Source organism: Bradyrhizobium canariense (assembly GCF_900105125.1).
Classification (GTDB): Bacteria; Pseudomonadota; Alphaproteobacteria; order Rhizobiales; family Xanthobacteraceae; genus Bradyrhizobium; species Bradyrhizobium canariense_A.
The window spans coordinates 57,672-115,342 of record NZ_LT629750.1 but is presented as its reverse complement, the minus strand read 5'-3'; the positions used below and the strand labels follow the sequence as shown (position 1 = coordinate 115,342).

Here is a 57,671-nt window from a genome sequence, read left to right as displayed (position 1 = left end):
CTACATCATGGAGCAAGGCAAGGTCGTGCTCGACGGCAGCGCCGACGAATTGCGCGACAACGAGGACGTCAAGGAATTTTACCTCGGCGGCGCCGGCGACCAGCGCAAGAGTTTCAAGAACCTGAAAAGTTTCAAGCGGCGAAAACGGTGGCTCTGAGCGCGTGGTCCTGGACCAGGCAAGCCACTTTCTCGACAAAACTGCCATGGAGAAGCACGGTCCGACGAAGCGTTGAGGGATATTTCGATGCCGCTGACGCGAGGCAAAGTCCTGGGATACGACCTCGAACGCCTGGCGTTTAGATTTTCCATGCTCAACGACGAAAAAACGGTTGAATGTCAGATCAGTGACGCTGCAATGGACAAACTTGCCGGTGAACGTGGCACCCTGAGCACCGCCAGGCAAGCGCAGTTCCTGGCTCACCGGGACGCGATCGAGCAAATCGCCTCCGACCTGTTCGACGCCGCTCCCACGGTCAAAGGCGCCGTCGTCCGGATATTCACCAAGCACATTCCGAAATAAATGGAAGGTGCGGGCTCAGCCCAGCACTTGCTCTGCTTCCACGCAGGCGCAGAGCACATGATAGAACGAAGACGCTGGTATGGTCGCGGTCAGCGACCTGCCTTCGCGGTCGAACTGGTCATACCAGCCGCCCGCGACGGGATGGCTGAGATAATGTCGTGCAAGGCGCGACAATGCGGCGCGCGCTTCGTCGGCAGCTCCCGCTTCGCCCGACTCGGCCTGCGCGATCCACGCCTTGGCCATTTCAGTCTGCGGCCAGCAGCGCCGGCTGTGGCGCTTGATGTTGCCGGCGGCATCGCCCTCATCGATCAGGCAGCCTGTGGCCTCATCACGATAGCGCAACGCCGACGCCAGCAGTTCGGCGCGGTAGCGCCCCGTCGGGCAGCCGGTAATGCGCTCGAACCCCTTGAGCAGCCAGACCCATTCCGCCTGATGTCCGGGTTCCACGCTGACGGGCTCGATCTTCGACCAGTCATCTTCGAAATATTCTCCAAGCACCTGTTTCTGCTTGTCGTAGAGATTGGCGAGAAACAGCGCGAAGAACTCGCCGGCGCGATTCTGGAACGCCACATCGTGCGTCGCATCGAACGTGGCAATCATCGATTCAAACAGATGCATGTGCGGATTTTGCCGGCGCGGCATCGCCGCCGGCAATCCCTCCACAAAGCCGCCGTTCGGCGAACGCAGCTCGGTATCCAGGAACGACAATAGTGCGTCGATTTCGGCGCGGACCTGAGCGTCGCGATCGAGCGCATAAACGCTTGCCAATGCAAGCAGCACAAAAGCGTGGTCGTAGGTATCGCGCAGCGGATCCAGCACGGAACCATCATGCGCCAAGGTGTGGACAAAGCCCGGCCGGCCATCAGGACTTTTGGCCTTGGCCAACAGATGTTCCAGTCCCTTCAGCGCGATCTCGCCGCCCTCGGGGTACCAGCCGATCTGAGCCGTCTTGGCGAAGCAGTAGATCTGCCGGGCCTGGACGAACACCCGGCGCGGCGCGAGATGATCGGCGCGGCCGTCCGCGGTGAGGCGGTCGATAAAGCCACCCGTCGTGCGATCCCAGCCTTCTGTCGACCACAGCGGCAGCGAATGATCGATGATGCGGCGCTTCAGGATCCCGACGATATCGCCGGAATCGGACCGATCTGCTGCCGTGGAGGCATATGTTTCAGCCATTGCGTTCCCTAGAAGGCGTCCAGCACTGATGGAAGCGTCTGATATCATGTAAAAGGCCCGGCGCAATCGGCGCGAGCATGCAGGAAATACCCATGACCGAGTATTACGATGCCCTCGAAGTCCGCAAACCGGCCGAACGCGAGGCGGATCTGTTCTTGCGGCTGCCAAATGTGCTGCTCAAGGCAATGGCCGCACCGGCCTATGCCGGGCACTTCAGAGGCATTGACCCGGCCTCGGTCACAACCCGTGCGGCTTTGGCGCGCTTGCCGCTGCTGCGCAAATCCGATCTCCCTGCCCTTCACCGGGCAGTACTACCCTTCGGCGGTTTCGTTGCGGGGACACCCGGATCGTTCGGGCGCCTGTTCACCTCGCCCGGCCCGATCTTCGAGCCCGAGCCTGTCCATGCCGACCCCTGGCGCGGCGCGCGGGCGCTGTTCGCCGCGGGCTTCCGTCCGGGCGACGTGGTGCTGAATACCTTCAGCTATCATCTGACGCCGGGCGGCTTCATCTTCGATACCTCCGCGCGCGCGCTCGGCTGTGCGGTCATTCCGGCAGGTCCCGGCAACACCGAAGCGCAGTTCGAACTGATCGAGGCCTATCGTCCGGTCGGCTACAGCGGCACGCCCGATTTCCTCAAAATCCTGCTCGATACCGCTGACAGTGCCGGACGCGACGCCTCGTCGATCAAGCGCGCGCTGGTGTCGGGCGCGGCGTTTCCGAAGTCGCTGCAGGATGAGATCAAGTCGCGCGGTATCGATGCCTACCAGGCGTTCGGAACCGCCGATCTTGGCCTGATCGCCTTTGAGACGTCTGCCCGCGACGGCATGGTCGTCAACGAGGACCTGATCATGGAAATCGTGCGGCCGGGCACTGGCGATCCCGTTTCCGGCGGCGATGTCGGCGAGATCGTCGTCACCTCGCTTGATCCCGCTCATCCCTGGATTCGCCTCGCGCTCGGCGACCTCACGGCCGCGCTGCCGGGAACGAGTCCGTGCGGACGAAGCAACATGCGCATCAAAGGCTGGATGGGCCGCGCCGACCAGACCACCAAGGTCAAGGGCATGTTCGTCCGGCCCGAACAGATTGCCGAGATCGGAAAACGCCATCCCGAACTCGGACGGCTGCGTCTTGTTGTGACACGTGAAGGCGAAACCGACGTGATGACACTCAAGGCCGAAAGCGGCTCCCCCAGCGAAGCCCTGCGCGGTGAACTCGCCGCAACGCTGCGCACGGTGACGAAGCTTCAAGGCAATGTCGAACTCGTGGCACAGGAAAGCTTGCCGAAAGACGGCAAGGTCATCACGGATGAACGCAAACCCGCTTGATCTTCGTCATCGGTCGTTAGCACGTCCCGGCCTGGAATCCGTGCGCGGCGCCCAAAATTGATATACCCTTCGTTGTAGAGACTTCGCACGCGTGTTACGTGGCGATGAAAACGTCACCAAACTGGTGACCTCTCACTCGACCGTTGCGGGCGGCGTCACCTCGGAAGCGTTGTCTCAGATGAACGATCAAATCAGAGTGCTGGTGACGGGTTCCGACGGTTTCGTCGGGCGGCATCTTGTGCCCTATCTCATCCAGCGGGGTTACAAGGTAATCGCCGCCTCAAGAATCGCTGCCAAGTTTCAAGACGCAAACATGGTGAGTGTCAAACTGCCGGATTTATCCGCACCTTTCAATTGGCAACCATTGCTCCGGCAATGCGATGTCGTGGTTCATCTCGCCGGCATCGCCCACAAGTTTGCGGTCGATGATCTCTATGATCGCGTCAATCATCAAGCGACCGCGACGCTCGCGCGTGCGGCGTCAAGTTGCGGCACGAAACAACTGGTTTTCATTTCGTCCATCGCCGCACAGTCCGGCTCATTTTCCGACCACGAGCTGACCGAGAATGACCCTCCAAGACCGAACAACGCCTATGGCAGGTCGAAGCTCGCGGCCGAAAAGGCCATCCGCACAGCGGGGGTTCCGTTTACGATCCTGCGTCCGGTCGTGATTTATGGCGAAGGCGAAAAAGGTAATTTCGCCACCGTCCACAAGATCTCGCGGCTGCCGATTCCGTTGCCGTTCGGAGCCTTGAAGGCGCGGCGGTCCGTGCTGTCGATCCACAATTTCAATTCAGCGGTCGAAACGGCACTGACCAATCCCGGCGCACGCGGCGAAACATTCATCGTCTCGGATCCAACGCCGGTCACGGTAGCCGATCTCATTGCACGTCACCGCGTTAGCCTCGGCAGAGCATCCTGGCTGCTGCCGGTACCCGAAAAATGGCTTGAACTGTCCCTCAAGGTGGCCGGTCTGGGCTCGACATGGGAGCGGCTCGGCTGCCCGCTCGTTGCCTCCCCTAACAAATATCTCGCGATCGGCTGGAATCCGACCCAGCCATCGTCTGTCCATTCGAACCATTTATAAGCCATAGTGGCGGCCATGGACGTGCTAAACCAAGAGGGCGCGAAACGCTATTTTAGGCCCCAAAATACCGGGCAAATGAGCAACTTGCGCACCCCTGACGGCTGCCGTATCTAACGGCCGGCGACCGGCTCCATCGTTCCCGAGCGCGGCTACCTATCCCTCAATCGAGGTCGAATTGGACCTTTGGACCCGAAAATTGCAGGACCGCACACTCGTTACCATCGCTGAGACCGAAACCATCGAGGAAGCGTTTCGGCGACTCAACATCAATATGCTTGGCATCCTGTTTGCGCAGGATGCTGATGGCCGCGTGGTCGGAGCGGTCACCGATGGCGACATCAGGAGAAAGTTGCTCGACGGAACTTCGATCCGCGATCAGGTGGCGGCGTGCGTGAACCGCAACTTTGTCTCGGCGCTCGCCGGCGCACCTCGCGAACAAATCCTCAAGCTGCTTGATCAGCGCGTTCACGTCGTCCCAATTCTCGATTCGGAACGGCGCCTGGTCGACGTATTCAGCCGCGACCTGTTCAACCTCAGCGAAGAGAGCGAGGTGTTCGCGCGGGCGCGCTCCCCGGTGCGGATCAGTTTCTCCGGCGGCGGCACCGATCTCACGCACTACTTCGTCGACAATGACGGCGGCTCCGTCATCAATGCGACGATCGCCATGTACGCCCATGCGACCTTGCGGCGACGAAGCGACGGCCGCATCCGAATTTACTCGCATGACTTCCGCTGCACGGTGGAAGCCGAAAGCCTTGCGGCGCTCGGCAACGACGGCGAACTGGCTTTGATCAAATCGGTGATCCGCCTGATCAAGCCGGCTTACGGTTTTGATCTCGACGTTTCCGCCGACTTCCCGGTCGGTTCCGGTCTCGGCGGCTCGGCGGTCGTGTCATCGGCCATCATCGGCTGCTTCAACGAATTCCGGTCCGATCAGTGGGACCGCCATGAGATCGCGGAGATGGCGTTTCAGGCGGAACGTCTGATGCTGAACATTCCCGGCGGCTGGCAGGATCAATATGCGACCGTGTTCGGCGGCTTCAACCACATGGAGTTTTCGTCGGAGCACAATACGATTGTCCCGCTCCGGCTCGAGCCGAACATCATTGCCGAACTCGAGGAAAGTCTGGTTCTTTGCTACACCGGCTTCAATCACGACTCCGGCGCCGTGCACCGGGACCAGAAAGCCCAGCACCAGACCAATGACGCCGTCGCCGCAGCAGCGCGGCAAAAGGAAGTGACGCGCGAAATCCGTCACCATCTGCTGCGCGGCCAGTTGCTGGACTGTGGGCGCCTGATCGACGAGGCCTGGCACGCCAAGCGCCGCCTGAGCTCCAAGATCAGCTCGAACGAACTGGACGCGATTTACGACGTCGCGAAAGCGAGTGGCGCGGTCGGCGGTAAATTGCTGGGCGCCGGCGGCGGCGGCTATTTCATCTTCTTTGTGCGGCCGTTCGAGCGATATACCTTGATCAGGGCATTGGAAGACAAAGGCCTGCGCTGCTCTCGCATTTCGTTTGAGGAAAACGGCTTGCGAACCTGGAAGTCGCGAATTCCCGTAGCGCGTGCCAAGAATACCGCCGCGTCTCATTAATGGATCGAGAAGACGAGATGAATTTAATCCACCAGGCAGCTTCGATCCATATTGGCGACCGTCGGATCGGCGACAGCCAGCCTTGCTTTGTCATTGCCGAGGTCGGCAACAACCACAATGGCGATTACGATCGCGCGATCGCGCTGGTCGATGCCGCGGTCGCGGCCGGCGCCGATTGCGCGAAATTCCAGATGCGCAAGCTGGACGAGGTCTATCGCGCCTCCTCTCTCTCCGGAAAAGACGACGACCTCGCCGTCGAATACACCCTCGATCTGCTGCGCCGCTTCGAGCTGACCACGGAGCAGCAGCGCCGCATCGCGGCCTATTGCGCCTCAAAAGGCATTCAATATCTCTGCACGCCCTGGGACGCCTCCAGCGTCGCCACGTTGGAGACGTTCGGGGTCGGGGCTTACAAGGTCGCCTCGGCCGACCTGACAAATCTTCCACTGCTGGCAAAGCTCGCTGCGACCAAAAAGACGCTGATCGTCTCCACCGGCATGAGCACGACCGAAGAGATCCGGACGGCCGCAAAATTTCTCGACGATCGCAGTGTTTCCTATGTGCTGCTGCATTGTCAGAGCACCTATCCGGCCGCGCTCCACAATATTCACCTGCGTTTCATGGAAACGCTGAAGGGTATCCACCCTGCTGTCGGCTATTCCGGCCACGAGCGCGGTATCGCGGTGTCGATCGGCGCGGTGGCGCTGGGCGCGGTCGTGATCGAGCGCCACATCACGCTCGACCGCGAGATGGAAGGCCCCGACCACGCCGCCAGCCTCGAACCGGAAGAATTCAAGGCGCTGGTCACCGGCATCCGCGAGGTCGAAGCGGCGCGCGGCCAGCCGCTGACGGAGCGTGCACTCAGCCAGGGCGAACTGATCAATCGGGAAAACCTGGCAAAAAGCCTCGTGGCCGCGCGCGCCATTGCTGCCGGCACTGTTGTGACCGAGGACGACGTCGCGGTGAAGAGCCCGGGTCAGGGCCTTTCGCCGCTCAAAATGCCGGCCCTGATCGGCAAACGATTGGGCCGCGCGATGGCCGCGGACGATTATTTCTTTCCGAGCGATCTTGCCGAGGAAGCCACGAAGGCGCGGCGTTATCGCTTCGACCGGCCGTGGGGCGTGCCGGTGCGTTATCACGACACCGAACGATTTCTCGAAATTTGCCAGCCCGACATCATCGAATTCCATCTCAGTTATAACGATATGGAGCGCGACCCGGCGTCCTATCTGTCCGGCACCTACGATCTCGGTTTCGTGGTGCATGCGCCCGAGCTTTTCGCCGGCAGCAAGCTGATGGATCTCGCCACCTCAGACGAGAGCCTGCGCCGCTATTCGCTGGAGCAGACCCAGGCCGTGATCGACATCACGCGCGGCCTGAAGAAATTCTTCCCGAAGACGAAACGCCCGCCGATCGTCGCCAATATCGGCGGTTTCACCATGGACGAGCCGCTGGCGCCGGAGCAGAAAGCGGAATGCTACCGCATTTTCGCCGCCAGCCTTGGCGAGCTTGATCTCGATGGCGTCGAACTGATTCCGCAGACCATGGCGCCCTTCCCCTGGCATTTCGGCGGCCAGCGCCATCAGAACATCTTCATCTTTCCGGAAGAATCCGCCGCGTTCTGCGCCAAGCATGATTTGAGGATGTGCGTCGACATTTCGCACACCAAGCTGGCGGCCAATCATTTCGGCTTCGACTTCGCGCAAGGCCTGGCGCAACTCGGCCCGCATACCGCTCATTTGCATTTCGGCGACGCCAAAGGCCTCGACGGCGAAGGCTTGCAGGTCGGCGAAGGCGAGATCGACTTCAACGAGGTCGGCGCCGTGCTGCGCAAGCATGCGCCGGGCGCTTCCTTCATCCCGGAGATCTGGCAGGGCCACAAGAACATGGGTGAAGGCTTCTGGACCGCGCTGGAGCGTCTCGAGGGCCGCGTATGACCAGCGAGACGTCGGGACGAACGCTCGCCGTGATCGCGGCGCGCGGCGGTTCAAAGGGAATTCCACACAAGAACCTGATCGATCTCTGCGGCAAGCCACTGATCGCCTGGACCGTGATGCAAGCCGCCGCCGCCCGCGGCGTCGATGTTGTCGCGGTATCATCCGATAGCGACGCCATCCTGGCGGCCGCGGAAGCCGCCGGCGCGGTCGGGGTGCGCCGTCCCGACGATATCTCCGGGGATCTGGCCTCCTCGGAGGCCGCATGGCTGCACGCGCTGGATCAGATCGATGGACGGCTTGGTCCTTTCAGGCGCATTGTCGCCTTGCAGGCCACCTCGCCGATTCGCGAAGCCAGCGATATCGATAGTGCGCTGGAAGCGTTCGAGCGGGAACAGCTCGACAGCCTGCTCTCGGTCTGCGAAGTCGAGGATTATTTCAACTGGCGCGTCGGCAAGGATGGCCCGGAAGCCATCAATTACGACTACCATGACCGGCGCATGCGCCAGCAGATCGAAAAACGATACCTCGAAAACGGCTCGTTCTACGTGTTCATTCCGAGCCTTCTGCGCGAAAAGAAGAATCGGCTCGGCGGCAAGATTGGTTTTCACTTGATGGAACGCCATAAAATGTTCCAGATCGATCGTCCGGAAGACGTCAAACTGTGTGCCGCCATCATGCGCAGCTACGGCTATGCGTAGTCTCGAAAAATTTTCGCTGGAGGGGCGCCTCGCCATCGTCACCGGCGCATCGCGGGGAATTGGCGCTGCGATCGCGGCCGGCATGGCGGACGCGGGCGCCAAGGTGTTCGGCCTTAGCCGGTCGGGCACGGCGCCTGATGGCGTCGAACCGGTTTCCTGCGACCTGTCCGATGATGATGCGCTGCGCCGGGCAATGGACGCCTTCGCCAAGCACCACGACAGGCTCGACGTTCTCGTCAATGCCGCCGGCATCAGTCTGCCGGCCGCCAGCGCAGCCGATGAGCTCGATCGATTCCGGCAGACGATCGCGACCGATCTGACGGGCGTCTATGCGACCGTTCTCGCCGCCTATCCCCTGCTCAAGAAGGCGGGCAGCGGCTCGATCATCAATGTGACCAGCATCAATTCGGTGCGCGGCTTTCCCGGCAATCCCGGCTATGTCGCCGCCAAGGCGGGTCTTGCCGGGCTGACCCGCGCGCTGGCGACGGATTTCGCCGCCGACGGCATCCGGGTCAATGCATTGGCGCCCGGTTATGTCGCAACCGCAATGACGGCCGCGAGCTTCGCCGATCCCGCGATGCATGAGGATCGGCGGCGGCATACCATGCTCGGCCGCTGGGGCGACCCCCATGACATGGTCGGCGCGGCCATTTTCCTGGCATCGCCTGCTTCCGCCTACATGACCGGTCAGGAGCTGTTCGTCGACGGCGGTTGGACCACCAACGGGCTCGCCGTAAGTACAGGTGACAAGCTGTGAAAACGCCAGTTGAACGCATCGGCTTCATGCAGGGGCGGCTATCGGCCCTGGTGGATGGCAAGATCCAGGCGTTTCCCTGGAACGAATGGCGCGAGGAATTTTCACGCGCAAAGCCGCTTGGCCTGACCCGGATGGAATGGACCATCGACCAGGAGCGGCTGCGCGAAAACCCGCTCATCACCGAAGGTGGGCGCAGCGCGATCATGCGTCTGTCGCGCGGAAACGCAGTCGAAATTCCAAGCCTGACCGGCGACTGCTTCATGCAGGCGCCATTCTGGAAAGCAAATGGTCAGGCGCAGGAGACTCTTTTGGCCGACCTCGACCTGGTGCTCGCTTCATGCGCCGCGATTGGAATCGAGTTCGTCGTGATTCCGCTGGTCGACAATGGCAAGATCGAGACGTCAGAGCAGGCAGAGTCGCTGCTCAGCGCCCTGCTCGACCGGTCCGCCTCATTGATGAAGCAAGGCGTCAAGATCGTCTTTGAGTCCGATCTGCCGCCTGCGGAACTGGCCCAATTCATCGCAAAATTCCCCAGCGATGTTTTCGGCATCAATTACGATATCGGCAACAGCGCAGCCCTTGGATATGATTGCGGCGAGGAAATTGCCGCCTACGCGCCGCGCATTCGCAATGTGCATGTCAAGGATCGCGCGCGCGGGGGAACCACCGTGCCGCTGGGCACCGGCGCCGCCGAACTGGCGAAGGCGATCCGGCTGATCGAGGGAGCCGGATATTCCGGCCAGTACATCCTTCAGACCGCGCGCGCCGCAGACGGTGACCACGCGGGCGCGCTGGCGCGCTATCGCGACATGACCGTGCGGTGGATCGAGGAAGCCGGAAGATGAAGCTGGAGCTTGCGGGGCGTGTTGCTCTCGTCACCGGCGCCAGTCGGGGAATCGGGCTTGCGATCGCACGGATGCTCGCCACGGAAGGCGCGCATGTGGCGCTTGCGGCGCGCGGCCGGGATGACCTCAAGGCAGCCTGCGCCAAAATCGGCGGCAGCACCTCGTTCCACGTCGCCGACGTCACCGATCCGGCCGCGGCGCTGGCGATGGCGCGTGAGGTGGAAAAGCAGTGGGGCCGGATCGACATCCTGATCTGCAATGTCGGCAGCGGCGCGTCGGTGCCGCCCGGACAGGAGACATCAGCGGAATGGCGTCGGGTCATGGACCTCAACCTGTTTGCGACCACGAATACGATCGAGGCGGCCCGACCGATCATGCAGCGCGGCACTGGCGACCGCGCGATCGTCTGCATTTCGTCGATTTGCGGCCTGGCCGCGCTCGGCGCGCCCGTGACCTATTCGGCGGCCAAGGCGGCGCTCAATGCCACGGTGCGCGGTCTCGCCCGCCCGCTGGCGCAGGAAGGCATTCGCATCAATGCGGTGGCGCCCGGGAATATTCTGTTCGACGGCGGCACCTGGGCGCGCAAGCTCGCCGAGGACAAATCCGGCGTCGAGGACATGCTGGCGCGCGAAGTTCCGCTGCGCCGGCTGGGCACGCCGGAAGAGATCGCCGATGTCGCAGGTTTTCTTGCCTCCCCGCGCGCCGCGTTCATCACGGGCACCGTGATCGTGGCCGACGGCGGCCAATTGCGCGCTTGAACAGGAACATTCCATGACAGCCCCCTCCGCTCGTTACGATCTGTCGGGCCGCACCGCGCTGGTGACTGGCGCGGGCGGATTGCTCGGGCGCCAGCATACCGCCGCACTGGTGGACGCCGGCGCGCGCGTGGTCGTCACCGACATCGGACTGGCGCAGTGTGAGGCGGCCATCGCGGCGGTCAGGGAGATCGCGCCTGCGGCCGATCTCGTTCCCGTGGCGATCGACGTCACGTCGCAGGAGTCGGTTCAAGCGGCGGCGGCCGACCTGGCCGGCCGCGGAATTCCGGTCGATATTCTCGTCAACAACGCCGCGATCGATCCCAAGGTCACGTCAACACCGGGTGTCATGCATTCGTCACGCTTTGAAGCGTTTCCGGTTCCGCAATGGCAGATGGAGATCGCGGTCGGCCTTTCAGGGGCAATGCTGTGCTCGCAGGTATTCGGCGGCGCAATGGCGAAGCGCGGCAATGGCGTGATCCTGAACATCGCGTCCGACCTCGGTGTGATCGCCCCGGACCAGCGGCTCTACCGGCAGCCCAACATCACCAGCGATGAAGAGCAGCCGGTCAAACCCGTGACCTACTCGGTCATCAAACACGGCTTGATCGGGCTCACCAAATACCTCGCGACCTATTGGGCGGACCGCGGCGTGCGCGTCAACGCGATATCGCCCGGCGGCGTCTTCAACAACCAGGACCCCGCCTTCGTCGAAAGACTGACGCGCCTGATCCCGATGGGCCGCATGGCAAGGGTTGACGAATATTGCGCCGCGATCCAGTTCCTCTGCTCGGACGCATCGAGCTACATGACCGGGCAGAATATCGTGATCGATGGCGGGCGAAGCGTGTGGTGACTGCCGCCAGGATTTTGCCCCGCCTGTAGCAACTTTTTCGATTATCTCTCGGCTCAGGCCGCTGGATGAAGCTCTCGATCAGACTTTGTAGCACGTATCAAATGAGCTAGTTGATCGCTGCTACCCCGGGGATCAATTGAATGTGGCTCCATACAATTGTACTGACATTTTTTTTCTTTCTGATCTCCCTTGGTTTTGGATTCTTTATATTGGCACTCGCTTCGATCACCCTGATCGAAAACTCTCGCATGACCCGACTCCAGTTCGTCGCGCTTGGCTTCATCATTGGAGCCCCGGGGACAGGTACTTTTTTGCAGTTGCTTTCTCTCATCTCATCGAATCTCAAACTCGATCTCTGCGTGCTGGTATTGATTTCCCTGTTTGGCCTGCTGGCAACAAGGAACGTTTGGCGTCCGCAAAGCGCGGATAGAAACGAAATTGCGCTCTGGATCGCGCTATCGCTTCCGCTGGCACTCATGACCTGGTGGTGGTCATTTGGGGCATTTTCCCGCTTCCCGTTTGGGGACATCGGTGCAGACGTTCACTGGATGAAAATCGCTCAGGAATACGCCGATACCGGATTTATAAATCCTTACGCCAACCAGTCGTATACTGACCTTCGCTCGGCACTCGCCGGCGCTCTGTCCGGAACCCTGGGCCTGGATCTTCTTCAATTCAATTGGGTCTATCGGTACTTTTCGATTCTTTGTTTCATGATCGTTTTCTACGCGGTCGCCGATGGTATATTTCTAGACCCCTATCGAAAATGGTTTGCTTTCTTCTTCGCGGCCGCGACCAACGTGCTCGGCCTGCTGACAAACGGCAGTGCGGCGGTAGCAGGCAGCTTCGTTTTCCTGTGCGTGCTGCTAACGACCGAGGCAAAGACGACACCTCACAGAACATTTTCGGCATCGACCTTGCTGCCGGCCGGCGCAGCATTTTTCAGCATCCTGCTTGCGTTTTTTATCAACAACAACGCGCTGATGCTGGCTTCGCTACCCGCAATATCACTGCTCTTCAACGCGCTGAACCGAACAGGAGGCTTTACCGGGAACATAGCCAGAAACGCGTTCGCGAGTGTCCTCTGGTCTATGGCGCTGATTTTCATTCATCGCGGATCGTATCTGTTTGTTCCGATCGCTGTCGCCGGCTGGCTTTTCCATATCGTCGTATCGGCGATTGCCTCCAGGCCGGCACCGCGCCTGTTAAAATCCTTATGGGTTATCGCTCTTCTGCTTCCGTTTGTTTGCATTTGCATCATGATTTATGTCGTTGCAGCACGCTTCGGCTATCTGCCTTCAATAAACGTCAACCGGCTTTTCTCTCACGTGACGCTATTGCTCCTGGGCAGAGCGATCAGAAATGGAGACGAGATAACCCTCGGCGCAGGGCCTGAGATTGCCGCCATAGAAATTGGTCGCGCAATTGGGCCACTCTTTGCTGTCGGCGTCGGACTCATCTTTGTGTGGTGGTGCAACCGGACCCGTCCCGTACGTTTAATTCAATTGGCAAACACCCCGCGCCAGAGCGAAAACGCCGCACGCCTGCTTTGGTCATGGACCATGGGCTGCGGGCTTTGCTTCGCCGTGCTGTCCGGCTTTCCGTTCCTGTATCGCATCATTTTCGTGATATTGGGTTTTTTCGCGATCGCGACGACCGAGCTTTTCAATCAACTGCTGGTCGATCCCTTGCCTAATTCCCTCAGGCTGCAGCGTCTCGTCACTGGAATTGCCGTAATCGCGGTAGCAGCTCTCGTCGCCGGCCTTTACGCCTTCAGTTGGCCTTCGAACCTACCGTACAGCGGCTATCAGGCGATGATCCGACCGTCGGAGATCGCCGGCGTCGCTCTTGTCCTGCTTTTCGGCGCGCTGACATTCACCCGGTCTCGGCACATGCAAATCGTCGGCCTGGCCGCGGTGATTGGCCTTGGCGTGGCCATCGACCGCGCGGGCGTATCGACGCTTTTCAAGGTTTACAGCTACGGGCGGCTTCCGGATCAGGCGGAAGTCGTTTCTCACTACGACGCGAGTGATTTAAAGGCGGATCGATGGCTGCATGACAACATACGCCGGGCCATCGTCGTCTCCGATCCCTATACGTTGGGCATGGCTGAAGCCATTACAGGCAGCCCCGGAATCTATCTCTTCTCAAATCTGGATACGATGAACGAAGCAACTGCGAGCCAGATCAAGGCGATTATCTCGGAGATCTATGAACCTGCGGCAGATGCGGCAACTGTTGCACGGAGAACCTGCACTTCCGTCTCACCCCTGTTGGCAGGTCTGAATCAGGAAGCACTTGCACAGGTGACAGGATCAGGTCTGACGCAAGGAGTTCTCAAGCCCGTGCGACCTGAGGAACTTGGCCCGGAGCAAGCAAAAAAGGAAAACCTGCCGCCTCCATCGCTTGACGAAATCCTGCGTACAGTAGAAGTCCTGGAAACCACCCAGGGGAAATGGAGTGTCGTGGCGATCATCAACCCTCGAACGATCCAGTGGCTTCACCTGAACAAAGGCGAGCGGCTGTCTTACTTTCCGATCGACGAGCCGCTCAACCCGCAGATTCTGGAAAGCCTGAACCAAGGCCCTTTCCGCGTATTGTTCTCAGACGGCCAAAACGCGGTTATTTCGATTGATTGCAACAAGACCACGATGCATTTGAATAACGGAGCATCCTGATTGCCGCCAAAGCGTGGGTTCAACGGAAACCGACGCAACGTTGACGATCGACAAGCCCGGTAACAACCACGATTAATCCACGCGGCGATCTTGCCTAACTGCCGGGAGCATGCTGCAAGTGGCAAAAGGGCGGTGAGAAAAAAGGCAACTCTGAGCGCTCCTGAAATTTTTTGAGCAATTCGCCATATGAAAAATCTGCCCGTCGTTTCTAAACTCGCGATATTCGGCTTGCTGACAATCTGCGCCGGGGGCGCGATATGGTTCCTTTGCAGGCCCGATCCGCCGGTGTGGCGTCTAAGGACCGTCTTCCACATTGGAACGTCGGTAAATCCCTCGTCGATAATTGAAGGTTCTCCGGATCTTCAGGGCGTTGTCGAACGATATGCCATCGTCGTAGCCTTCATTTCCACTCCCATTTTTCGGGAAACCATTGCAGAGGCCAGCAAGTTCGAACCGGCCAGCGCAGCGCTCTCGAAGCGGCTCGTCTTCGACACGCTTCGGGCCCATGCGCTGAATGACTACGACATCGAGATTGACTTGACTGCAGCATCAGCCGCGGATTGCCGCGCGGCCTATCGAACCATCGCCGATCGAATCGAGCAACGCCATGAAGAACTGTTCGATCAGGACGCCAAGATGCTGCAAACGGCCATTGATGATTTGCGGGAGCGATCGGCGCAGCTTCAGAAATGGGAGGACGCCAAAGTACAGCCCGGATTTCAGCCATCCACCGATGCGGATAGCCCGAAATCGAACCTCTGGGTGACCTGGAACGAAACCCGTGAGCACCTGCGTCAGCTTGAGGCAGCCAAGGCCTATATGACGAAGACAACATTTCCTGCCGAAAACGACGTCTACGTTAATGGGCCTCTGTCGAACAATAGCGTCCGGCTATCCGCTCTCGCAGGCCTTGGCATAATTCTGTTTACGCTCATCCTCGCGCTGGGGCTGGAAATTTACCCCTCAAAGCGGCGGAATACCGACATATGATTTCGACGAGCGAGCGCATCGCCGATTTGTTGTTCGGCCTGTCCTTTTTTGTTTTTCTTTTTTACCTCGTAAACCGCCGCCCGGTCATTTTCGTTGGCTTCTTCTTCATCATCTTTACCCTGGCTTGGCGAATGGCGGCCACGATGTATATCGATCTGGCAGGGCCGGTTTATTCCTCGCAGCTTGTCCGCAGCATAGGCCCGGGAACCGCGACGGTTGTTCACTCCATTGCCTATGTCGTCAGCCTGATTCCGTTTCTCTATTTTTTCAGGCAAAGCGCAATCGATCGGTGGTGCACTGACGCCCAGAGAAGTCGACCTGCCGCTTCCGGCGAAATATCTCTTTCGGATCTAACATTTGTATTGTCACTAATATTTCTGATCTTCCTATTTTTCGACCTTGTGCATCGAGGTACGATCCCTCTCTTCAACCAGATCGAACGCTTTAATTATACGGGTGGTCCGGCGCATCGCTGGATAAACAGATACGGGAATTTTGTTACCTTCTGGTGGGGACTAATGTTCGCCGCGGCGTACATTCGGCGGGGCCGCTTTGATTGGCGCTTTCCGGGGCTTATGTGCGCATTGGCCGCCTATGCATTTCTTACCGGAAACAGGTTTTCTGCGTTCTACAGTCAGTTCAGCTTCTTCATCACCCCCTGGGCAGCGGTCGTCGCGTTGCAGAACCGAACTTCGGATGGCGCCTGGTTCTCCTGGATACGTCGCAGTTTCGCTTCTCGGGCATCCCGCCTGACCGCTGCAGGCGCGCTGGTCGCTTTAGCCGGATTGATATCCTTCGCCATATATAACAACCTTGCAAACGTGAGGGGATATAAGGACAGCGAGATATGGCATCAGGCATTTGAACGCACTCTGATTCAACCAAGTGAGATTGGATGGACATCGTTCGAGCGTGTTTTTGAGGACAAGCAATTAAACCCGTCGCTTACCTTTCATTTCCTGTTTGAAGACCCTGTTGATCCGGCGCGCAATACGTCGATCCAATATCTGATGTTCGAAAGCATTGGCGAACCTCGGACCACGGACCAGATCCTGCGTGGATTCCAGTTTGCAGGCGGCTTCCCTGAGATCTTTTTCGAACTCTTTGGCCTCTATTTCGCATGGCCATTTTTGCTTGGAGCGGGATGCATCGCTGCAGCCTTAACGGCCTATGTCGTTCGAGGAACACTGCGCGGCGACTATGTGTCCGCTTTTCTTTCGCTGTACATTCTGTTCGGCTTCTACGTCATGTACATCGGAGGCATGCTCAATTTCGTCTTGGTTGAAACATATTGGATAAAGATCGCGACTCTCGCCCTGGCGCTTTCGATTGAACGAAGGCTTGCCCGCGCCGGATTGTCGTTACTCCCCTGGGTCTTGTTTCGAGTTCGCACGCCTCGCTGGATCGGGAATTCGTAATCGCCTTCACACAAACGAGAAATTGAAGTGTGGCCACGAAGCGACAGACAAATTTGACGGGCCACCCGGTTCCAACCCGAAACAGCAGCGAACCCTGCCGAACGCTCATGTGCACCCTCCGGCACCGACTGATCGCGCGCGCTATGCCACTGAAAGGATTGATGTACCGGGGGTCTCAGCTTGCGGGCCAACTTAAATGCCGTTAAGAAGCAGCCGAGAGTGCGGGACCACGGCGGGGCAACCAAATCGTGAAAGCGGGTGTGACATTGGACAAAGCGGGCAACGCCGCAGCGGCTCCCTCGCTCTTGCGAAGGGTCAAGGATTTCGTTGGCCGATTTCTGGTGCCGATGTCCCCGGTGCTTCCTTCACTCAGGAATTATCTCCTACTGACGCCGGTCGTCTTCGCCTTCCGTTTCCATTCGCGACGGCTGTACTGGCGCTTGACGGGGCACAAGCTCAAGCAACTCGTCAAAGGAGACGGCGTTGACAGCAACTTCGTCGCTGAGCAGGTGTTGCCGTACAATCTCGGTAACATCAACATCATCAATCGAGGACGAACCGAGCGGATTATTGCGATCCTGCGCTCCATCCGCGGGATAAAGCTTCATACGCTTGACACCCTCGTGGTTGGCCCGCGCAATGAAGCGGAATTATTGCTGCTGTCGTCGTACGGATTTGATGCCGCCAAGCTCACGGCGATCGATCTGTTTTCGTACTCTCCTGCCGTGCAATTGATGGACATGCATGAGCTGAAGTTCTCCGACAGTTGCTTTGACGTCGTCTACAGCGCTTTCGTGATCACCTACAGCGACGATATTCCGAAAGCCATCGAGGAAACCATCCGTGTTGCGAAGGACGGGGCGTTGATCGTTTTTGTGTTCGAACATCTTGCGCCTGGCGCAGGAAACCGGTTCGGGAAAAACAATCTGAGCGAGGGGCCGCGTAGTTTGCTGGAAGTATTCAACGCTAATGTTGGTCACGTGTACTGGAACGAAGATTTCGAGAACGAGGGCAGATACACGTCTTCGGTCGTCTTCCGCCTGTCCAAGCGCAACACTGCGACCCAATAATTTACACTCCGGGAGAGTCGGAAATGCAATCGCTTCGCAAATTGGCTTCGAGAGCGCGGATGCAGACACGCGTGGCGCTATTCGGCAACAATCACTCCCTCAAGGTCAATATGCGATACGCCTCATACGAGAGTATGGCGCGACGCAACTGGAAGGCGCGCTCAAAGCCCACGCCCGAACAGCTCGCCGCCGCGAGCAGGTTCAAGGCGAACGGATTCGAGGTGCTGCCTCCTCCGGCTCAGATGACACCCGAGCGACTACGCGCCATCAAGGAGATGGTCGACAAGCGCTTCGAGGAACAGAGCAACGGGTTTGTCGTCAATTACGGCATGCATCGCTTGATTGACGGACTTGAACTCGTCCCTGAAGTCATCGATTTCATCGATGCCGACATGGAAGCCGTCGTCGAAAATTACTACGGCTGTCATTTCAAGATTTTTGCGGTCACTTTCTACCGGACTTTGCCGACACCGGATAAGCCGGACTCCAGTTTCCTCTGGCACCTCGACAACTGCCCAAAGCAGGAAATCAAACTGATGGTTTATCTGGATGACGTCGTGGCTGAAACCGGCGCGCTGAGCGTGAAAGACAAACCCTTTAGCGTCCGACTTCGTAAAGAAGGCTTCTTCGATCGCCGGCGCATCAATCAGTTTGTTGAGCGTCTGGACGACAAAGGAACCACGCGGATTCTCGAAGGACCGACCGGGACGCGTCTTCTGTTTGAAAACAGCGGCTGCATCCACAAGGCAACATCCCCGAAGGTTGGTCATCGAGATGTGGTCACATTCGTGCTCATCCCTTCGGACATGCCGTGGCGCCCTCACTTCGCCCGTAACCGCAATCTGCTTAGCACCAACGCGGGGATCTGCGTCGATCCGTTCTCGGATCGGCCCGAGCACGTCGGTTATGAATATTGAGCGTTTGGCCGCATTAGATTGGGACGCCTGTACGCCGCTGTCTCAGGCATTTTTGTCTCAGGCGCTTTCTTGGCCTCGCCAGGACGCCCGATGCTGAGACAGGCAGTCATCCTGGTTGGTGGCCTTGGCACGCGGCTCGGGGAGCGGACAAAGACGACGCCGAAGCCGATGCTGCATGTCGGCGGCCGGCCGTTTCTCGATACGCTGATCGATGAGATCGCACGCTACGACGTGTTCGACGAAATCCTGCTGCTGGCCGGCCACAAGGCCGAGAGCATTCAGGCGCGTTATGCCGGTGCCGTCAGGGGACGTGCGCGCCTGCTCGTCTCGCTGGAGCAGGCGCCGCTTGGAACCGGAGGCGCGCTGGTTCACGCCGCAAGCCTGTTGCAGGAGCGCTTTCTGCTTCTCAACGGCGATTCATTCTTCGACTTCAACATCCTCGATCTGGTGTCTCGGGCAAGTGCCAGCCTCGTCCACATGGCGTTGCGTGCCGACGTCGTGGGTGACCGGTATGGCCGCGTTGTGCTCGACAATGACCGGGTTCGCGCCTTCATCGCGCCCGGTCAGGGCGCGACCGGCCCGGTCAACGCCGGTGTCTATGTGATCGATCGGTCGATCATTGCCGGCATCAACCACCTGCCCGTTTCGCTTGAGCAGGATATTTTCCCGACACTCGTCGCCAACCGCGCCATGACCGGGACGTCGTATCGCGGGTATTTCATCGACATTGGAATCCCGAAGGACTTCGCGCGCGCAGATGTCGAACTGAATGAACGATTGAGACGTCCAGCCGTGTTCTTCGACCGCGACGGCGTCCTCAATCACGATTCAGGTTACATCTTCGAGGCAAGCAAGCTGCGGTGGATCGACGGCGCCCGCGAAGCGGTAAAGGCGGTCAACGATGCCGGATATTTTGCCTTCGTCGTGACCAATCAATCCGGCGTCGCCAGGGGTTTCTACCAAGAGAGCCATGTCCAGGCGCTGCACCGCTGGATGGCCGATGAAATGGCGGTCATCGGCGCGCATATCGACGCATTCGAATATTGCCCCGATCACCCCGAAGGAACCGTCGAGCGCTATCGTCGCGTCAGCGATCGGCGCAAGCCCGCGCCCGGAATGATCACGGACCTGCTCGGCCGATTTGCCGTCGACACCGATGGCAGCATCCTGATTGGTGACAAGGCGCACGACCTTGAAGCAGCCCGTGCCGCCGGCCTGCAGGGGCACCTCTTTGCAGGTGGCAACCTCGAGGCCTTTGTGAAGCAGCATTTGCCGCTCAGGCCAGCTTACGCGCCGAAATAGACCGAGAGGCCGGCCGCTTGAGGCCGTCGCCATCGGTCGGTCGCAGTGGCATAAGCACCTCCGATCGTGCCGGTTTTTAAGCATTTGGCCATGGTTCGGTTGCGCGGAGCGACTGGTATGCTATAGCGCCATCGCATTGCGAAGACTGCAATAATCGCTTTTTGGGGTCCGGTATGGAAGATCTGAAGGACGCCCGCGTTCTCGTCACCGGCAGCGACGGGTTTATCGGATCGCATGTCGTCGAAGAGTTGGTTCGGGCGGGCGCGAACGTCAAAGCCGTCGTCTATTATAATTCCTTCAACTCGTGGGGTTGGCTCGACACCGTTTCCGCTGATGTCATGAAGTCGGTGGAAGTCATAGCCGGCGACATTCGCGATCCGCATTTCATGATCGCGGCCGCGGCGGGATGTACCGACGTCATGCATCTGGCGGCGCTGATCGCGATTCCTTTTTCGTACATAGCGCCCGACTCTTACGTCGAAACCAACGTCCGGGGTACGGTGAACGTTCTGCAGGCTGCCCGTCACGTTGGCGTGCGCCGCTTCGTTCAAACATCGACCAGCGAAGTCTACGGCACCGCACAGACCGTGCCGATCAAGGAGAGCCATCCGCTGGTCGGGCAGTCGCCCTACTCGGCCTCGAAGATCGCCTCCGACCAGATGGCGCTGTCATTTCACGCCTCCTTCGATATGCCGGTCGTCGTCATCAGGCCGTTCAATACTTACGGGCCGCGGCAATCAGCGCGCGCCGTCATCCCCACGATCATCAGCCAGCTCGCTGCGGGCAAGCGCAGGATCCGCCTTGGCGCCGTCAGCCCAACCCGCGACTTCTCGTTTGTGACCGATACCGCGCGCGGCCTGATTTCAGGGTTGACCGCGCCGGCGGAACAGACCGTCGGCCAAACCATCAACCTGGGAAGCGGCTTCGAGATATCGGTCGGCGCGACCGCCAAGATGATCGCCGAGGTGATGGGGACCGAGCTCGAGATCGAAACCGACGAGGCGCGGTTACGGCCCGCCAACAGTGAAGTGGAGCGGCTTTGGGCCGACAACTCCAAGGCCCGCCAGCAACTGGGCTGGTCGCCCGAGTTTGGCGGGATAGACGGCATGCGCCGCGGACTCCAAAACACAGCGCAATGGTTTATGGACCCGGCAAATCTCGCGCGCTACAAAGCTGATGTCTACAACGTGTGAGGAGAAGGTGAGCATTCCGGCAACGAACCCCGATCGCTTTGACGTCCGAACGATCGTTGCCGCGGTCCAGCACGCCGTGGGAACACCCAATGGCACTCTCGGACTGCACGAGCCGGTGTTTGCCGGGAACGAGCTCGCCTATCTCGAGGAATGCATCAAGAGCACCTTCGTGTCGTCGGTCGGCAAGTTCGTCGACCGCTTCGAGCACATGCTGGAAGAATTCACCGGCGCCAAACGCGCAATCGCGGTCGTCAACGGCACCGCAGCGTTGCATGCCTGTTTCAGGCTGGCCGGCGTCGAACCGGGCGACGAGGTGATTTCGCCGGCGCTGACGTTCATCGCGACCACCAACGCGATCGCCTATTGCGGAGCGACACCGCATTTTGTCGACAGCTCAATCAAGACGCTCGGAATGGATTCGCGGGCGCTCGGCACCCGCCTCGATGCGGTCGCGCAGCGCAGTCCAGGCGGCACGATCAACCGCGAGACCGGCCGCCGGATCGCCGCCATCGTGCCGATGCATACGTTCGGCCATCCCGTCGATATGGACGGAATTGCAGTGATCGCGCGGCATTGGGACATTCCGCTGGTTGAAGACGCCGCGGAATCGCTGGGATCGACCTACAACGGACATGCGGTCGGCTCGCAGGCTCGCCTCGCCGCGCTGAGCTTCAACGGCAACAAGATCGTGACGACCGGAGGCGGCGGCGCGATTCTCACCAACGACGAGGAACTCGGCCGCCGCGCCAAGCATCTCACGACCACGGCGAAGGTGCCGCACAAATGGGCCTTCGTGCATGATGAAATCGGCTTCAACTACCGGCTGCCCAACCTGAATGCGGCGCTTGGATGCGCCCAGCTCGAACAGCTCGACGGTTTCCTCAACAAGAAACGGTTGCTGGCGGCGACCTATGATCGGGTTTTCGAAGACGTTCCAGGCGTTCGCTTCGCGCGCGAGCCGGAGGGAACCAGCAGCAATTATTGGCTGAATGCGATCCTGCTCGATGAAGCCCACGCCTCCTTGCGCGATGAGGTGCTCACCGCACTCAACGCCGCAGGTTTCGGCGCGCGCCCGGCCTGGACACTGATGCACCGGCTTCCGATGTTTGCCACCTCTCCGCGCGGCGATCTCCGCGTCGCCGAATCGATCGAACGGCGGCTCATCAACTTGCCCAGCAGCGCCAGCATACAGGCCCGCGATGACTGACACGTCCCGCAAAATCTGCTTTGTGACCGGCAGCCGCGCCGATTTCGGCCTGCTGGTCTGGCCGATGCGGGCAATCCGGCAAGCACCCGGGCTGACGCTGCAACTGATCGCCACCGGGATGCATCTGTCGCCCGAATTCGGCTACACCGTCACCAATGTCCGGGACGAAGGTTTTGACGTCGACGAGTCAGTCGAAACGCTGCTCAGCAGCGACTCCGGCGTCGGCGTTGCCAAATCGGTCGGGCTCGGCGTGATCGGGTTTGCCGATGCGTTTGCGCGGCTGAAACCGGACCTCGTCGTGGTGCTCGGCGACCGCTACGAAACCCTGGCGGCGGCCCAGGCGGCGATGTTCATGCGATTGCCGATGGCGCATCTGTTCGGCGGCGACGTCACCGAAGGCGTGGTCGATGAATCGACCCGTCACGCCATCAGCAAGATGTCGCATCTGCATTTCACCAGCAACAAGGACTCGACGCGGCGGCTGATGCAGCTCGGCGAACATCCTTCGCGCATCCACACCATCGGCTCCCCCGGCATCGATGCCATTAAACGCTTGAAGCCGATGGATCGCGAAACCATCGGGCGCGAAGTCGGGATGGCGATCGGCCCGCGCAACGCGCTCGTCACCTTCCATCCGCTGACGATCGAGGCCGGCCGCTCCGTCAACGCGCTGGATGAGTTGTTTGCAGCGCTCTCGACACTCGATCCGGAGTTCCGTCTGTTCTTCACGCTCTCCAACGCCGACGCCGAGGGCCGCGCCCTGAACGGCCGGATCGAAGCATTTGTGGCGAGCCGACCGAACACCATTGCGGTGGCGTCACTTGGACAACTTCGCTACATCAGTTTGATGAACCAGGTCGATGTGGTGATCGGCAATTCCTCAAGTGGGGTGCTTGAAGCGCCATCGCTCAATGTCCCAACCGTCGATATCGGCGATCGGCAGAAGGGGCGCGAGCACGCCAGTTCCGTGTTCAACACGACTCCCGAGCGGAACGCGATCGTAGCGGCCATCTCGAAAGCATTGATCCATGGCCGGCAGCCCACCGTCAGCCCCTATGGTGACGGCGAGTCCAGCCAACGTTTTGCGGACGTGATCGCAGCCCTCCCGGATTTCCGGGCACTGCTCAAAAAGGGCTTTTACGACATCCCGCCCGGCGGAGCAGCGCCATGACAGGGCATCGCACCCTCATCATCGCCGAGGCCGGCGTCAATCATTCGGGCAGCCTGGAAACGGCGCTCGCGCTGGTCGACGCGGCGGCGGACGCCGGCGCCGACATCGTGAAGTTCCAGACCTTCAACGCCAATTCGCTGGCGGGGCGTTCAGCCGTCAAGGCGGACTATCAGCAGCGCACCACCGACGCGTCGGAAAGCCAGCGCGCCATGCTGCAACGGCTCGAATTGCCGCAATCGGCCCATCATGCGCTGATCGCGCATGCCAGGCAGCGCGGCATCGAATTTCTGTCGACGCCGTTCGATCATCAGTCGCTCGAGTTCCTGTTGTCGCTGCATCTGCCGCGCATCAAGATCGGCTCTGGCGATCTGACCAATGCCCCGCTGTTGCACCTGGTCGCCCAGGCCGGCGCGACGCTGATCCTGTCGACCGGCATGGCCACATTGGGAGAGGTCGAAGAGGCGTTGGGCGTGCTGGCCCACGGCTATTCGGGCAGCAACGAGGCCCCCAGCATTGCGGCGTTCCGCGCGTCATGGCGCGACCCGGTGGCCCGCCGGCGCCTCGCGCAGCATGTCAGCCTGCTGCATTGCACGACAGAGTACCCCTGCCCGCCCGGCGACGTGAATCTGGCGGCAATGGCCGCGATGCGGAGCGCATTCCAGCTTCCGGTCGGCTACTCCGACCACACCGACGGCATCGAGATATCGCTGGCCGCGGTCGCGCTCGGCGCCGGCATTATCGAGAAACACCTCACGCTCGACCGCAAGGCCGAGGGCCCCGACCATGCGGCGTCGCTGGAGCCTGCCGATTTCAAGCGCATGGTGTCGGCCATTCGCAATATCGAAGCCGCGCTCGGCGACGGCGTGAAGACGCCCAGGAATTCAGAGGTCAGGAATATTCCCGTTGCGCGAAAAAGCGTCGTCGCGGCGCGACCGCTCAAGGCCGGAGAAGTGCTCGGTCCCGCTGACATCACGACCAAGCGGCCTGGCTCAGGCCGTTCGCCGATCGAATACTGGTCGTTGATTGGAACGGCTACCACGCGGCCCTACGAGGCCGACGATCCGCTCTGAATCGGAGCGGCTGCTGCTTTGGCCGGGAATCCGCTCAACTCCGATGCGTCAGGATATGAGGCCGTGACGATGGCGCCCATCGCCACAAATGAATCCTTGCCGATCGAAACGTGATCCCGCACCCGGCTGCCCAGGCCGATGAAGCAGCTCTCGCCGATGGTCGATCCGCCGCCGACGATGCTTCCCGGGCAAACATGCGTATAGCTATCGATCCGGACATCATGTTCGACGATCGCGCCGGAATTGATGATGCAGTGATCTCCGATACTGGACCTCGCATTCACAATGGCCCCGGGCAACACCACCGTCCCGACGCCGAGTTTCGCGAAAGACGAAACGCTCGCGCGCGGATGGACCAGCGATGCCCATTTGGTAATTCCCAGCCGACCCACCAATGTCTTTCGCGCGCTGCCCGCCCGCATGGCGCCAACACCCAGGATGAAATGCGCGTCGGGATATTTATTGATGACGGCATCCGTGCCGAGATAATCCGCCTCACCAAGCATGCCCTGTTGCCTGTCCACGAAACCCAGGAGGCGAAATTGGTCGGATTGCAGCGCCGCTTCATAGACCATGAACGCGTGCTCACCACCACCTATAATGATCAGATCGTCCATCCGCGCTCCCTGCTAAAGCTCAGTTTAACCGCCAATCAGATGGCGTTCAAACCGATCGGGCCGAGGGCCCCGGAGGTTGTCAAAAACCGTTTATCCCAAGCCAAAACCGGCGTTAACGAAGTTGGCGGGGGGCGGTCCCCCATTGGGGATTGACGCCGCCGTTCGCAGCCGCGATATACCGGAATTAACCGTCGAGCGCCGTTAATATCTGGCGAGTACGAGGCAAAAGCCATGAAATCCTGGCGCAAAGCCGTCGTTGGAACGCAGGCGACTGTGGGCGAGGCGATTGCGGCGATCGAGAGCGGCAGCATTCAGGTCGCGTTGGTGCTGGATGGTTCAAGCCGCCTGCTCGGCATCGTAACGGACGGTGACATCCGGCGAGGCCTGCTGCGCGGAATTGCCCTCTCGGGACTCGCAACCGACGTGATGAATCCGAAGCCCGTGTCGGCGCCGGCAACGCTGTCGCGTGACGAGCGGCTGCATCTGATGCGGCAAAAGTTCATCAAGCAACTTCCGCTGCTCGACGAAAGCGGTCAGCTGGTCGAAGTTGAAACATTCGACGAGCTGCTCGAAACACCGAACTATCCCAATCCCGTTCTCATCATGGCCGGCGGGCTCGGTGAACGGCTCGGCGCGTTGACGCAAGACCGGCCGAAGCCAATGCTCAGTGTCGGCGGGCGGCCGCTGTTGGAGACCATTGTTCGCAACGTCGTGCAACAGGGCTTCAGGAACATCTTCATCTCGGTGAACTACAAGGCCGAGATGATCGTGGACCATTTCGGCGATGGCTCGGCGCTCGGTGCCGCGATCCAGTATGTCCGTGAAACGGAACGGCTGGGAACGGCGGGTGCGCTGGGGATGTTGCCGGCAACACCGGATTTGCCGATGGTCGTCACCAATGGCGATATTCTCACCACCATCAATTACGGCGCGCTGCTCGACTTCCATAACGGCACACCGGCAGAAGCCACGATGGCGGTGCGTGAGCACAAGGTGCACGTTCCCTATGGCGTCGTCTCCGCATCCGAAGGCTATCTCCAGACCATCAGGGAAAAACCGACCGAGTCCTGGTTCGTGAGCGCCGGCATCTATGTGGTCGGGCGTACTGCCTTCGATCACGTCGAACGCGGTACCCGGATCGATATGCCGACGGTGCTCGAGCGCATCGTTGCCAACAAGGGCCGTGTCGCGATCTACCCGATCCGGGAATACTGGCTTGATATCGGCCGGATGGAAGATTTCGAACAGGCACATGCGGAGTTTCACGAGGTCTTCCTGTGACATTGCCGGATGCTGTCGTCGTTGGTCTCGGTTCGATCGGGCAACGGCATGCGCGCGTCCTGCAACAGCTTGGATGCGGTGTTACGACGGTCAGCCGTCGCGGCGGCGGCGACTACACTTCGATCGCCAGCGCCATCGCTGGTGCCCGTCCGGCATATGTCGTGATCGCGACCGAAACCGCCGGTCACGCCACATCGCTTCGCGAACTCGCCGACGCCGGTTTTCGCGGATCGGTTCTGGTGGAGAAGCCGCTTTTTGCACGTGCCGGGCCGATCGCCGATTATCCGTTTGCCAGCCTCGTCATCGGCTACAATCTGCGTTTCCATCCGGTGATGACGGCACTCGCCGAGCGGATACGCGGACGACGGGCCATCACGGTTTCGGCCTATGTCGGCCAGGACATCAGGGACTGGCGGCCGGGACGCGACCATCGCACGACGGCGTCGGCAACCACGGCGGCCGGTGGCGGCGTCCTGCGGGATCTCAGCCACGAACTGGATTATCTGCTATGGCTGTTCGGCCCCTGGCAGCGCGTGGCCGCGCTCGGCGGCTCGTCCGGAGCCCGGCAGCTCGAGGTGGACGATCACATCAGTCTCCTGCTGGAGATGCATGGATCGCAGGCGGTGCAAGTGCACATGGACTATCTGGATCGGCCGGGAATCCGCAAGATCCGGATCAACCTGGAGGACGATACCATCGAGGCCGACGTTGCAAGTGGACGGCTCACCATCAATGGCGAGGTTCATGAATATCCGAGCGAGCGTGACCAGAGCTACAAGGCGATGCATCTTGCCGCGATCAAGAGTCTGGACCCGATCTGCTCCTTGCCGGAAGGGCTCGCCGTCATGGGCCTGATTGACGCCAGCGAACGCGCCCTGCATTCGCGGACATGGATATCGGCATGACCTTGCTTTGCACGATATGCGCGCGCGGCGGCTCCAAGGGAGTGGTCGGCAAGAACAGCCGCGATCTGCTCGGCAAGCCGCTTCTGGCGTGGACCATCGAGCAGGCGCGGCAGACCGGTTTGTTTGAGGCGATCGCATTCAGCAGCGATTCCGATCTGCTGCTGGAGACCGCCCTAAAGGCAGGCGCCGATATCGCGGTCAAGCGACCCGACGCGATGGCGACCGATACAGCGCCAAAACTTCCCGCGATACGTCACTGTCTTGAGCAGGCAATGGCCCGCACCGGAACCACGCCCGATATCTTCGTCGATCTCGACGTGACGTCACCGCTGCGGCTGCCGTCCGACATCACGGGCGTGGTCGAACTCCTCCAGCAATCCGGCGCGCGCAATGTCATCACCGGCGCGCCCGCGCACCGATCGCCCTATTTCAATCTCGTCGAGGCGCGCGCAGACGGCACGGTCGGCCTGTCCAAGGTGGCGGATCCTCCGATCATGCGCCGTCAGGATGCACCGCGTTGCTTCGACATGAACGCATCGATCTACGCCTGGCGCGTCGCCGCGTTTCTTGAAAATCCGGCCGTGTTCTATCCGGACACACGACTGTTCGAGATGCCGGAAGAGCGCTCCGCCGACATCGACTCCAACCTCGACTTTATGCTGGTGGAACTGCTGCTCCGTAAGCGGCTGGAATCCACGGAGATCAAACCATGACGGGATTCAAGGATCTGTTCGATCTCAGTGGGCGCACCGCCGTTATCACCGGCGGATGCGGAATTCTGGGACGCCGCTTCGCCGAAGGTCTGGCTGAATTTGGCGCCAATGTCGCCCTCCTCGATCTCGACGAGCAAGCGGTCCAAAGCGCCGCATCCGAGATATCCGCGCGCCATTCCACCCGCGCGAAAGGCTATGCCTGCGACATCACGCAGCCCGAAGCCGTCCGCCGCGTCGCCGATGCGATCGAAGCCGACCTCGGGCCGGTTTCGATCCTGCTCAATAACGCCGCCAGCAAGACCCGCGACGTCGATGCCTTCTTCGCGCCGGTCGCAACGTTCTCACTGGAAACCTGGCGGGAAATCATGGCCGTCAATCTCGACGGCATGTTCAACGTGGCCCAGGTTTTCGGAACCCTGATGGCCGGGCGCGGCTATGGCAGCATCGTTCAGACCGCATCGATTTACGGCCTGATGGCGCCGGATCAGCGCATTTACGAAGGTTCCGAATATCTGGGGCGCGCGATCAACACGCCCGCAGTCTATACCGCCTCCAAGGCAGGCGTTATTGGCCTGACAAAACACCTCGCCGCCTACTGGGGCGCGCAGGGCGTGCGGGTCAACACGCTCACGCCGGGCGGCGTCGAGAGCGGACAGAACGATACGTTCAAGCAGCGCTATGGCGCCCGCGTTCCGCTCGGCAGGATGGCGCGCGCCGATGAGATGGTGGGAGCGGTCCTGTTCCTGGTGTCGGATGCGGCATCTTATGTAACCGGCCAGAATATCGCCGTCGATGGCGGCCTGAGCGCATGGTAAGCCCTGAAAGATGCTGAAGCGCCTGGTCCAAAATACCGTCATCTCCGCGATCGTGTTCGGCGCCGTCGCCGTGCTGGGCGTCGTCGTTATTCCCATTATCATCCGGACCTGGGGCGTTACCGAATTCGGTCTCATCGTCCTTGCACGCTTGTTGCTGCCCAGCGGGCTACTCGGCATTATCGACTTCGGCTTGCCCGAGGTGACAACCCAGGTGGTCGCTCGCGCGCGCGAACATCGCAATTGGGCCATCGGCGGCAGCCAGCTTCTGCTGTTGACGATTGTCTCGGTGCTTCTGGCCGGCACGTTGAGCGCGCTGAGCTGGTTTATGATTCCGCTCATGGTCGCGCAGTTCAAAATCGAACCGGCGCACGTCGCCAGCTTTACAGACATTCTCCGTTACACCACCGCTGCAAATCTCCTGCTGTTCCCGGCTCTGGTTTGGGAAGGCGTCGTCAAGGGCTTCGAACGCTACGGTCTCTTGCGTGTGGCCGAGTTTTTCACCACGGCACTCTACGTCGCCGCCACGATTTACGTGGCTAATGCCGGTTACCCCTATGAGGTGGTCGCCTACTGCTTTCTCGGCAGCAATGTTCTGCGTGCGCTTATTCTGCTCGGCTCCGCCACGGCAGCTTTCCAACGATACCGCACGACATTGTCGATGCCGAGCCGCGATGTCAGGAAGGACGTGCTGACCCGCTGCCTTCTTGTCATGCAGGGAAAACTGATCGGAGGCATCATCGCGCCGATTCAGCCGTTCCTGATCGGTATCTATCTCGGACCGCAAAGCGTCGGCATCTACGACACGCTGGTCCGCATTCCTCGCCTGGTCAAAGTGGTTGCAAGCTTGCTGACGTCCGCGCTCCTGCCGGTCGTCAGCCGGCTGGATCAGCGCGCCAATGTCAAGCAGTTCAACCGCTTTGGCGAGGCAGGTATCGCCTTGTTGCCGATGGTGACGGTTCCTCCCATGGTCGCGGCTGCCGTCTTGTCACCCGCCATCATGCAAATCTGGATCGGTCCACAGATCACCCCTTATGCCCACTGGATGGGCGTGATGTTCGTGGTCGCCATGTCCGCCCAATATGTGATCTTCGGCAACACGCTGTTCATGACGCGCACCAAGGTGCAGTCACGGTTGAACTGGCTGATGAGCATTCAGCTCGCCATCTGGGCGGTCGTTACATTCGCGACGGCACAGTGGTTAGGGGAACGCGCCTACATTCTCGGTCAAGCGATCGGAACCGTTGCGACCTTGCCGTGGCAGTTGTCGATATTCGTCAAGGAATTGCAGATCGCCCCGAAAAAGTTCCTTGTTGCGGTCTGCACCCATCTGGCGATCCTGGCGGTGGGAGCCGTCATGCTGGCTGCCTTCCTGCATTTTAGAGCTTATCCAGGAATCGTAATGATCGCGATCCTCATGTGCGCTTACAGTGCGGCCGCGTGGATCGCGCAGTATTTTCTTGTGCTCGATCGCAAGGAACGCAGCCTGTTTCTTGATTTCGGGCGCTCTTTCCTCGGGCGACCGGATGCCTCGCCGGCAATACTTTAAAACTAGAAAAGCCGCTTCGCAGGGTATAAGACAAGCGGGTTCGGGAACTACCTTAATACCGACGCAGTGGCACTTTGCGGGTGTTCAAAAAACTGCCCCTGTTTATTCAAGTGAGCCAACATGACCATGGTCAACGCTGCCTCCGCGGTACCAGCGCCGAAGAAACAGAAGATCAGTCAGTTCCGCCGCCTGCTCTGGCACGTGAACCGGACCGATCTCGGCTGGGTGACGAAAACCGCGCTCACCGGCATGCAGCTGGGCGCCCGCGCCAAGCGGATCGAAATGCTCAACACGCTTCCGGTCACGCCGGAATGGAGCGAGGCCAGCCGCAAGCTCAGTGAAGATGGCTATGTCGACGTGACCTCGATCGTCGATCGAAACCTCGCCGAAGCGGTCGCCGGCGTCGCTGACAACAAGGTCAGCCGGCTTGATGAACTCGCCGGAAAGCAGCAGCTCGGCCACAAGTCGTTCTGGGTCAGCCTGCTCGACGAGGATCTGGTCAACGGCGCGTTCGCCACCGATCACCCGTTCGTGCGCTACGCGCTGCAGCCCAGCGTTCTCCGCATCATGGGCGATTTCATGCATGAGCTTCCGCAACTATCGGACGTTCTGCTGACATTGTCGCGACCCACCGAGAACAAGCCGCTGAGCTATTCGCAGCTTTGGCATCTCGACCATGACGACAAGCGGGTCTGCAAGCTTTTCATCTATCTCACCGACGTCCGCGACAACAAGGACGGCCCGTTGACATTCATCCCGGCGCCGTCGTCGAAATCGTTCCGCAATACGCTCAAGAGCCACATGAGCGACGACAAGGTTTTCTCGAAAGTGGATCGCTCCGCGGTCAAGGAGATTATTGCGCCTCGCCTGTCCTCATTCATCGTCAACACCGCCCGCTGTCTGCATATGGGCAGCCGCATTTTGTCGGACAGGACCCGCCTGCTCTACACCGCAACCTATATTCAACCCCCGCGCATGTATCCCGAGCCGCCCGCCCGTTTCCGGGCCGCTGGTTCCCTGAGCGAAGTCGACCGCGCGGTGATGCGCCTCTGATCCGGATTCCCCGGGGAGCTGATAATCGTGCGTATCGGATGGGTGGTGGATCACCCCAAGCGTGACTTGGCGGGAAGTGTTTTGGCCGCCTATCAACTCGCCTCGCGCGGGGCATCGGTTGCGATCATCCCGATGTACGAGCAGGGCGTTGACGTACCGCGCCTTGGACTTGATACGCTGGTCGTCAATTACGCGCGCGCGGCCAATCTCGGCCTGATGCGGAGCTTTGCCGAGGCCGGACTCACGCTCCATGTGCTCGACACCGAGGGCGGCGTGCTCGCGGAAAAAGGCGGCAACTCGCCGCCGGCCATGGCCGCCTATATCAAGAACAGCGGTTACGCCGACGTCCTGTCGGGTTATTTTTTCTGGGGCGGGCGGCTGCATGAAGCGTTCAACGACAACCAGACCATGAAGCCGGATCAGCTTCACCTCACGGGCTGTCCTCGCTTCGATTTCGCGGCCCCCCGCTGGCGAAAACTGCTCGATGGCGAACGGCGTGGCTATCTGCTGGTCAATGCCAATTTCCCGCTGGTGAATTCCCGCTTTTCCAGCAAGCCCGGTGCCGAGCGCGAAGCCATGATCCGGGCCGGATGGGACGCAGCCTATATCGACCGCTTCCTTCCCGATTTGAAGCAGGTCTTTGCCAATTATCTCATCGAGATCGGTCGGCTCGCGGAAGCGCGGCCGGATCGCGCCATCCTGCTGCGCCCGCACCCTTTCGAGAGCGAAGAGGTCTATCGCACCGCGCTCGCCCGGCATTCCAATGTCGTGGTGGACGGAACGGGAAGCGTCCTCGACATGATCCAGAATGCCGCAGCGGTCATCCACCTCAACTGCGGTACGGCGGTCGAAGCCGTGCTGCTCGAAAAACTGCCGATTCAATTGGAATATCTTAATACGCCGGCGACGGCCGGACATGCCCTGCTGCCCGCGCGCGTCAGCCGCGCCGTCGCATCGTTCGACGAACTGTTGGCCACGATCGATCATCTCGATGAAGAAACCGGTAAATTCGATTTTGCGGGTGTTCATGCCGCTGATATCGACGCGTTCTTTTATCGCAATGACGGTCTGGCCGCCGAACGGGTCGCCGATATTCTTGTCAGCGCGAAAGATCGTCGCCAGCCGTTTGTCTCGTTGTCCAGCGCACTCAGGGGCACGCGGCCGAACCCTAGTCGCGGACAAATCGCCAAGGGCGCCGCCAGCCTGCTGTTCGGATCAGCCGCGACCGAAAAACTGCGCACCTGGTTCAGCCCCGCGCGACGCGACAAGCGAATTGAACCCGCCGATGTCGGGACGCTGCTGGAGCGGATCGCCATTCATGACAACCGCGACCCGTCACTTTTTACCGCGACGCGCGCGCGATGCGTCAAGACTGGATTGCCCCTGGCCAGTATTGTCGTAGAACAACGTCCCATTCGCACATGACCACCTCGCCCGAAATCATCCTGATCACCACGCTCGCGGAATACCAGACACGGTTCTGGATTCCGGTGGCGCAGCGGCTGCGCGACGCCGGACGCGAAGTCCAGCTACTCGCCTTCGACGACCGCAGCGCGGAGATGGCGACAGAGCAAGGCGTTCCCGTCGTCAACATGTATCGAACGGGCTTGCAGGGCAGCGCGCCGGTCGAGGATCAGGGTGCCTTCGCGGCGCGCGTCATCGATTATGATCTCGATGGAACGAACTTCCTGTTCAGCCACGAGCGTGTGACGTTTGGAATCCGCAGCACCGCCGCCCTGCGCAGGCGGTTCATGATCTACAGTAACGCCATGGAGCTGGTCCTCGATCAACTCGCCGCGCGCGGACAGCGCGCAATCGTGGTTCAGGAGCTTGGCGGCTTTCTCTCGGTCATTGCATGCTTCTATGCGGCGAAGAAGCGCGGCATCCGCAACTGGTTCATCGAACCGTCGTTCTTTCGCGGCCGGCTTTATTACACGCCCGATAGCTTTACCGCGCCTGATACGATGGGAATCCCGGCTGACGCGATCTCTGCCGATGTGCGCAATTATCTCGACCAGACGCTCAAGCAGCGCGCGATCGTGATCCCCCAGAAGGACCGGCATCAATATTCCGCGGCGTTCAACAAGATCGCCAACGCCCGCAATGCCCGCCGCCTGGTCGAAAAACTCTGGGACCAGTTTGCACTGGGCAAGCACCAGGAGTTTGGACATAATCTGCGGCACGCGCGGGCGCACGCGGCGATGGCGGTTGGCGCAACGCGGCTTCGCAAGCTGTATCGTCCGATGCCGGAGACGCCGTTCGTTTACTACCCGCTCCATGTGCCGGCCGACATGGCGCTGACGCTGCGTTCGCCGGAATATCTCGATCAGGTCGCGACCATCGATTTCCTGCTGCGCACGATTCCCGATACCCATGCCCTCGTCGTGAAAGAGCACCCGGCGCAGATCGGCGCGATCCCCGCCGGCCGCCTGTTCGAACTGGCCCGGCGATTCGACAATTTTATCCTGTTGCCGCCGCAGACCAACAATTACGCGGTGCTTGGCCGTGCCGACGCCGTCGTGTCCGTCAACAGCAAGTCCGGCGCCGAAGCGGTGCTGCTCGGCAAGCCCGTGATCGTCATGGGCGACGCTTTCTATCGCTCCTGCCCGCTCGTCTTCGCGGTGGATCGCCTCAGGGATGTCCCGCAGCGCCTGCGCGAGGCCCTGCATTCCCAAGGATTCGATCCGGCCAAGGCCGCCCCCTATTTCGAGACGGCATGGCGCAAATCGTTTCCCGGCGAGCTCTACATCGACCATCCGCAGCAGCTCGACACCTTCGCTGCATCGCTAGTCTCGGCGATCGCCGAACCGCCTGCGGCGTCCTGAGGGGTTTGCTGCATGCCGCTCGTTTCGATCATCACCCCATCGTGGAATGTGGAGCGCCTGATCGGCGAGACCATCGAGTCGGTGCAGGCCCAGACCCTCGGCGACTGGGAGCTATTGATCGCCGACGATTGCTCGACCGACAACACCGCTGCCGTGATCGAGAGCTACGCGGCAAAAGATCCACGGATCAAGCTGATCCGGCAGCCCCGCAACGGCGGGCCGGCGCTGGCGCGTCAGGCCGCCATCGAACAGGCCCAGGGCCGCTTCATCGCCTTTCTCGACAGCGACGATCTCTGGCTGCCGCCCAAGCTCGAGCGGCAGATCGCCTTCGCGCGCGAGCATCGCGCGGCCCTCAGCTTCACGGCGTTTCGCCGCATCAATGAAGACGGATCGACGACCGGCCGGCTGATCCCGGTGCCGGCTTCGCTCACCTACGAGCAATTGATCAAGAACACCTCGATCGCGACGCTGACCGCGCTCGTGGACCGCGACATCGCGGGCAACATCGCCATGAAAAACGAACCCTATGACGATTTCTGTCTTTGGCTCAGCATCCTCAAGCCCGGACATGTCGCCTGGGGGCTTAACGAGGATCTGGCGCGCTACCGCGTCAGGGGCGTCTCGGTCTCAAGCCGCCCAATGCGGTCCGCCGGCTGGGTCTGGCACATCTACCGCAACGTAGAAGGGCTTTCGCTGCTCAAATCAGCCTGGTGCTTTGCGCACTGGAGCGCGCGGGCGTGGCTGAAGCGGCGGGAGTTCTGAAGGCGCCCGCATCAGGGTATCCAGTTACCTCAAACGGAGCGTGCCCTGATTAAGGGTTGGCGAAGTTTCCTATTGCCGATACCAATCCGCGGGCCGCCGACGGCCGGCGCGAAACGAAATCCGGCCAATTAAATGAAGGTTTTGGGAGCGACCATGCCCCTTGAGCGAAACTACGCAGATAACAGGATTCTGGTCACGGGTGGCGCGGGGTTCATTGGTTCCCATTTGTGCGAGCGACTGCTGGCCGAGCGCGCGGAGGTGATCTGCGTCGACAACTATTTCACCGGCAGCCGGCGCAATATCGCTCATCTGCTGTCCAATCCGCTGTTCGAGGCGATGCGTCACGACGTGACGTTTCCTCTCTACGTCGAGGTCGATGCGATTTTCAATCTGGCTTGCCCGGCTTCGCCGGTTCACTACCAGCGCGACCCCGTGCAAACCACCAAGACCAGCGTTCACGGCGCCATCAACATGCTCGGTCTCGCCAAACGGCTTGGCATCCGCATCTTCCAGGCTTCCACCAGCGAGGTATATGGCGATCCGCTGGTGCATCCCCAGCCGGAAGAATATTGGGGCAACGTCAATCCGATCGGGATACGTTCCTGCTATGACGAGGGCAAGCGCTGCGCCGAAACCTTGTTTTTCGACTATTGGCGGCAACACCAGCTGCCGATCAAGGTCGCGCGCATTTTCAATACCTACGGCCCGCGGATGCAGCCGAACGACGGCCGGGTCGTTTCATCCTTCATCGTTCAGGCGCTCAAGGGCGACGACATCACCGTGTTCGGCGATGGCGGACAAAGCCGGTCGTTCTGTTATGTCGACGACCTCGTCGAGGCGATTACCCGTCTGATGCTGACGGAAAATGCATGCACCGGCCCGATCAATCTCGGCAACAACTCGGAATTCACGATCGTGGAGTTGGCCGAAAAAGTCATCAGCTTCACCAAATCCCGGTCGAAGCTGATCTTCAAGCCATTGCCGCAGGATGACCCGCGGCAACGCCAGCCGGATCTTTCCAAGGCCAACGCACTGCTTGATTGGCAACCGAAAGTCGCGCTCGACGATGGCTTGAAAGAGACCATCGCCTACTTCAAGCATTCGCTCGAACTGGCCTGATTGATCGGCAGGACGATACTCTTCATCACTCGCTCAGGCGCCCTATCCATGATGAGTTCGCTTCCCGGCATCGTCGAGCGCGTGCGCCTGAGACTCCTGTCGAACCCCGCGCTGCTCATCCTGATTGTTCTGCATACCGTCGTCTGCTGCGTCTCGCTGGTCACAGTCTCGGAACGGCAGTTTTACATATCTTATAATCCAGACCTGCTTGCCTACGCGATCGTTATTGCCGCAGCCTTCTCGTCGCTTTCATTGCTGTTTGTGGTCGCTCGTTTCAGCTTCGGCTATTTTGTCGGCTTTTATTTTTATACGTTGATACTTGGCTTCCTGTGGATCGATGTCTTCACGAAACATAATTACGACCGCAAATTGGCCGGCCTCTCGGCGGCGGTCTCATTGCTCGTGTTTCTGGGCCCCGCCCTGCTGATCAGGACGCGGGTCAAGCAGATATTCGAGCTGTCGCCCCGGGCGCTGGAGCACCTCCTGAGTTTTGTGCTGGTGCTGGCGCTGGGAACGATCCTGGTGGCGTCCACCTACAATTTCAGACTGGTTTCCCTCAGCCGCATCTACGATTTTCGCGACGAACTCGGTTTCCCTGCCGTCATCCGCTATTTGATCGGCATTACGTCGAGCGCGCTGTTGCCGTTCGCTTTTGCCTGCTATTGGACGCTCAATTATCGCTGGCGAGCCGCCATCACGCTGCTTCTCTTGCTGCTGTTCTATCCAATCACGCTGAGCAAGTTCGCTTTTTTCACACCAGCCTGGATCGTTACGATGCTGATCCTCTCGAGGGTCTTTGAGGCAAGAAAAACGGTCATCCTGTCGCTCTTTATACCGCTGGTCGTTGGGCTCATCACAACTCTTTTTATAGCCGGCCCGATCGGCGATCTCGGACGCACGTATTTCAACATCGTCAACATCCGGATGATTGCGGCACAATCGAGCGCCATAGACATCTATAACGAATATTTCTCGTATCACCCTCATACCTATTTCTGTCAGATATCATTCTTAAAGTCGCTGGTGCATTGCCCATACCAGGATCCGCTCTCCGTCGTGATGGACCACACTTACGGGTTCGGAAACCTCAATGCCTCGTTATTCGCGACAGAGGGCATTGCCTCCGTAGGATTACTTCTCGCGCCGATCGCAGCGTTCGCGTGCGGGCTTGTGATCGCCTTCGGCAACCGGCTGTCGGCCGGCCTGCCGCCCCGCTTCGTCCTGATCTCCGGGGCCCTGCTTCCGCAAGATCTCATGAACGTGCCCCTCACGACTGCGTTGTTGACACATGGCGCAGCGTTTCTTTTCCTGCTGTGGTACATCACACCGCGCGTGATTTTCGCGAGCCAAAACCAAGCAAAGGCGTGAAGGCGTGGAGTCGAGCAGTTCAACTCGAACGGTAAAATCCGAGATTGGCGACCCAGTTCAGCTTGCTGATTTGCGTCCCGTTGCCTGCAACTCGCTTGCGCGGGTCGGAAATGCAAATGACGGCGGCTACGTCGTTCCGCTCGATGCGTTAGCTGCGGCCAACGCGCTACTGTCGTTCGGCCTTTCGCACGACTGGAGCTTTGAACGCGATTTCAAAAGGCATAACCCCGCCGCCCTGATCCATTGCTACGATCACACCGTCTCTCTGCGAACGGCCCTCGAGTATTCGATCGGTCAGCTGCCGCGCTTTATCCTGCAGTTCAAGGCAAGCGCATTCCGCAAGATCTTTACCTGGATCGACTACCTGACATTTTTTCGCGCCGACAATATCCATTTCAAACAAAGGGTTTGGCGCGACAGGCAGGAGAACAGCGTCACGATCGAAGACGTCTTCGCGCGCCTGCCGGCGGCATGCCCGGTTTTTGTCAAAATGGACATCGAAGGAAGCGAATATCGCGTGCTCGATGACCTGCTGCGACACTCCCAGAACATCGTCGCGATGGCGATCGAATTTCATGACGTCGACATTCTCTCTGGCCCGTTCAATTCCTTCATCGAGAAAATCAAGCGCGATTTCTATATCGTGCACCTTCACGGCAATAACATGGGGGGAATGGCGTTCCATTTTCCAATCGCCCCGGAAATTACATTCCTCCACAAGCGGTTTTTCAATTCGGTCCCGCCGCCGTCGCAATTGAAATATCCGGTCGCGGGCCTCGATCGTCCCAACTACGCGGGACTGCCGGAGTTCACCTTCGAATTCTGACCGCTGTCGTCGCTATCAGTTCGACTTCGACAACCGGTAAGGCCCGAGGAAAAGCACGTCGAGACCGGAGCAGAAGTAGGTGTGCAGTGCCTCCAGCGGCGAGTTCACCGTCGGCTGTTCATTGACGTTGAGGCTGGTGTTGATCAGCATGGGCACCGAGCTTGCCTTGGCGAACTCACCGATCAGACGGCTGTAAAGCGGATTGGTTTCCGGATGGACGCTTTGAAGCCGCGCGGTGCCGTCAACATGAACGACGGCCGGGATCTTTTGCTTGACGCTCTCGTTGACCGGGAAGGTGACGACCATGAACGGGGCGTCAAAGGTGTCTTCAAAATAATCCGCCTGCCGCTCGAACAGGACCGACGGACAAAACGGGCGAAACTCTTCCCTATATTTGATGGTAACATTGATCCGGTCTTTCATATCGGCCGATCGCGGGTCCGCGATGATCGAGCGGTTGCCGAGTGCGCGCGGGCCATACTCCATACGCCCCTGAAACCAGCCGACCGTTTTCTGCTCAACGAGGTCGGTGACGCAACGGGTGGCGGGATCATCAACCAGCTCGTACCGGGCGCCAATCTTGTCGAGGGTCGACCTGATCACGTCATTGGAATACTCAGGCCCCCAATAAGCGTGCGTCAGCGGTGCGATCTTGTGACCGGCTTCGGCGCATTTGAGCATCGCGGCCCCGAGCGCCACGCCGGCATCGTGCGGCACCGGAGGAACGTAGAGCTTGCCGACTGAAGGCTCGGCCGCAATCTCCATGTTCATTTTGCAGTTCAATGATACGCCGCCGGCGAGGCATAGGTCGGCGCAGCCTGAGGCCTTGATCGCCGCCCGCGTGACATGGGTGGCGATAACCTCGAGCTGTTTCTGGCCGCTGGCCGCAATGTCGGTAAACCGCTGATCCAGCGCCTGCCCGCGAATCCGGCGAGGACCCAGCAGGTCTTCGAGCTTTTCAGTGAAGATTCGTTCTTGCCGCGTTGAAAAGTCGCTGGTGTAGATTTCCTTGTCACGCAACCGCTTGTCGAGCGCGCCATCAAGCTCGTAGCTCAAACCTTCGGGGCGCAGGATGGTGGCGAATTGCTCGAGGTAGCGCGGGCTGCCATAGGATGAGAGTCCCATCACCTTGTATTCGTCATTGGTCATCTGGTAGCCGAGATACTGGGTAAGCATCCCGTAATACAGCCCGAGACTGTTATGCCGGCCAAAGCGGGTCAATTCGCGAAAATCATTGCCCTTCGCATGCACCACGACGCCGGAGCTTGAATCGCCGGAAAAGTCGAAACAAATAACTGTCGCCTCAGGAAAGCCCGAGCCATAGAAGCTGCTCGCGGCGTGACAGAGGTGATGATCATAGAGCTCGATTTTGGGGCTGTGACCAAATTGATACTTAAAATATTCGGTCAGCCGCTGGGTGTAATTAACGTAGGTCTTCAACGGCGAGCAAATATAGTCCACATCGCGAATGGTGATGCCGGCCTGCTTCAAGCAGAAATCGATGGCGCCGCGCGGAAGCTCGCCGCGGGCGTGTTTCGCCAGCGTAAAACGCTCTTCTTCGGCTGCTGCAATCAGCTCTCCGTCACGAAGCAGAACCGCGGCACCATCGTGGTGACCGTGCTTGATCCCGGAGCTAATACCAATCACATACATTTCGTTTCATACCTGCCAATGGGAACATCGGTGGGGCGTATGGGGGTTACACACCAGCAAATTTATCGCAACTCAAGCAATAAATTCTGCAACTGGGCGCCATAGCGTTCCGGTGTCATGGCCAGCATCTTTTCCCGGCCCCTTTGTCCGAGTAACCGTGCTGTATCGGGATATTTCACGATTTTCAGCATGGCATCCCTGATCGAGTTCACCGACATCGGATCGAATAGCAGGCCGGCATCGCCGACTTGCTCGGGGATGGCAAGAATGCCGGAAGCGGCGACGGGCGTGCCGACCTGAAATGCTTCATAGATCGGAATACTGACGCTTTCGAACAGCGACGGCATGACCAGCGCCGTCGCGAGCCGGTAGATCGCCTGGAGGTCCTCCTGCGCCACATAGCCGAGATGGCAGACCTTCTCGCTCAGGCCGAATTTTGCGACGGCCGCCATCACGGCCTCATATTCGTCGCGTTTCTTGCCGGTGAGCACCAGCTTCAGGTCAGGCACTTCGGCTACAACTTCTCGAAACGCTTCGAGCAGGCGCGAATGATTTTTGTGAACCCAAAACTGTGCGGGATAGAACAGGAATTTATCCGGCAGTTGCAGCCGCCTTCGCGTCGCCTGCAAGGTCTCACTGCTTTCATCCGCCATGAACTGCCGCAGCGGGGGCGCCGTGATCACGACCGTGCGTTCCTCGGCCATGCCAAAGAAACGCATGATGTCTTTTTTGACATAGCTGGATTCGCAGATCACACGCCGTGTTCGCGCCAGCAGCCGCGTATAGACCTGATGCCTCCAGAACCGCGTCCAGCGTGAAAAATTCTCAGGATAATAATTCTCCTGGAGATCGTGCAGCGTGAAGGCAAATGGTTTTGACGTATGCAGCAGCGCCAGCGAATAAATTGGCGCCAACAGGACATCTTCGGAAACAAAGGGGTCTGATAGCCCGATGTGCAGATTGCGGGCGGCGAGCGCGGTCATTTGTCGGGCGCGCGATTCGATAAAGGGACGAATGGGGTAGCCTAATTCGATAAAATCCCGGTTTTGCGGATCGCCATACAACGTAATGTCAAAGCCGCTGGTGTGCCGCAGCGCTTGCAGCATCGACAGCGTGTATTGATATGTGCCGCCATTGTCCGTTCCGGCGAGCGCGATCACGCCAAGTCTGATCAATGGCGTAACCCGCAGAGGACGTTTGTCGCGCCGATCATGCCGCGCGCATTTCCTTGAGGATTTCGTTCACCTCGGCTCCGATCCGCCGCACATCCTGCTTGGTCAGTTCATAGAAGGACGGCAGGTTCAAACCTATCTGCGCCTTGCGGGTCGAGACCGGCAACGGCGGCTGCCTGTACATCGGCATCGAAGACATGGTGCAAAAATATGGCCGGGTGTCGATGCCGCGCGCTTTCAACGCCTGCATGAAGGCGTCCCGCCCTGCTTCGTCAAACCCGTCGACCTCCAGGCAGATCATCCAGAACGCGCTTTTCGCCCAGTTCTTCACCCGATTGAGCCGCACGCGGTCTGAGGTCACGATCTCGGCGTTGTACCAATCCATGATCTCAGCCCTTCGGCTGAGAAAATCATCGATCCGCTCGAGTTGCGCGACACCGAGTGCGGCCTGCAGATTGGTGATGCGATAGTTGAATCCGCGCTCCTCGTGAAAGTACCGGCGCTGCGGACTCATGGCATGATCGCGCAGCCGCTTGGCGCGCGCATGGAAATCCCGGTCGTTGGTGGTCAGCATGCCCCCTTCGCCTGTCGTGATGACCTTGTTGCCGTAAAAGCTGAATACGCCGCATTTGCCGAGCCCGCCCACGCGGCGGCCTTTATACTCGGCTCCGTGCGCCTCGGCCGCGTCTTCGATGACGGCGATGCCATGCGCGTTGCCGATTTCCATCAAGGCGTCCATGTCGGCTGGATGGCCATAGAGATGCACCGGAATGATCGCTTTGGTGCGTGCCGAGATCAGCGATTTGACCGACGAAGGATCGATGCACAGCGTATCCGCGTCGATGTCGGCGAGAACCGGCGTCGCCCCGGTATAGGCCACGGCGTTCGCGGTCGCGACGAAAGTCAGATCGGGGATGATCACCTCGTCGCCAGGTTTCAGCCCGAGAGTGGCGAGTGCGAGGTGAAGGCCGGTCGTGCCGTTGCTGACCGCGAGCGCATATTCGGTCCCGCAATAGCGCGCGAAGTTTGCCTCGAACTCGTCGATGTATTTTCCGATCGACGATACCCATCCGGAATCCAGCGCATCGATCACGAGTTCTTTTTCTCGTGGTCCGATGAACGGCTTGGAAATCGGAATAAAACTGTCTGACATCATCGACTTTCTAGATCGAGGCAACGAGCTCTTCGAAGCGCTTCCATTGCAGCTGCTTCGAATAGCTGGTCGATACCATTTCATGGCCCGCGCGCGCGATACCCAATCTCTTTGCGGAATCCTGCAGCAATTCCCTGACCAGCGCCACCGCCTGGTCTGCCGAATTGTAGGTCACGAGCGTCTGGCCATCTTTCATTCCCCTGGGATAGTTGCCCGCGTCCGATAGCAGCAGCGATCCGCCTCCCAACGCCTCGAAACAACGCATATTGCCACGATCTTCGCCTGACATATCGATGGCGCCGTTCAAGACAATCTTGGCCGTCGATAGCACTTCGTAATAGTCCCGTCCAAATGTCGGCTCGCTGGTGATGGCGCGGATGGCCTGCGGCCTTCGATGCTTGGCGAGCGGCAAAAACCTTCCGATCGGCGATTCCGCCAGCCGGCACAGGCGCGATCGGTCGAGATGATATACAATATTATACTGACCGGCCAATCGCGCGACGGCTTCCAGTATTTCGGCTCTTCGAAGGTGATGGCGCGAATAGCCGCCGACAAACACCACATCAACGGGCCTGTCCTCGCGAGCCGCGAATGGCGCGAATTCCGGATCGTAGGCGGGGAAGAAATAATCCGTCCGGGCGCCCTGCTCGGCTATTGCCGCAAGGATCGACGGGAAATTGCAGACCACGAGATCGTAGGCGGTGAACGACACGTTCCGGAACGGCGCGGCATGCCAGGCGATGACTTTTTTCACGCAGCCGGGAAGGCTTTTGATGAAATCCGCTGGCCATCCCGTCGCATCGAGATTGTAAAACACGTCGGCGCGGTGTGCTTCGATCTGCGCCTTCAGAATGTCGCTCAGCGAACTGCGCGAACTCATGCCCTGCTCGCGTGCCCAAACCTTCTGGATGTCCTCGTCGTCCCCGTTGGCGAAGAACGCCCATTCGGCGCGCTGATCGACCGGCAGCAGGATGTGAGCCGCCGACTCCCTGAAGTTCACAAACGCGTCGATCTTGCCGGCGTAGGTGGAGCTGTGCCTGGTCAGCTCGCGAATCCTCGGGCGCAGCGAGGGATAATATCTGGCATTCTGGAACAACCTCACGAGCGCGATATCCCGACGGCGATTGGCAGGTGGCGGCGACTGAACCGGCTGGCATTGTGCAGGTCAAGCCGGATCGCCCGCGCCAGGCTTGCGAAGATGTAATCTGGTCCGGTCATTTCGGCAGGCTCATTTCGGGATCCTCGCGTCAAGCTGGGCGCGAAAGCCCGGGTTCACCAACGGAGTGGCGGCCACGGCGACCACGATCAGCCAAAGCGCGCATTCGGACACAAATCGCATCAGCCCGGCGCCGGGCGTCATGGACCGGATGATCGTTCCCAGCGCCCAGCCCGCCAGCGTCACACAGACCATCAGCGCGGCCAGGAACACGACATGGCGAAGCGGCCGCTCGAGCGTTTGCCGGATAATGATCAGTCCGAGCACCCCGAACTGAATCAGGAGATCGCTGGCCACCACCGAGATGGCCGCTCCCAATGGCCCGAGCGGCGGAATCAGCACCACCGACAGGATCAGGAAGACGCCAAGCTGAAGTCCCTTGGTCCGCACCAATAGCTCTCCGCGATTGCTGTAATTGGCGTAATTCGATGCCAGAATCGAGGGTGCGGCCGCGCTGGCGCCGATCAGCAGGGTCATTGTCAGCAATGGATCGTAACGTACGGCGCCATGGGTCCAAAGCGCGAAAAAATCCGACCAAAATGGCAACAACCCGGAAACCACGGCGCTTGCAAGCAGGGTGATAAAGACAGATCCGCGCGCATAGAGGCTCCGCAACAGGTCCTTCAGACCGATGGCGTAATCGTGTCCGAGCTCGGCAGCCAGAGGCAGCGTGACCTGAACGCAAAGTGCCCGCACCAGTCCCGCGGCAACGCGGGTGAGCCCCCATTGCGCCACGGCCACGCGATCGGAAACCAAAGCGCTGACCAGCAGCACCGGCAGGTTGAGCAGCGCCAGATCCGTCGCCCCCGCCATCGCAAACGGAGCCGCCTTGCGAAATTGGCCTGTTATCCAGGACCATGAATGCCTGACGCGGACTCCGCGCAGCGGTGCAACCATGCGGGAGGCATCGATCCCCACAAAATACAGCATCATGAGCACCTGCGCCGCCGCATAGGCGATCGTGACGGCAAGCAGGCTTCCGGTCGTGATGATCGCGACCAGCTGGCCGAGCTGGGCCAGCAGCATGGCCCAGTTCTGCAGCCCCACGGCGCGACCGTAAAGCCCGCGGGCACGATAGAGGCCGGATACCAGGTTCGCCGGCAGGCTCAGCAACAGCCCCACCATCATCACGACGAAGGCAGCGTCAAAATCCGGAACCGCCTGAAAACCCAGCACGACAGCGGGAGAAACAAACCGGGTGACGATCAGCACCAGCACGATGAGCAGGCCCGCCCATCCGAAATAGATCCGCCGCATGGCCGCGTAGAAGCATGCGGTGCGGCCATCGCAATCGACGCTGGATTTGAACCCGAGAAACCGGTTGATCGCGCGAAATTGCAGGCCGGCATCCGCGACCAGCACAAGATTTCCGGCCGCATAAATCGCAAGCCAGGCCGCGAGCACATCGCTGGTCCAATAATGCAAAAAGACCGGAACCAGCGCGACCTGTTGCGTCACCCCCAAAACGACCTGCAAGAGATTCGCGGACCAGCCGCCGAATAGTCGCCGGGTGCGGCTCGGGGTCGGGCTCGACGACGGATTTGGGCTTGAGGCGGCTGGCGGGGCCTCATCGCTGCCGCGCGCCGGCTCGTTGTTCACCGCTGAAACCCTCTCGGACATCCGGAGCGGGCTACCAGCCCCATGATGAGATGTCGATAGTTCAGCGGCGCCCGGTCTCCTCGCCGGCCGCTGATTCCGGGGCGAAATCTCTGGTTGGGTGCGCCGCACCGGCGTTCGGCTTCCAGCCGGCTGGCGGTTGCCGCCTACCCGACATGCGTTCGCGCGCATGACAAGAGGCCAACTTTCAGCGATGGTGCGCCCCGCAACATCATTCCAGCATTGATCTATACCGGAGCTTCTGAATGCCCATCCCGCACGCCTCGCAGGCCCTGTCCCGTTTCACCGTGCTCGACCTCACCCGCGTCCGTTCGGGGCCGACCTGCGTGCGTCAGCTTGCGGACTGGGGCGCCAATGTCATCAAGATCGACGCCCTGACGGAAGATACTGGCGAGCAGCTCGGCGGGCCGCGCCGGGGCGCGGATTTCCAGAACCTGCACCGCAACAAGCGGGCGATGACGCTTAATCTCAAGGATCCCAGGGGCCTCGAGACGTTCAAGCGGCTGGTGAAAAAGGCCGACGTGGTGGTCGAGAATTTCCGGCCCGACGTCAAGACGAAGCTCGGCATCGACTATGAGAGCGTGCGCAAGATCAACCCGAAGATCGTCTATGGCAGCATCTCCGGCTTTGGCCAGGATGGCCCCTATCACAAGCGTCCGGGCTTCGATCAGATCGCACAGGGCATGGGCGGCCTGATGTCGATCACCGGTGCCCCCGGCGAGGGCCCGATGCGGGTCGGCATTCCCGTGGCCGATCTTACCGCCGGGCTGTTCTGCGCCATGGGCATCCTGACGGCCCTGCTGGAGCGCGACGTCTCCGGCGAAGGCCAGTGGGTACAGACCTCACTGCTGCAGGCCCAGATCTTCATGCTGGATTTCCAGGCCGCCCGCTGGCTGATGGACAAAGATGTCGCCAAGCAGGCCGGCAACGACCATCCGACCAGCATTCCCACTGGCGTGTTCAAGACCTCCGACGGCTATATCAACATCGCGACCACGGGCGGGCGGATCTGGGAACGCTGCGCACAGACCCTCGGCCTGCCCGACCTGCCGAAGCGCCCGGAATATGCCACCGCGCCCGAGCGCTCAAAGAACCGGAAGGCGCTCAACGCCGAGATCAACAAGGTCACCGCCACCAAGTCGACCGACACCTGGGTCAAGGAATTCAACGCCGCCGGCGTGCCCTGCGGCCCGATTTATTCGATCGACCAGATGTTCGACGACGAACAGGTCAAGCATCTCGGAATCGCACAGCACGTGCCCAACGACGAGAACCGTCACATCCAGCTGGTCGGCCAGCCCTTCACGCTGTCGCGCACCCCCAGCAAAATGGTGGCACGGCCGCCGGAGTTCGGCGAGCAGACCGAGGACGTGCTCACCGAGTTCGGTTTCAGCGCCGGCGAGATCGCGGAATTGCGGCAGGCTAAAGTGGTTTAACAGCAGCCTCTTGCGGGCACCTCAAAAGATGCCCGCAAGATCCTGATATCGAAAGATATTCCTGGGAGACGACGGGGTTACGGCGGCGCTGGCCGCCTTAACCGGCGGTTTTCACCGGCCGCCACAACCGCCCGACGCTGCCGAACGCTTTGTCGATGAGCGGCCAGAACAACAGGAGGATCGACAGCGTCGTGATCGAGCCGACCAGGCCGTTCGACCAGAATACCCGCATATCGCCGCCGGAGCCGATCATCGATAGCCGGAACGCATCCTCGGCGCGGCTGCCCAGCACCAGCGCCAGGGTGAATGGCGCCAAGGGAATGTTGATCTTCTTGAAGACATAGCCGACGACGCCGAAGCCCAGCATCAGCCAGATGTCGAACATCGCGTTCTGGATCGCATACGCGCCGATGGCGCACGACACCACGATCATCGGCGCCACCGCCGCGAACGGCACCCGCAGGATCGAGGCGAAAATCGGCACTGTCGTCAGCACCAGCACGAGGCCGACGATATTGCCGAGATACATCGAGGCGATCAGGCCCCAGACGAAATCCTTGTGCTCGACGAACAATAGCGGGCCGGGATTAAGCCCCCACACCATCAAGCCGCCCAACAGGATCGCGGCGGTGCCGGAGCCGGGAATGCCAAGCGCGAGCATCGGCAACAGCGCTGCGGTGCCGGAGGCATGGGCTGCGGTTTCCGGCGCGAACACGCCCTCGATGCGGCCCTTGCCGAAACTTTCGGGATCCTTGGAAAACCGCTTGGCGAGATTGTAGCCCATGAACGAGGCGGCGATCGCGCCGCCGGGCGTGATGCCGAGCCAGCAGCCGATGAACGACGAGCGCAGCAGCGTCACCCAGTATTTCGGCAGGTCCTTCCAGACGTTCAGCACCACGCGCAGGCTGATCTTGGCGGCGTGCCCGCGCAGCGCCAGACGCTCTTCCATCGTCAGCAGGATCTCGCTGATCCCGAACAGGCCGATCACGGCAACCAGGAAGTTGATGCCGCGCAACAGATCATTGGAGCCGAATGTCATGCGCAACTGGCCTGACACCGTATCCATGCCAACACCGGCGAGCAGCAGACCGAGCGCCATCGAGATGACGGTCTTGTGCTTGTCCTCGCGGCCGAGACCGACGAACGAACAGAACGTCAAGAGATAGACCGCGAAGAATTCCGGCGGTCCGAATTTCAGCGCGAAAGATGAGATCAGCGGTGCCAAGAAGGTGATCAGGAGCACGGCAACCAGCGAGCCGATAAAGGAGGACGTAAACGCGGCTGTCAGCGCTTCCGCCGCCCTGCCCTGTTGCGCCATCGGATAACCGTCGAAGGTGGTCGCCACCGACCATGCCTCGCCCGGGATGTTGAACAGGATCGAGGTAATCGCGCCGCCGAACAGCGCACCCCAATAGATGCTCGACAGCATCACGATCGCGGAAGTCGGATCCATCGTGAAGGTCAGCGGCAGCAGGATAGCCACGCCGTTCGGCCCGCCGAGGCCCGGCAGCACGCCGACAAATATGCCGAGCACCAGCCCGACCATCATCAGCGCGATGATCTTCCACGTCATCAGCACGACGAAGCCGTGCAGCAGTAACCCGAAAGCTTCCATAGCGGACTATCCTGTTGCCGGGATCGTGCGTCAGTAGCCGAAGGCCGCTTCCAGCGGTCCCTTGGGCATGATGACGTCAAAGGCGATGTCGAACGTCACGAACATCAGCGCGGTGAAGATGAAAGCGGTCAGCAGCGATTTCCACAGCGCGATCTTTCCGATCAGCCGCATGAAGCCCGCAATCAAGAAAAAGCTCGCGACATAGAGCCCGAGATACTGAGTTGCGAGACAGAACAAGAGCGTCGGCACGAACACCGCCATCACCCGGCGAAGCTGCGCGCGCGTGACGAAAGTCTCGGCAGCTTCCTTGCGCTTCAGGAGCGTGACGAGGAAGCCGTACAGACTGGCGACGCCGAGAATGACCGACAGATAGAACGGAAAATAACCCGCCTGCGGGCCGGTCGAATCCCATCCGATTCCGGTGCGCCAGTTGTCATATCCAAGCAGTACCGCGAGCCCGACGAGCAGCAGGCAGACCACCGCCTCGACGACGCGGGTATCGGTAACGGCCGGCGAGTCGGCCTCCGGCGCGGTCGGATCGTCGACGACGATTTCAATTTCGGAATTGGACATCGATGAGGTTTTTCCGGCGGACGACGAGAGGCGCCCGTTGCTGTCGGGTCGGGTTAGTTATCGAATGATAATCGCGCTTGGTAAGGGGATACAGTGCTGACGTCGCTTGCGTCAACCAATCTGCAATTGAGAGGGATCAGTAACCCGAGGCCCGGTCCGGGAATGCACAGGAGAGTGCATTGCGCTCCGCCTTGAGTACACCGCGTTCGGTGATCAAGCCGGTCACCAGCCTCGCCGGCGTCACGTCGAAAGCGTAATTGGCGATCGGCGAGCCCTCGGGAACCACGCGCACGGTCTCGATCCGTCCATCGGCGGTGCGCCCGGTCATGGTCGCAACTTCTTCCGTGGCGCGCTGTTCGATGGGAATCTGGCGCACGCCATCGTCAATACTAAAGTCGATCGTCGGCGACGGCAGCGCCACATAGAACGGCACGCGATTGTCGTGCGCCGCGAGCGCCTTCAAATAAGTGCCGATTTTATTGCAGACATCGCCATTGGCGGTGACCCGGTCGGTTCCGACGATCGCAACATCGACCATGCCGTGTTGCATCAAATGACCGCCGGTGTTGTCTGCGATCACCGTGTGCGGGACGCCGTGATGGCCGAGTTCCCAAGCCGTGAGCGATGCACCTTGATTGCGAGGTCGCGTTTCATCAACCCAAACGTGCACCGCTATGCCGCGATCATGCGCGAGATAGATCGGCGCTGTCGCCGTTCCCCAGTCCACCGTTGCGAGCCATCCGGCGTTGCAGTGCGTCAATATGTTGACCAGCTCCCCCGGTTTCTTCGCAGCGATCGCCTCGATCAGCGCCAGGCCGTGCTGACCGATTTCCTTGTTGATCGCCACATCCTGTTCGGCGATCTCGCCGGCACGCGCATAGGCCGCTTCAACGCGCCCCGAGAGCGGCAGCGGCCGCAGCGCGCGTTGCATCTCCTTAAGCGCCCATTTCAGATTGATCGCCGTGGGCCGCGTCGCGATCAGAAGTTTGCAGGCCTGATCGAGCGCCGCATCGGAGGCGTCGCTCCGCATCGCCAGAGCGACGCCATAGGCGGCGGTGGCCCCGATCAGCGGCGCGCCGCGCACCAGCATGGTGCGGATCGCGTCGGCCGCAGCCTCTACGCTCTCGATCCGCGCGACGACAAATTCATGCGGCAACAGCCTTTGGTCGATCGCGCCGACGGACCAGCCATCCGGCTCCAGCCAGATACTGCGGAAATGCCGGCCGTCGACTTTCATGTTCGCAGCACTCTGCCCGCCACCGCGTCGAGCTTCTTCAACAGTTCCGGATCGCGCGCTTCCGGCGCGGTGATCAGCGCGGTGTCAAGCGCGCGGTCCGAGCCGATCGGGCACGGCTCATGCTCACGCGGAAAATCGGTGGCGAGACGCGCGACCAGCGTTTTTGCCTTCTCGGCATTCGAGTTCAGCACGCGAATGATGTCCTGGACCGTGACCGCGTCATGATCGGGATGCCAGCAATCGAAATCGGTGACCATCGCCACGCTGGCGTAACAGATCTCCGCCTCGCGGGCGAGTTTTGCTTCCGGCATGTTGGTCATTCCGATCACCGAATAGCCGTGCGATTTATAGGTCAGGCTTTCGGCAAGGCTAGAAAACTGCGGACCTTCGATGCAGATGTAAGTGCCGCCACGCGCGAACGCGAGACCCTCCGCCTCGGCCGCCGCAGCCAGATGAATCCGCAGCCGCGGCGATACCGGATGGGCCATGGAAACATGCGCCACGCATCCCCTGCCGAAGAACGAGCTCTCGCGCTTGTGGGTGCGATCGACGAACTGGTCGACCAGCACGAAGGTGCCGGGCGGCAACTCTTCCTTGAAGGAGCCGCAGGCCGACAGCGAAATGAGATCCGTGACTCCTGCCCGTTTCAGCACGTCGATATTGGCGCGGTAGTTGATGTCGGAGGGCGACAGCCGGTGTCCCTTGTCGTGCCGTGGCAGAAACACGATCGGCAATCCGGCGATCGTGCCGTGACGCAGCGGCGCAGACGGCTCGCCCCACGGGCTTTGAACCGCCTCGTCACGGACATTTTCCAGTCCCGGCAGGTCGTAAATGCCGGAGCCGCCGATGATGCCGAGCACGGCCTTTGTCATGATCTCTTCCAGTCTTGTTTTCGACGGAGCCGGTTCCCAAGGCGCCCGAAATGTTCGACTATATTGCGGCGCGATAATCAAGAATTATGCACACCCACGGTGAACACGGTGCGCCGGGTGCTGTCGTCCTTGGGCCATGCCTGTTCGACTTCTGACAGCGGAACGGATGTAGCCGCAATTTCAAAGCCGCCGGGTATAGTCGCCTGGAGCAGTTCGCTGATGCATCGGACGAAACGGTCGCGCGGAACGCTGCCTAGACCGCTCCCCATCAACTCGATCGCCGACGAGCGTAGCGCGGCACTCGGCAGCGTTATGTCCGACCCGCTCGCAGACCCGATCTGGACGAAGCGGATCGGCACAGCATCGGCTCCCGCCTTGGCACCGGCAATCAAAAGTCGTTCGGCGCTCTGGCCCCACAAATAGTCGATCACAACATCCACACCATCAGCAAATTGCTCCTTGAAGGCGTCTTCCAACGCTGCTCCATCCTCGACGAGAGGTATCGTCACATCGGCCCCGAGTGCTGCGAGCGATTTTAGGGCCTCGGCATTGCGGGCGGTCGCAATGACTTTCTTCGCTCCGAGATGCTTTGCGATTTGGACGGCGAGACGGCCTGCGGTGCCGGTCGCGCCATTGACCAGTACGCTTTCTCCGGCCTTGAGCTTGGCGCGTTCCTTGTAAGCCGCCCAAGACGACATGCCGGGATTGGCAATCGCTGCGGCCGTCACATCGTCCAGTTCATCAGGCAGTGCCAGGCACTGCCTCGAAGACACAACGGTTCGCTCCGCCATGCTGCCGTGAGGCGCTTTGGGCAGGACGAAATAGACCCGGCGCCCGTCGTCGAGCCGTCCGACGCCGTCTATGCCGACCACAAAGGGAAACTGCCCCGAGGAGCTGTAGTGATTGCCGGAGGCCCGGCTCTTGACGACATGGCTGATGGCAGCAGCCGTAACCGTGATGCGGTTTTCGCCAGAGGACGGCACCGGCTCTGCAAAATCCCCATAGATGGGCGCCTGCCCGGCTCCCTGAACGATCGCGGCTTTCATGACGGTTTTTCTTTCGGTTCTCGATAATATGTGTATAATGCACATATATGAGGAGCCTTCGATGCCGTCAAGAAAGAATGTGCAAAATACACATATTGGCGACCAGCTTCGCCAGCTTCACGGGGCAGTCCTTGATATTGTCAGCGTGATAAACCGGCCGCAGCGTGACGAGGCGCTGATCAAGGAGGCCGGGATTCCGCTCGATCGGGCGCTGTTCCCGCTCCTCGTTGGAATCGAGCGGTTCGGGCCGATCGGCGTGGTGGAGCTGGCCGACCGCGTCGGGCGCGACTACACCACCGTCAGCCGTCAAGTTGCAAAGCTGGAAAGCCTCGGTCTGGCGGAGCGTCAAGCAAGCGCTGCCGATCGCCGCGTGCGCGAGGCCGTCGTTACCCCGAAAGGCAAAGCGATGACTGACCTTGTCGACGCTGCGCGCGAAAGGATCGGCCGCACCATCTTCGAGACGTGGGAGGTTCGCGACGTCGACGAGTTGGTACGACTGATGCGGAAATTTGCGGATGCTGTGAAGGACGGACCGCCGAGTAACGCATAATTCAAAACCTGTTCTTTGGCCCACAGAAGCTTTCGCGCACGCAGAGCATGCCCAGGGGAATTTGGATGCCGATCATGAATGACCACGACAAGCGCCAATCCATCATCGATGCCTGTCTGCGCATGAACCAGCTGGGCATCAATCAGGGCACCTCAGGCAATATCAGCCTGCGCCACGACGAGGGGATGCTGATCACGCCGACCAGCGTGCCCTACGAGGCGATGCAGCCGGAGCAGATCGTTTACATGGGCCTCGACGGCTCGTTAGCGCCCGACGCACGACCATCGAGCGAATGGCGCTTTCATCTCGATATTCTGAAAGCCCGGCCCGAAGTGAACGCCGTGGTCCACGCGCATCCGCCCTACGCGACGATCCTGGCGATCATGGGCCTGGAGATTCCGCCGGTTCACTACATGATCGCCTGCGCCGGCGGCGATACCATCCGATGCGCGCCCTATGCGACCTACGGCACGCAGGAACTCTCGCAGTATGCCGTCAAAGCGCTTGAGGACAGGCTCGCCTGTCTGCTGGCGCATCACGGCATGATTGCCGTCGGGCCATCGCTTTCAAAGGCGATGTGGCTCGCGGTCGAAGTCGAAACACTGGCGCGGCAGTATCACGGCTGCCTGCAAATCGGAACGCCGCCGCTGCTGTCCAAGGCCGAGATCAAAAACGTTCTCGGCCGGATCGCGGGATATGGTCCTGCCGCGGAATGAAGCCATCAGGACTTTCCGCTGACCAGACCACGCGTCACTTCTGTCCCAATTGCTGACGGCCAAGAAAGGCGCGCATCAGCGAGGCGATATCGTCGAGTTTCTCATCGAGCGCGAAGTGCCCCGCGTCCAGAATATGCACCTCCGCTTTCGGCACGTCGCGCTGATAGGCGGCCGCGCCTCCGACTGCGAATGAAGGATCATATTTGCCCCAAACCACGAGCATCGGCGGTTGATGTTCGCGCATCCAGGCTTGCCATTTCGGGTAGGACGCCACGTTGGTCTGATAGTCGAAGAAGAGATCAGCCTGTATCCGCCTTTGTCTGGCCTGGGAGAGATGGGCAAACTCATCGTTCCAGCTGCTCGGATCGTAACGATCCACATTCGGGCTAGTGCCCACATGGCGCAGCTTGGTGGTTGCGAGCGAGAGGAAATTTGAAATCACCTTTTGCTCGTTGGCCTCACGATCTCGCCAATAGGCTTTGCGTTCGTCCCACGCCTGCCCCAATCCGTCTTCGCTGGCGACGGCATTTTGGATCACGATCGCCTTGACCCGGTCGGGGTGAGCCGTCGCGATTCGGAAGCCAACCGGACCGCCATAATCCTGAAGAAACAGGCTGTAGCTTTTCAGTCCGAGCGCTTCGGTGAAGTGATCAACGGTGCTGGCGATATGATCGAAGGTGTAGGCGTACTGAGACGGCGGCGGCGCGTCACTCAGCCCAAACCCTGGATAATCGGGCGCGACCAGATGGTAGCGATCCGCCAGCAGCGGGATCAGCGTCTCGAACATGCGCGAAGACGACGGGAATCCGTGAAGAAGCAGCAGCGTCGGAGCGTCCTTCGGTCCGGCCTCGCGATAAAACAGGTTCAGGCCATCGACCTGAAGGGTGTGATAGGTCGTCGTTGCTGATGTCGAGGACAATTGTTGGGCTCCTGCGCTCCCGACAGTGATCAGACCCGCTGCAGCCGCCAGGATCAGGTTTCTCATTTTTCTTCTCCTCTTTGAAGGGTTGGAGGTCTGTCGCTGATTTCGGGGCTTCCATATCTTGCTGCCAGTGGGCATTATTGAGAGTATCCCTCCCAATAATTGGAAGGTCTCTGCGTGGACCGTCTTGAAGCCATGTCGATCCTGATTCACGCAGCGGAGGCTGGCAGCCTTTCCAAGGCCAGCCGGCTGCTTGGCCTGCCCCTGGCTACGGTCAGCCGGAAAGTTTCCGAACTGGAAGCGCATCTCAACACAAGCCTTCTCACCCGTTCCGCAAAAGGCCTGACGCCCACCCCTGCCGGACGGTCCTTTCTCGCCAACGCCAGGATCATTCTCGATCAATTGAACGAGGCTGAGCGCGCGGCCGCGGGCGAATACATCGCCCCGAAGGGAGAACTTGTGATAACGGCGCCGGTCGTTTTCGGTCGTCTGCACGTGTTGCCGGTGGTAACGGACTTTCTGAGTGCATATCCCGAGGTCGACGTCAGCCTGGTGCTGACCGACCGGGTGACACACCTTGTCGATGACCGCGTGGACCTCGCGGTGCGGATCGGCGACCTCCCCGACAGCAGTTTGACCGCCAGCCGTGTCGGATCCGTGCGCCGGGTCGTTTGCGCCAGCCCTTCCTACTTCGCCGAACGCGGCCACCCCGTGTCTCCGGACGAACTCGTCCGTCACACCGGCATCTCCCATGGCGGTCTCTCCGCCCCGAGTGTCTGGCGCTTCGAAGCGAACGGCGTCGAAGTCGCCACCGAGATACGCTCACGGCTGAGCGTCAATACCGTGGAGGCCGCGATTGACGCGGCGGTCGCTGGCGTGGGCCTGGCGCGTCCACTTTCGTACCAAATCGTTGAACGGATTCGCCAAGGCACGCTTGCCCTGACGCTTGAAGCGTTCAGGCTAACCCCTTCGCCGGTGCAGCTATTGTATAACGGCCAGTCGCGCTTGCCGCTGAAGCTGCGGGCGTTCCTTGACTTTGTTGCGCCCCGTCTGCGCCAGCGGCTGACGGAAGCCGAACTTTGATCGTTATACGTCCCGGGCTTCGCTACCTCGCCAGCGGCTGATTGGCGGTTTCCGGCGCCATCGCAATAAACGGCAGGCCGATGATGTAGATCATCGACAACAGCGAGATCGCGAGCGGGTAGCTCCCCGTCAACGCGGCGAGCGCGCCGATCAAGGTCGGACCAGCCGCACCGAGAACGCGCCCCATGCTGAAAGAAAAGCCGGAGCCCGCTCCCCGCAGCGCGGAGGGAAACATCTCCGGCAGCCAGATCGTGAACAGGCCGAACACGCCGTTGGTGAAGAATCCCAGGATCGGCAGCAGGATCAGGAACAAGGTGAGATCGTTGAGGCGCTCGATGGCGAGCTCGTAACTCACCACCACCGACAGCAGCGAACCCACGAAGAACAACACCGCGGTCCAGCGCCGGCTGCCGAGCCGGCCGGTGATCCACGGCATCAGCAAACAGCCGATCAAGGTGCCGACATTGGTGATAAGACCCGCCACCGCACCCATCTGCAGCGCGTGAGCCTGCGTGGCGCCAGTCGCGACAAGCTTGGTGATGACGACGGTGGGGGCCCAGAAATTCGACGACCACAGGCCGAAGATGATGCAGGCCATCATCGAAGCCGCGGCCCAGGTCGTCCGCGCCTGCCCCTTCGCAAACAGCGCCGAAAACTTGGGCTTCGTCGCCTCCGACGATCTGGGGCGTTGCGGCTCGGGAATGTTGCTGCGCAGGTAGGCAATCAAAAGCGCCGGCAGGATGCCGAGAAAGAACATGCCGCGCCAGCCCAGCATGCTTCCGCCGATCAGCGTGACCAGCGCCGCCAGAAACAATCCGGTCGGCGTCGCCGTATGCAGCCAGCCGGCCAGACGCACGCGCGAGCTTTCGGGCACGGATTCATGCAGCAAAGGCGTACCCGCCGCCCACTCGCCGCCGATGCCGAAGCCGGCGACGAAGCGGAATAGGCCGAACATGATGATGCCGGTCGACAGGCCGCACAACGCCGTGAACACCGAATAGACCAGCACCGTCCAGCACATGATCCGGACGCGACCGTAGCGGTCGGCCGCCCAGCCCCAGACCATCGAACAGGCCCAGCCGAGCATGAAGATCGAAAACAGCAGGCCGCCGTAAAGGCCGATATTGGCGCGGCTCGCTTCGATTCCGCTCGCCGGCAGCAGCTCGCTCAGCGCGCCGACAAGGATGTAGCTGTACATGGAGGAGTCGAAGCCATCGAGCATCCAACCGAACCACGTGGCCCAGAACACTTTTCTGGGCGAAACCGCCCCGGTATCCGCGAGCAACGCCACGCCTGCCCCGGTGACAATCTCAGTCATATCTCCTCCTTCAGATGTTTTTTGTTTCGGTTGTTTTTTATTTCAAAAGAGAACTAGGCCGGATTGAGCAACAAGGCACCTCCTGCAAATGGGACAGGGGCATCTTCTCGCGGAATACCGCCGCTGCGCGCGGCGGCGCGTCATCCCGCGATGTGAGGGTGCTGCTTCGATCAGGCGGAAGCTCGGCCGCGGCGGCGCAATGCCGGCCGCATTTTTACTTCGCGACAAACCCCGCTTCGGTCATCAGCGACTTGTTGAGCGCGTCGTCTTCCTCGAGGAATTGCAGCATGTCCTTGCCGGTGAGGAAGATCGGCTTGAGCGCCTGCTTTTCCATGTAGTCCTTGTACTCGGGCGTCTGCGTCACCTTCTGAAACAGATCGACATAAAACGCCTGCTGTTCCGGCGTCACCTTGCCGGGCAGGAACATGGCGCGCAGCATCAGGTACTGCACGTCGAGGCCGGCTTCCTTGCAGGTCGGAATGTCATTCCATGACTGCGTATCGGTCACCTTGGCGGTGTAGGAGATCCGCTCCTTGTCGAACACGCAGAGCGGGCGAACCTGGCCGGCGCGCCAGACCTCGAGATTTTCGGATGGATTGTTGACGTTGGATTCGGTGTGATTGCCGACCAGCTGCGTCGCCGCCTCGCCGCCGGATTTGTAGGGAAGATAGGAGAATTTCGCGCCGGTCTTCTGTTCGACGAACATCGTGAGCACGTGATCCTCGCGCTTCGAACCGGTACCGCCCATCTTGAACGGGGAACTCGCGGCCTTCGCGGCGTCGATGAATTCCTTCACGGTCTTCGGGCCTTCGACATTGTCCCACAGCACGAACTGATCGAGCGCCACCACCGACACCGGCGTGAGTTCATGCCAGTCGAACGGAATTTTTGCCGAGAGCGGCAACATGTAGATCAGCGAATAGGCAATCAGCACCTTGTTGGGATCGCCTTCGCTGGATTTCATGTACATCAGCGCTTCAGCGCCGGATGCACCGCCCTTCAGCGACACCACCATCGGCTGCTTCATCAGATTGTTCTTCTGGATGGCGGCCTGCATCATGCGTGCCATCTGATCGGATGCGCCGCCGGCGCCTGC

The 57,671-nt window shown here is 60.3% G+C and carries 52 protein-coding genes (2 of these 52 cut by a window edge); 37 read left to right on the top strand and 15 right to left on the bottom strand.

Going from position 1 to position 57,671, the window contains the following annotated elements; translation table 11 throughout:
• Window positions 1-157 carry the final stretch of an ABC transporter ATP-binding protein gene (locus BLV09_RS00500; protein WP_146685931.1) on the top strand. 683 nt of this gene lie to the left of the window's left edge, so 157 of the gene's 840 nt are visible here — the last part of the coding sequence; its start codon lies off the left edge, out of view; the stop codon is at window positions 155-157.
• A gap of 87 nt (window positions 158-244) precedes the next feature.
• Window positions 245-520, top strand: a complete 276-nt coding sequence (locus BLV09_RS00495; RefSeq protein WP_146685930.1) for a DUF1488 family protein — start codon at window positions 245-247, stop codon at window positions 518-520.
• 15 nt (window positions 521-535) lie between these two features.
• Here BLV09_RS00495 and BLV09_RS00490 read toward each other — a convergent pair whose 3' ends face one another.
• Window positions 536-1,696, bottom strand: a complete 1,161-nt coding sequence (locus tag BLV09_RS00490) for an AGE family epimerase/isomerase (protein ID WP_146685929.1) — start codon at window positions 1,694-1,696, stop codon at window positions 536-538.
• 92 nt (window positions 1,697-1,788) lie between these two features.
• Here BLV09_RS00490 and BLV09_RS00485 point away from each other — a divergent pair, with 92 nt between their 5' ends.
• From BLV09_RS00485 to neuB, 19 genes are all read left to right on the top strand, one after another.
• Window positions 1,789-3,021, top strand: coding sequence for a phenylacetate--CoA ligase family protein (locus BLV09_RS00485; protein ID WP_146685928.1), 1,233 nt, complete (start codon window positions 1,789-1,791; stop codon window positions 3,019-3,021).
• Window positions 3,022-3,112: 91 nt separating this feature from the next.
• Window positions 3,113-4,108: an NAD-dependent epimerase/dehydratase family protein gene (locus tag BLV09_RS00480; protein WP_146685927.1), complete on the top strand. Its 996-nt coding sequence runs from the start codon at window positions 3,113-3,115 to the stop codon at window positions 4,106-4,108.
• A gap of 196 nt (window positions 4,109-4,304) precedes the next feature.
• Window positions 4,305-5,702 (top strand): CBS domain-containing protein, encoded by a 1,398-nt coding sequence (locus BLV09_RS00475; protein ID WP_146690934.1) that lies wholly within the window; start codon window positions 4,305-4,307, stop codon window positions 5,700-5,702.
• 17 nt (window positions 5,703-5,719) lie between these two features.
• Window positions 5,720-7,639 (top strand): N-acetylneuraminate synthase family protein, encoded by a 1,920-nt coding sequence (locus BLV09_RS00470; RefSeq protein WP_146685926.1) that lies wholly within the window; start codon window positions 5,720-5,722, stop codon window positions 7,637-7,639.
• Window positions 7,636-8,337 carry an acylneuraminate cytidylyltransferase family protein gene (locus tag BLV09_RS00465; RefSeq protein ID WP_146685925.1) on the top strand — a complete coding sequence of 234 codons (702 nt, stop codon included), beginning with the start codon at window positions 7,636-7,638 and terminating at the stop codon, window positions 8,335-8,337. Before BLV09_RS00470 ends, BLV09_RS00465 begins: the two co-directional genes overlap by 4 nt.
• Entirely contained in the window at window positions 8,330-9,094 is a 765-nt protein-coding gene (locus BLV09_RS00460; protein WP_167558578.1) for an SDR family oxidoreductase, read from the top strand. The genes BLV09_RS00465 and BLV09_RS00460 overlap by 8 nt, the downstream gene beginning before the upstream one ends.
• Window positions 9,091-9,939: a sugar phosphate isomerase/epimerase family protein gene (locus BLV09_RS00455; protein WP_146685923.1), complete on the top strand. Its 849-nt coding sequence runs from the start codon at window positions 9,091-9,093 to the stop codon at window positions 9,937-9,939. The genes BLV09_RS00460 and BLV09_RS00455 overlap by 4 nt, the downstream gene beginning before the upstream one ends.
• Entirely contained in the window at window positions 9,936-10,697 is a 762-nt protein-coding gene (locus BLV09_RS00450) for an SDR family NAD(P)-dependent oxidoreductase (RefSeq protein WP_146685922.1), read from the top strand. The genes BLV09_RS00455 and BLV09_RS00450 overlap by 4 nt, the downstream gene beginning before the upstream one ends.
• Before the next feature lie 13 nt (window positions 10,698-10,710).
• On the top strand, window positions 10,711-11,550 hold the full coding sequence (locus tag BLV09_RS00445; protein WP_146685921.1) for an SDR family oxidoreductase: 840 nt from the start codon (window positions 10,711-10,713) through the stop codon (window positions 11,548-11,550).
• Window positions 11,551-11,690: 140 nt separating this feature from the next.
• Window positions 11,691-14,228, top strand: coding sequence for a hypothetical protein (locus tag BLV09_RS00440; protein WP_146685920.1), 2,538 nt, complete (start codon window positions 11,691-11,693; stop codon window positions 14,226-14,228).
• Between the two features lie 186 nt (window positions 14,229-14,414).
• Window positions 14,415-15,218 carry a hypothetical protein gene (locus BLV09_RS00435; RefSeq protein ID WP_146685919.1) on the top strand — a complete coding sequence of 268 codons (804 nt, stop codon included), beginning with the start codon at window positions 14,415-14,417 and terminating at the stop codon, window positions 15,216-15,218.
• A complete protein-coding gene (locus BLV09_RS00430; RefSeq protein ID WP_100382891.1) occupies window positions 15,215-16,636 on the top strand; it encodes a DUF6418 domain-containing protein in 1,422 nt (473 codons plus the stop codon). Before BLV09_RS00435 ends, BLV09_RS00430 begins: the two co-directional genes overlap by 4 nt.
• 248 nt (window positions 16,637-16,884) lie before the next feature.
• A complete protein-coding gene (locus tag BLV09_RS00425) occupies window positions 16,885-17,706 on the top strand; it encodes a class I SAM-dependent methyltransferase (RefSeq protein ID WP_146685918.1) in 822 nt (273 codons plus the stop codon).
• A gap of 23 nt (window positions 17,707-17,729) precedes the next feature.
• Window positions 17,730-18,623, top strand: a complete 894-nt coding sequence (locus tag BLV09_RS00420; protein ID WP_146685917.1) for a hypothetical protein — start codon at window positions 17,730-17,732, stop codon at window positions 18,621-18,623.
• Between the two features lie 90 nt (window positions 18,624-18,713).
• Window positions 18,714-19,925: an HAD-IIIA family hydrolase gene (locus tag BLV09_RS00415; RefSeq protein ID WP_100387013.1), complete on the top strand. Its 1,212-nt coding sequence runs from the start codon at window positions 18,714-18,716 to the stop codon at window positions 19,923-19,925.
• A gap of 173 nt (window positions 19,926-20,098) precedes the next feature.
• Window positions 20,099-21,118: an NAD-dependent 4,6-dehydratase LegB gene (locus BLV09_RS00410; RefSeq protein ID WP_146685916.1), complete on the top strand. Its 1,020-nt coding sequence runs from the start codon at window positions 20,099-20,101 to the stop codon at window positions 21,116-21,118.
• Window positions 21,102-22,325 (top strand): LegC family aminotransferase, encoded by a 1,224-nt coding sequence (locus BLV09_RS00405; RefSeq protein WP_146685915.1) that lies wholly within the window; start codon window positions 21,102-21,104, stop codon window positions 22,323-22,325. Before BLV09_RS00410 ends, BLV09_RS00405 begins: the two co-directional genes overlap by 17 nt.
• Window positions 22,318-23,496, top strand: coding sequence for a UDP-N-acetylglucosamine 2-epimerase (gene neuC, locus BLV09_RS00400; protein WP_146685914.1), 1,179 nt, complete (start codon window positions 22,318-22,320; stop codon window positions 23,494-23,496). Before BLV09_RS00405 ends, neuC begins: the two co-directional genes overlap by 8 nt.
• Entirely contained in the window at window positions 23,493-24,566 is a 1,074-nt protein-coding gene (gene neuB / locus BLV09_RS00395; RefSeq protein WP_146685913.1) for an N-acetylneuraminate synthase, read from the top strand. Before neuC ends, neuB begins: the two co-directional genes overlap by 4 nt.
• Here the strand turns inward: neuB and BLV09_RS00390 are convergent.
• The gene (locus tag BLV09_RS00390; protein WP_146685912.1) at window positions 24,542-25,183 is read right to left on the bottom strand and encodes an acetyltransferase; all 642 of its coding nucleotides are present in this window, start codon (window positions 25,181-25,183) and stop codon (window positions 24,542-24,544) included. The genes neuB and BLV09_RS00390 overlap by 25 nt on opposite strands.
• A 231-nt stretch (window positions 25,184-25,414) precedes the next feature.
• On the opposite strand from BLV09_RS00390, the gene BLV09_RS00385 reads away from it, so the two are divergent.
• From BLV09_RS00385 to BLV09_RS00330, 12 genes are all read left to right on the top strand, one after another.
• Window positions 25,415-26,464: a nucleotidyltransferase family protein gene (locus tag BLV09_RS00385; RefSeq protein ID WP_146685911.1), complete on the top strand. Its 1,050-nt coding sequence runs from the start codon at window positions 25,415-25,417 to the stop codon at window positions 26,462-26,464.
• Window positions 26,461-27,369, top strand: a complete 909-nt coding sequence (locus BLV09_RS00380; protein ID WP_146685910.1) for a Gfo/Idh/MocA family protein — start codon at window positions 26,461-26,463, stop codon at window positions 27,367-27,369. Before BLV09_RS00385 ends, BLV09_RS00380 begins: the two co-directional genes overlap by 4 nt.
• A complete protein-coding gene (locus BLV09_RS00375) occupies window positions 27,366-28,082 on the top strand; it encodes an acylneuraminate cytidylyltransferase family protein (protein WP_146685909.1) in 717 nt (238 codons plus the stop codon). Before BLV09_RS00380 ends, BLV09_RS00375 begins: the two co-directional genes overlap by 4 nt.
• On the top strand, window positions 28,079-28,897 hold the full coding sequence (locus BLV09_RS00370; protein WP_146685908.1) for an SDR family oxidoreductase: 819 nt from the start codon (window positions 28,079-28,081) through the stop codon (window positions 28,895-28,897). The genes BLV09_RS00375 and BLV09_RS00370 overlap by 4 nt, the downstream gene beginning before the upstream one ends.
• Window positions 28,898-28,907: 10 nt before the next feature.
• Entirely contained in the window at window positions 28,908-30,443 is a 1,536-nt protein-coding gene (locus BLV09_RS00365; protein ID WP_146685907.1) for a lipopolysaccharide biosynthesis protein, read from the top strand.
• Window positions 30,444-30,563: 120 nt separating this feature from the next.
• Window positions 30,564-31,496 carry a hypothetical protein gene (locus BLV09_RS00360; protein WP_146685906.1) on the top strand — a complete coding sequence of 311 codons (933 nt, stop codon included), beginning with the start codon at window positions 30,564-30,566 and terminating at the stop codon, window positions 31,494-31,496.
• 27 nt (window positions 31,497-31,523) lie between these two features.
• Window positions 31,524-32,921, top strand: a complete 1,398-nt coding sequence (locus tag BLV09_RS00355) for a surface carbohydrate biosynthesis protein (protein ID WP_244548935.1) — start codon at window positions 31,524-31,526, stop codon at window positions 32,919-32,921.
• A complete protein-coding gene (locus BLV09_RS00350) occupies window positions 32,918-34,321 on the top strand; it encodes a capsule biosynthesis protein (protein WP_146685905.1) in 1,404 nt (467 codons plus the stop codon). Before BLV09_RS00355 ends, BLV09_RS00350 begins: the two co-directional genes overlap by 4 nt.
• Before the next feature lie 12 nt (window positions 34,322-34,333).
• The gene (locus BLV09_RS00345) at window positions 34,334-35,083 is read left to right on the top strand and encodes a glycosyltransferase family 2 protein (protein ID WP_146685904.1); all 750 of its coding nucleotides are present in this window, start codon (window positions 34,334-34,336) and stop codon (window positions 35,081-35,083) included.
• A gap of 153 nt (window positions 35,084-35,236) precedes the next feature.
• Complete coding sequence (locus tag BLV09_RS00340) at window positions 35,237-36,202, top strand: UDP-glucuronic acid decarboxylase family protein (protein ID WP_146685903.1); 966 nt, start codon at window positions 35,237-35,239, stop codon at window positions 36,200-36,202.
• Between the two features lie 48 nt (window positions 36,203-36,250).
• On the top strand, window positions 36,251-37,570 hold the full coding sequence (locus BLV09_RS00335) for a hypothetical protein (RefSeq protein ID WP_244548934.1): 1,320 nt from the start codon (window positions 36,251-36,253) through the stop codon (window positions 37,568-37,570).
• 70 nt (window positions 37,571-37,640) lie between these two features.
• Window positions 37,641-38,396, top strand: a complete 756-nt coding sequence (locus BLV09_RS00330; protein WP_167558577.1) for an FkbM family methyltransferase — start codon at window positions 37,641-37,643, stop codon at window positions 38,394-38,396.
• A gap of 15 nt (window positions 38,397-38,411) precedes the next feature.
• Here the strand turns inward: BLV09_RS00330 and BLV09_RS00325 are convergent, their stop codons facing one another.
• From BLV09_RS00325 to BLV09_RS00305, 5 genes are all read right to left on the bottom strand, one after another.
• Window positions 38,412-40,049, bottom strand: a complete 1,638-nt coding sequence (locus tag BLV09_RS00325) for a carbamoyltransferase family protein (RefSeq protein ID WP_146685901.1) — start codon at window positions 40,047-40,049, stop codon at window positions 38,412-38,414.
• Between the two features lie 62 nt (window positions 40,050-40,111).
• Window positions 40,112-41,224, bottom strand: coding sequence for a glycosyltransferase family 4 protein (locus BLV09_RS00320; RefSeq protein WP_146685900.1), 1,113 nt, complete (start codon window positions 41,222-41,224; stop codon window positions 40,112-40,114).
• Window positions 41,225-41,258: 34 nt separating this feature from the next.
• Window positions 41,259-42,374, bottom strand: a complete 1,116-nt coding sequence (locus tag BLV09_RS00315) for a DegT/DnrJ/EryC1/StrS family aminotransferase (RefSeq protein WP_146690931.1) — start codon at window positions 42,372-42,374, stop codon at window positions 41,259-41,261.
• 10 nt (window positions 42,375-42,384) lie between these two features.
• A complete protein-coding gene (locus BLV09_RS00310; RefSeq protein WP_146685899.1) occupies window positions 42,385-43,476 on the bottom strand; it encodes a glycosyltransferase in 1,092 nt (363 codons plus the stop codon).
• 126 nt (window positions 43,477-43,602) lie between these two features.
• Entirely contained in the window at window positions 43,603-45,189 is a 1,587-nt protein-coding gene (locus BLV09_RS00305) for a hypothetical protein (RefSeq protein ID WP_146685898.1), read from the bottom strand.
• Window positions 45,190-45,452: 263 nt separating this feature from the next.
• Here BLV09_RS00305 and BLV09_RS00300 point away from each other — a divergent pair, with 263 nt between their 5' ends.
• Entirely contained in the window at window positions 45,453-46,643 is a 1,191-nt protein-coding gene (locus BLV09_RS00300; RefSeq protein WP_146685897.1) for a CaiB/BaiF CoA transferase family protein, read from the top strand.
• Window positions 46,644-46,740: 97 nt separating this feature from the next.
• Here BLV09_RS00300 and BLV09_RS00295 read toward each other — a convergent pair whose 3' ends face one another.
• From BLV09_RS00295 to BLV09_RS00275, 5 genes are all read right to left on the bottom strand, one after another.
• On the bottom strand, window positions 46,741-48,258 hold the full coding sequence (locus BLV09_RS00295; RefSeq protein WP_146685896.1) for a tripartite tricarboxylate transporter permease: 1,518 nt from the start codon (window positions 48,256-48,258) through the stop codon (window positions 46,741-46,743).
• Between the two features lie 30 nt (window positions 48,259-48,288).
• Window positions 48,289-48,831, bottom strand: coding sequence for a tripartite tricarboxylate transporter TctB family protein (locus tag BLV09_RS00290; RefSeq protein ID WP_146685895.1), 543 nt, complete (start codon window positions 48,829-48,831; stop codon window positions 48,289-48,291).
• A gap of 136 nt (window positions 48,832-48,967) precedes the next feature.
• Window positions 48,968-50,068: an S-methyl-5-thioribose-1-phosphate isomerase gene (mtnA, locus tag BLV09_RS00285; protein ID WP_146685894.1), complete on the bottom strand. Its 1,101-nt coding sequence runs from the start codon at window positions 50,066-50,068 to the stop codon at window positions 48,968-48,970.
• Window positions 50,065-50,940: an S-methyl-5'-thioadenosine phosphorylase gene (locus BLV09_RS00280; protein ID WP_146685893.1), complete on the bottom strand. Its 876-nt coding sequence runs from the start codon at window positions 50,938-50,940 to the stop codon at window positions 50,065-50,067. Before BLV09_RS00280 ends, mtnA begins: the two co-directional genes overlap by 4 nt.
• Window positions 50,941-51,017: 77 nt before the next feature.
• Entirely contained in the window at window positions 51,018-51,986 is a 969-nt protein-coding gene (locus BLV09_RS00275) for a quinone oxidoreductase family protein (RefSeq protein ID WP_146685892.1), read from the bottom strand.
• Between the two features lie 61 nt (window positions 51,987-52,047).
• Here BLV09_RS00275 and BLV09_RS00270 point away from each other — a divergent pair, with 61 nt between their 5' ends.
• A complete protein-coding gene (locus BLV09_RS00270; protein ID WP_146690930.1) occupies window positions 52,048-52,536 on the top strand; it encodes a MarR family winged helix-turn-helix transcriptional regulator in 489 nt (162 codons plus the stop codon).
• Window positions 52,537-52,610: 74 nt separating this feature from the next.
• Entirely contained in the window at window positions 52,611-53,252 is a 642-nt protein-coding gene (locus tag BLV09_RS00265) for a class II aldolase/adducin family protein (protein WP_146685891.1), read from the top strand.
• Between the two features lie 34 nt (window positions 53,253-53,286).
• Here BLV09_RS00265 and BLV09_RS00260 read toward each other — a convergent pair whose 3' ends face one another.
• Window positions 53,287-54,237 carry an alpha/beta fold hydrolase gene (locus BLV09_RS00260; protein WP_146685890.1) on the bottom strand — a complete coding sequence of 317 codons (951 nt, stop codon included), beginning with the start codon at window positions 54,235-54,237 and terminating at the stop codon, window positions 53,287-53,289.
• 114 nt (window positions 54,238-54,351) lie between these two features.
• Here BLV09_RS00260 and BLV09_RS00255 point away from each other — a divergent pair, with 114 nt between their 5' ends.
• Window positions 54,352-55,257: a LysR family transcriptional regulator gene (locus BLV09_RS00255; protein ID WP_146685889.1), complete on the top strand. Its 906-nt coding sequence runs from the start codon at window positions 54,352-54,354 to the stop codon at window positions 55,255-55,257.
• A 22-nt stretch (window positions 55,258-55,279) separates the two neighbouring features.
• On the opposite strand, the gene BLV09_RS00250 is transcribed toward BLV09_RS00255, so the two are convergent.
• Entirely contained in the window at window positions 55,280-56,575 is a 1,296-nt protein-coding gene (locus BLV09_RS00250) for an MFS transporter (RefSeq protein ID WP_146685888.1), read from the bottom strand.
• A gap of 214 nt (window positions 56,576-56,789) precedes the next feature.
• On the bottom strand, window positions 56,790-57,671 hold the 3' portion of the coding sequence (locus BLV09_RS00245) for a Bug family tripartite tricarboxylate transporter substrate binding protein (RefSeq protein WP_146685887.1). 105 nt of this gene lie beyond the right edge of the window; 882 of the gene's 987 nt are visible here — the last part of the coding sequence; its start codon lies beyond the right edge, outside the window; its stop codon occupies window positions 56,790-56,792.

Excerpts from the sequence above, each read along its gene's own strand:
- BLV09_RS00300 (WP_146685897.1), top strand. The coding sequence starts at position 45,453 with ATGCCCATCCCGCACGCCTCGCAGGCCCTGTCCCGTTTCACCGTGCTC.
- BLV09_RS00275 (WP_146685892.1), bottom strand. The coding sequence starts at position 51,986 with ATGAAAGCCGCGATCGTTCAGGGAGCCGGGCAGGCGCCCATCTATGGG.
- BLV09_RS00450 (WP_146685922.1), top strand. The coding sequence starts at position 9,936 with ATGAAGCTGGAGCTTGCGGGGCGTGTTGCTCTCGTCACCGGCGCCAGT.
- BLV09_RS00430 (WP_100382891.1), top strand. The coding sequence starts at position 15,215 with ATGATTTCGACGAGCGAGCGCATCGCCGATTTGTTGTTCGGCCTGTCC.
- BLV09_RS00415 (WP_100387013.1), top strand. The coding sequence starts at position 18,714 with ATGCTGAGACAGGCAGTCATCCTGGTTGGTGGCCTTGGCACGCGGCTC.
- BLV09_RS00375 (WP_146685909.1), top strand. The coding sequence starts at position 27,366 with ATGACCTTGCTTTGCACGATATGCGCGCGCGGCGGCTCCAAGGGAGTG.
- neuB (WP_146685913.1), top strand. The coding sequence starts at position 23,493 with ATGACAGGGCATCGCACCCTCATCATCGCCGAGGCCGGCGTCAATCAT.
- BLV09_RS00440 (WP_146685920.1), top strand. The coding sequence starts at position 11,691 with ATGTGGCTCCATACAATTGTACTGACATTTTTTTTCTTTCTGATCTCC.
- neuC (WP_146685914.1), top strand. The coding sequence starts at position 22,318 with ATGACTGACACGTCCCGCAAAATCTGCTTTGTGACCGGCAGCCGCGCC.
- mtnA (WP_146685894.1), bottom strand. The coding sequence starts at position 50,068 with ATGAAAGTCGACGGCCGGCATTTCCGCAGTATCTGGCTGGAGCCGGAT.
- BLV09_RS00470 (WP_146685926.1), top strand. The coding sequence starts at position 5,720 with ATGAATTTAATCCACCAGGCAGCTTCGATCCATATTGGCGACCGTCGG.
- BLV09_RS00390 (WP_146685912.1), bottom strand. The coding sequence starts at position 25,183 with ATGGACGATCTGATCATTATAGGTGGTGGTGAGCACGCGTTCATGGTC.
- BLV09_RS00490 (WP_146685929.1), bottom strand. The coding sequence starts at position 1,696 with ATGGCTGAAACATATGCCTCCACGGCAGCAGATCGGTCCGATTCCGGC.
- BLV09_RS00410 (WP_146685916.1), top strand. The coding sequence starts at position 20,099 with ATGGAAGATCTGAAGGACGCCCGCGTTCTCGTCACCGGCAGCGACGGG.
- BLV09_RS00335 (WP_244548934.1), top strand. The coding sequence starts at position 36,251 with ATGATGAGTTCGCTTCCCGGCATCGTCGAGCGCGTGCGCCTGAGACTC.
- BLV09_RS00270 (WP_146690930.1), top strand. The coding sequence starts at position 52,048 with ATGCCGTCAAGAAAGAATGTGCAAAATACACATATTGGCGACCAGCTT.
- BLV09_RS00325 (WP_146685901.1), bottom strand. The coding sequence starts at position 40,049 with ATGTATGTGATTGGTATTAGCTCCGGGATCAAGCACGGTCACCACGAT.
- BLV09_RS00350 (WP_146685905.1), top strand. The coding sequence starts at position 32,918 with ATGACCACCTCGCCCGAAATCATCCTGATCACCACGCTCGCGGAATAC.
- BLV09_RS00485 (WP_146685928.1), top strand. The coding sequence starts at position 1,789 with ATGACCGAGTATTACGATGCCCTCGAAGTCCGCAAACCGGCCGAACGC.
- BLV09_RS00420 (WP_146685917.1), top strand. The coding sequence starts at position 17,730 with ATGCAATCGCTTCGCAAATTGGCTTCGAGAGCGCGGATGCAGACACGC.
- BLV09_RS00435 (WP_146685919.1), top strand. The coding sequence starts at position 14,415 with ATGAAAAATCTGCCCGTCGTTTCTAAACTCGCGATATTCGGCTTGCTG.
- BLV09_RS00465 (WP_146685925.1), top strand. The coding sequence starts at position 7,636 with ATGACCAGCGAGACGTCGGGACGAACGCTCGCCGTGATCGCGGCGCGC.
- BLV09_RS00340 (WP_146685903.1), top strand. The coding sequence starts at position 35,237 with ATGCCCCTTGAGCGAAACTACGCAGATAACAGGATTCTGGTCACGGGT.
- BLV09_RS00365 (WP_146685907.1), top strand. The coding sequence starts at position 28,908 with ATGCTGAAGCGCCTGGTCCAAAATACCGTCATCTCCGCGATCGTGTTC.
- BLV09_RS00445 (WP_146685921.1), top strand. The coding sequence starts at position 10,711 with ATGACAGCCCCCTCCGCTCGTTACGATCTGTCGGGCCGCACCGCGCTG.
- BLV09_RS00280 (WP_146685893.1), bottom strand. The coding sequence starts at position 50,940 with ATGACAAAGGCCGTGCTCGGCATCATCGGCGGCTCCGGCATTTACGAC.
- BLV09_RS00295 (WP_146685896.1), bottom strand. The coding sequence starts at position 48,258 with ATGGAAGCTTTCGGGTTACTGCTGCACGGCTTCGTCGTGCTGATGACG.
- BLV09_RS00370 (WP_146685908.1), top strand. The coding sequence starts at position 28,079 with ATGACGGGATTCAAGGATCTGTTCGATCTCAGTGGGCGCACCGCCGTT.
- BLV09_RS00460 (WP_167558578.1), top strand. The coding sequence starts at position 8,330 with ATGCGTAGTCTCGAAAAATTTTCGCTGGAGGGGCGCCTCGCCATCGTC.
- BLV09_RS00315 (WP_146690931.1), bottom strand. The coding sequence starts at position 42,374 with ATGTCAGACAGTTTTATTCCGATTTCCAAGCCGTTCATCGGACCACGA.
- BLV09_RS00290 (WP_146685895.1), bottom strand. The coding sequence starts at position 48,831 with ATGTCCAATTCCGAAATTGAAATCGTCGTCGACGATCCGACCGCGCCG.
- BLV09_RS00405 (WP_146685915.1), top strand. The coding sequence starts at position 21,102 with ATGTCTACAACGTGTGAGGAGAAGGTGAGCATTCCGGCAACGAACCCC.
- BLV09_RS00250 (WP_146685888.1), bottom strand. The coding sequence starts at position 56,575 with ATGACTGAGATTGTCACCGGGGCAGGCGTGGCGTTGCTCGCGGATACC.
- BLV09_RS00495 (WP_146685930.1), top strand. The coding sequence starts at position 245 with ATGCCGCTGACGCGAGGCAAAGTCCTGGGATACGACCTCGAACGCCTG.
- BLV09_RS00360 (WP_146685906.1), top strand. The coding sequence starts at position 30,564 with ATGACCATGGTCAACGCTGCCTCCGCGGTACCAGCGCCGAAGAAACAG.
- BLV09_RS00260 (WP_146685890.1), bottom strand. The coding sequence starts at position 54,237 with ATGAGAAACCTGATCCTGGCGGCTGCAGCGGGTCTGATCACTGTCGGG.
- BLV09_RS00265 (WP_146685891.1), top strand. The coding sequence starts at position 52,611 with ATGAATGACCACGACAAGCGCCAATCCATCATCGATGCCTGTCTGCGC.
- BLV09_RS00385 (WP_146685911.1), top strand. The coding sequence starts at position 25,415 with ATGAAATCCTGGCGCAAAGCCGTCGTTGGAACGCAGGCGACTGTGGGC.
- BLV09_RS00345 (WP_146685904.1), top strand. The coding sequence starts at position 34,334 with ATGCCGCTCGTTTCGATCATCACCCCATCGTGGAATGTGGAGCGCCTG.